The sequence below is a fragment of the Bacteroides sp. MSK.20.12 genome (genome assembly GCF_019052435.1).
Taxonomy (GTDB): Bacteria; Bacteroidota; Bacteroidia; order Bacteroidales; family Bacteroidaceae; genus Bacteroides; species Bacteroides xylanisolvens.
The window spans coordinates 57,672-115,342 of sequence record NZ_JAHQVH010000014.1 but is presented as its reverse complement, the minus strand read 5'-3'; the positions used below and the strand labels follow the sequence as shown (position 1 = coordinate 115,342).

48 protein-coding genes and 2 riboswitches (2 of these 50 cut by a window edge) are annotated in these 57,671 nt (G+C 44.2%); of the genes, 19 read left to right on the top strand and 29 right to left on the bottom strand.

Translation table 11 applies throughout. The annotated features are described in order from the left end of the window. Window positions 1-67, top strand: the final stretch of a protein-coding gene (locus tag KTR06_RS09825) for an SDR family NAD(P)-dependent oxidoreductase (protein WP_217290296.1). It extends 713 nt beyond the left edge of the window; only the last 67 of its 780 coding nucleotides appear in the window; its start codon lies beyond the left edge, outside the window; the stop codon is at window positions 65-67. A gap of 170 nt (window positions 68-237) precedes the next feature. Here KTR06_RS09825 and KTR06_RS09820 read toward each other — a convergent pair whose 3' ends face one another. Further along, window positions 238-2,127, bottom strand: coding sequence for a toxin-antitoxin system YwqK family antitoxin (locus KTR06_RS09820; protein WP_004308990.1), 1,890 nt, complete (start codon window positions 2,125-2,127; stop codon window positions 238-240). Window positions 2,128-2,293: 166 nt separating this feature from the next. Between KTR06_RS09820 and pncB the strand changes: the two genes are divergently transcribed. Next, window positions 2,294-3,469 (top strand): nicotinate phosphoribosyltransferase, encoded by a 1,176-nt coding sequence (pncB, locus tag KTR06_RS09815; protein WP_009038676.1) that lies wholly within the window; start codon window positions 2,294-2,296, stop codon window positions 3,467-3,469. A gap of 144 nt (window positions 3,470-3,613) precedes the next feature. On the opposite strand, the gene KTR06_RS09810 is transcribed toward pncB, so the two are convergent. After that, window positions 3,614-3,937, bottom strand: a complete 324-nt coding sequence (locus tag KTR06_RS09810) for a co-chaperone YbbN (protein ID WP_009038677.1) — start codon at window positions 3,935-3,937, stop codon at window positions 3,614-3,616. Between the two features lie 276 nt (window positions 3,938-4,213). After that, a riboswitch (cobalamin riboswitch) is annotated at window positions 4,214-4,418 on the top strand. Window positions 4,419-4,549: 131 nt separating this feature from the next. On the opposite strand from KTR06_RS09810, the gene accC reads away from it, so the two are divergent. Genes accC through KTR06_RS09795 form a run of 3 tightly spaced genes read left to right on the top strand, consistent with a single transcriptional unit; the run spans window position 4,550 to window position 8,152 of the window. Further along, entirely contained in the window at window positions 4,550-6,064 is a 1,515-nt protein-coding gene (gene accC, locus KTR06_RS09805; protein ID WP_004308984.1) for an acetyl-CoA carboxylase biotin carboxylase subunit, read from the top strand. A gap of 23 nt (window positions 6,065-6,087) precedes the next feature. Further along, a complete protein-coding gene (locus tag KTR06_RS09800; protein ID WP_004316076.1) occupies window positions 6,088-6,597 on the top strand; it encodes an acetyl-CoA carboxylase biotin carboxyl carrier protein subunit in 510 nt (169 codons plus the stop codon). Window positions 6,598-6,616: 19 nt separating this feature from the next. Then, window positions 6,617-8,152, top strand: coding sequence for an acyl-CoA carboxylase subunit beta (locus KTR06_RS09795; RefSeq protein ID WP_008026609.1), 1,536 nt, complete (start codon window positions 6,617-6,619; stop codon window positions 8,150-8,152). A 606-nt stretch (window positions 8,153-8,758) separates the two neighbouring features. On the opposite strand, the gene KTR06_RS09790 is transcribed toward KTR06_RS09795, so the two are convergent. Beyond that, complete coding sequence (locus KTR06_RS09790) at window positions 8,759-9,853, bottom strand: N-acetylmuramoyl-L-alanine amidase (RefSeq protein WP_117684067.1); 1,095 nt, start codon at window positions 9,851-9,853, stop codon at window positions 8,759-8,761. A gap of 130 nt (window positions 9,854-9,983) precedes the next feature. Between KTR06_RS09790 and KTR06_RS09785 the strand changes: the two genes are divergently transcribed. Next, window positions 9,984-11,264: an O-acetylhomoserine aminocarboxypropyltransferase/cysteine synthase family protein gene (locus tag KTR06_RS09785; protein ID WP_004306892.1), complete on the top strand. Its 1,281-nt coding sequence runs from the start codon at window positions 9,984-9,986 to the stop codon at window positions 11,262-11,264. A gap of 141 nt (window positions 11,265-11,405) precedes the next feature. On the opposite strand, the gene KTR06_RS09780 is transcribed toward KTR06_RS09785, so the two are convergent. The 9 genes from KTR06_RS09780 to ppk1 form a co-directional block, all read right to left on the bottom strand. After that, window positions 11,406-12,326, bottom strand: a complete 921-nt coding sequence (locus tag KTR06_RS09780) for a hypothetical protein (protein WP_008026607.1) — start codon at window positions 12,324-12,326, stop codon at window positions 11,406-11,408. A 341-nt stretch (window positions 12,327-12,667) separates the two neighbouring features. Further along, window positions 12,668-13,210 carry a DUF4369 domain-containing protein gene (locus KTR06_RS09775; RefSeq protein WP_087320427.1) on the bottom strand — a complete coding sequence of 181 codons (543 nt, stop codon included), beginning with the start codon at window positions 13,208-13,210 and terminating at the stop codon, window positions 12,668-12,670. An 84-nt stretch (window positions 13,211-13,294) separates the two neighbouring features. Next, window positions 13,295-14,161, bottom strand: coding sequence for a BT1926 family outer membrane beta-barrel protein (locus tag KTR06_RS09770; protein ID WP_008026605.1), 867 nt, complete (start codon window positions 14,159-14,161; stop codon window positions 13,295-13,297). Window positions 14,162-14,187: 26 nt separating this feature from the next. Then, window positions 14,188-16,791, bottom strand: coding sequence for a hypothetical protein (locus tag KTR06_RS09765; RefSeq protein WP_217290295.1), 2,604 nt, complete (start codon window positions 16,789-16,791; stop codon window positions 14,188-14,190). A 403-nt stretch (window positions 16,792-17,194) separates the two neighbouring features. After that, window positions 17,195-18,133 (bottom strand): site-specific integrase, encoded by a 939-nt coding sequence (locus KTR06_RS09760; protein WP_217290294.1) that lies wholly within the window; start codon window positions 18,131-18,133, stop codon window positions 17,195-17,197. 116 nt (window positions 18,134-18,249) lie between these two features. After that, complete coding sequence (locus tag KTR06_RS09755) at window positions 18,250-18,876, bottom strand: HU family DNA-binding protein (protein ID WP_015531513.1); 627 nt, start codon at window positions 18,874-18,876, stop codon at window positions 18,250-18,252. Between the two features lie 283 nt (window positions 18,877-19,159). Beyond that, window positions 19,160-19,666, bottom strand: a complete 507-nt coding sequence (gene imm9 / locus KTR06_RS09750) for an Imm9 family immunity protein (protein ID WP_009038685.1) — start codon at window positions 19,664-19,666, stop codon at window positions 19,160-19,162. Between the two features lie 235 nt (window positions 19,667-19,901). Beyond that, a complete protein-coding gene (locus tag KTR06_RS09745) occupies window positions 19,902-22,151 on the bottom strand; it encodes an inorganic phosphate transporter (protein ID WP_008017861.1) in 2,250 nt (749 codons plus the stop codon). 418 nt (window positions 22,152-22,569) lie between these two features. Further along, window positions 22,570-24,753: a polyphosphate kinase 1 gene (gene ppk1 / locus KTR06_RS09740; protein WP_118407739.1), complete on the bottom strand. Its 2,184-nt coding sequence runs from the start codon at window positions 24,751-24,753 to the stop codon at window positions 22,570-22,572. 55 nt (window positions 24,754-24,808) lie between these two features. Between ppk1 and KTR06_RS09735 the strand changes: the two genes are divergently transcribed. From KTR06_RS09735 to rfbB, 3 genes are all read left to right on the top strand, one after another. Further along, window positions 24,809-25,303, top strand: a complete 495-nt coding sequence (locus KTR06_RS09735) for a metallophosphoesterase (RefSeq protein ID WP_009038686.1) — start codon at window positions 24,809-24,811, stop codon at window positions 25,301-25,303. A 99-nt stretch (window positions 25,304-25,402) separates the two neighbouring features. Next, on the top strand, window positions 25,403-26,272 hold the full coding sequence (rfbA, locus tag KTR06_RS09730) for a glucose-1-phosphate thymidylyltransferase RfbA (RefSeq protein WP_004316988.1): 870 nt from the start codon (window positions 25,403-25,405) through the stop codon (window positions 26,270-26,272). A 22-nt stretch (window positions 26,273-26,294) separates the two neighbouring features. Then, window positions 26,295-27,431 carry a dTDP-glucose 4,6-dehydratase gene (gene rfbB / locus KTR06_RS09725; RefSeq protein ID WP_008026598.1) on the top strand — a complete coding sequence of 379 codons (1,137 nt, stop codon included), beginning with the start codon at window positions 26,295-26,297 and terminating at the stop codon, window positions 27,429-27,431. A gap of 3 nt (window positions 27,432-27,434) precedes the next feature. Here the strand turns inward: rfbB and KTR06_RS09720 are convergent, their stop codons facing one another. Next, window positions 27,435-28,328, bottom strand: a complete 894-nt coding sequence (locus KTR06_RS09720; RefSeq protein WP_120069360.1) for a 1,4-dihydroxy-2-naphthoate polyprenyltransferase — start codon at window positions 28,326-28,328, stop codon at window positions 27,435-27,437. An 88-nt stretch (window positions 28,329-28,416) separates the two neighbouring features. Between KTR06_RS09720 and KTR06_RS09715 the strand changes: the two genes are divergently transcribed. Both KTR06_RS09715 and KTR06_RS09710 read left to right on the top strand, forming a co-directional pair. Beyond that, window positions 28,417-29,520 (top strand): metallophosphoesterase, encoded by a 1,104-nt coding sequence (locus KTR06_RS09715; protein ID WP_371745213.1) that lies wholly within the window; start codon window positions 28,417-28,419, stop codon window positions 29,518-29,520. Window positions 29,521-29,717: 197 nt separating this feature from the next. Continuing rightward, window positions 29,718-31,007: an ATP-binding protein gene (locus tag KTR06_RS09710; protein WP_004316992.1), complete on the top strand. Its 1,290-nt coding sequence runs from the start codon at window positions 29,718-29,720 to the stop codon at window positions 31,005-31,007. Window positions 31,008-31,012: 5 nt separating this feature from the next. Here KTR06_RS09710 and nadD read toward each other — a convergent pair whose 3' ends face one another. The 3 genes from nadD to KTR06_RS09695 all read right to left on the bottom strand — a co-directional run bounded on the left by nadD (window position 31,013) and on the right by KTR06_RS09695 (window position 33,432). Next, a complete protein-coding gene (nadD, locus tag KTR06_RS09705) occupies window positions 31,013-31,603 on the bottom strand; it encodes a nicotinate (nicotinamide) nucleotide adenylyltransferase (RefSeq protein WP_217290293.1) in 591 nt (196 codons plus the stop codon). Window positions 31,604-31,811: 208 nt separating this feature from the next. Further along, window positions 31,812-32,381: a guanylate kinase gene (gmk, locus tag KTR06_RS09700; RefSeq protein ID WP_008641270.1), complete on the bottom strand. Its 570-nt coding sequence runs from the start codon at window positions 32,379-32,381 to the stop codon at window positions 31,812-31,814. Between the two features lie 172 nt (window positions 32,382-32,553). Further along, window positions 32,554-33,432: a YicC/YloC family endoribonuclease gene (locus tag KTR06_RS09695; protein WP_008641269.1), complete on the bottom strand. Its 879-nt coding sequence runs from the start codon at window positions 33,430-33,432 to the stop codon at window positions 32,554-32,556. An 89-nt stretch (window positions 33,433-33,521) separates the two neighbouring features. On the opposite strand from KTR06_RS09695, the gene tsaB reads away from it, so the two are divergent. From tsaB to rseP, 7 genes are all read left to right on the top strand, one after another. Next, window positions 33,522-34,211, top strand: a complete 690-nt coding sequence (gene tsaB / locus KTR06_RS09690) for a tRNA (adenosine(37)-N6)-threonylcarbamoyltransferase complex dimerization subunit type 1 TsaB (RefSeq protein WP_004316997.1) — start codon at window positions 33,522-33,524, stop codon at window positions 34,209-34,211. Between the two features lie 29 nt (window positions 34,212-34,240). Then, window positions 34,241-34,852 carry a DUF4290 domain-containing protein gene (locus KTR06_RS09685; protein WP_004316998.1) on the top strand — a complete coding sequence of 204 codons (612 nt, stop codon included), beginning with the start codon at window positions 34,241-34,243 and terminating at the stop codon, window positions 34,850-34,852. A gap of 135 nt (window positions 34,853-34,987) precedes the next feature. Beyond that, window positions 34,988-36,292, top strand: a complete 1,305-nt coding sequence (gene murA, locus KTR06_RS09680) for a UDP-N-acetylglucosamine 1-carboxyvinyltransferase (protein WP_004316999.1) — start codon at window positions 34,988-34,990, stop codon at window positions 36,290-36,292. Then, window positions 36,289-36,828, top strand: coding sequence for a ribosome maturation factor RimM (gene rimM / locus KTR06_RS09675; protein WP_217290292.1), 540 nt, complete (start codon window positions 36,289-36,291; stop codon window positions 36,826-36,828). Before murA ends, rimM begins: the two co-directional genes overlap by 4 nt. Window positions 36,829-36,902: 74 nt before the next feature. Further along, complete coding sequence (locus KTR06_RS09670; protein ID WP_004317001.1) at window positions 36,903-37,763, top strand: M23 family metallopeptidase; 861 nt, start codon at window positions 36,903-36,905, stop codon at window positions 37,761-37,763. A 97-nt stretch (window positions 37,764-37,860) separates the two neighbouring features. Then, window positions 37,861-39,030, top strand: a complete 1,170-nt coding sequence (locus KTR06_RS09665; protein WP_004317002.1) for a 1-deoxy-D-xylulose-5-phosphate reductoisomerase — start codon at window positions 37,861-37,863, stop codon at window positions 39,028-39,030. A gap of 122 nt (window positions 39,031-39,152) precedes the next feature. Next, window positions 39,153-40,508 carry an RIP metalloprotease RseP gene (gene rseP, locus KTR06_RS09660; RefSeq protein ID WP_151922284.1) on the top strand — a complete coding sequence of 452 codons (1,356 nt, stop codon included), beginning with the start codon at window positions 39,153-39,155 and terminating at the stop codon, window positions 40,506-40,508. Between the two features lie 108 nt (window positions 40,509-40,616). Here the strand turns inward: rseP and KTR06_RS09655 are convergent, their stop codons facing one another. From KTR06_RS09655 to KTR06_RS09630, 6 genes are all read right to left on the bottom strand, one after another. Next, window positions 40,617-40,796, bottom strand: a complete 180-nt coding sequence (locus tag KTR06_RS09655; protein WP_151922283.1) for a hypothetical protein — start codon at window positions 40,794-40,796, stop codon at window positions 40,617-40,619. 21 nt (window positions 40,797-40,817) lie between these two features. After that, complete coding sequence (locus tag KTR06_RS09650; RefSeq protein WP_151922282.1) at window positions 40,818-42,221, bottom strand: MFS transporter; 1,404 nt, start codon at window positions 42,219-42,221, stop codon at window positions 40,818-40,820. 235 nt (window positions 42,222-42,456) lie between these two features. Beyond that, a complete protein-coding gene (gene nrdG, locus KTR06_RS09645) occupies window positions 42,457-42,915 on the bottom strand; it encodes an anaerobic ribonucleoside-triphosphate reductase activating protein (protein ID WP_151922281.1) in 459 nt (152 codons plus the stop codon). 194 nt (window positions 42,916-43,109) lie between these two features. After that, window positions 43,110-45,503, bottom strand: a complete 2,394-nt coding sequence (locus tag KTR06_RS09640) for an anaerobic ribonucleoside triphosphate reductase (protein WP_004313429.1) — start codon at window positions 45,501-45,503, stop codon at window positions 43,110-43,112. A 31-nt stretch (window positions 45,504-45,534) separates the two neighbouring features. Then, a riboswitch (cobalamin riboswitch) is annotated at window positions 45,535-45,724 on the bottom strand. A 287-nt stretch (window positions 45,725-46,011) separates the two neighbouring features. After that, a complete protein-coding gene (locus tag KTR06_RS09635; RefSeq protein ID WP_009038696.1) occupies window positions 46,012-46,872 on the bottom strand; it encodes an Rpn family recombination-promoting nuclease/putative transposase in 861 nt (286 codons plus the stop codon). Window positions 46,873-47,453: 581 nt separating this feature from the next. Next, entirely contained in the window at window positions 47,454-47,966 is a 513-nt protein-coding gene (locus KTR06_RS09630) for an HU family DNA-binding protein (protein WP_008018168.1), read from the bottom strand. A gap of 381 nt (window positions 47,967-48,347) precedes the next feature. Between KTR06_RS09630 and KTR06_RS09625 the strand changes: the two genes are divergently transcribed. Beyond that, entirely contained in the window at window positions 48,348-48,620 is a 273-nt protein-coding gene (locus tag KTR06_RS09625; RefSeq protein WP_004314025.1) for a DUF4248 domain-containing protein, read from the top strand. A 218-nt stretch (window positions 48,621-48,838) separates the two neighbouring features. Here the strand turns inward: KTR06_RS09625 and KTR06_RS09620 are convergent, their stop codons facing one another. The 7 genes from KTR06_RS09620 to KTR06_RS09590 all read right to left on the bottom strand — a co-directional run. Beyond that, window positions 48,839-49,357 (bottom strand): hypothetical protein, encoded by a 519-nt coding sequence (locus tag KTR06_RS09620; protein WP_217290291.1) that lies wholly within the window; start codon window positions 49,355-49,357, stop codon window positions 48,839-48,841. Between the two features lie 20 nt (window positions 49,358-49,377). After that, window positions 49,378-51,177: a hypothetical protein gene (locus tag KTR06_RS09615; RefSeq protein WP_117809282.1), complete on the bottom strand. Its 1,800-nt coding sequence runs from the start codon at window positions 51,175-51,177 to the stop codon at window positions 49,378-49,380. A gap of 99 nt (window positions 51,178-51,276) precedes the next feature. Further along, entirely contained in the window at window positions 51,277-52,473 is a 1,197-nt protein-coding gene (locus tag KTR06_RS09610; protein ID WP_217290290.1) for a hypothetical protein, read from the bottom strand. Between the two features lie 259 nt (window positions 52,474-52,732). After that, window positions 52,733-53,908: a BACON domain-containing protein gene (locus KTR06_RS09605; RefSeq protein ID WP_217290289.1), complete on the bottom strand. Its 1,176-nt coding sequence runs from the start codon at window positions 53,906-53,908 to the stop codon at window positions 52,733-52,735. A gap of 1 nt (window position 53,909) precedes the next feature. Further along, on the bottom strand, window positions 53,910-55,217 hold the full coding sequence (locus KTR06_RS09600; protein ID WP_217290288.1) for a DUF4302 domain-containing protein: 1,308 nt from the start codon (window positions 55,215-55,217) through the stop codon (window positions 53,910-53,912). A gap of 28 nt (window positions 55,218-55,245) precedes the next feature. After that, a complete protein-coding gene (locus tag KTR06_RS09595) occupies window positions 55,246-56,157 on the bottom strand; it encodes a putative zinc-binding metallopeptidase (protein WP_015531492.1) in 912 nt (303 codons plus the stop codon). Between the two features lie 20 nt (window positions 56,158-56,177). Further along, window positions 56,178-57,671, bottom strand: the 3' portion of a protein-coding gene (locus KTR06_RS09590; RefSeq protein WP_217290287.1) for a RagB/SusD family nutrient uptake outer membrane protein. 60 nt of this gene lie beyond the right edge of the window; the window shows 1,494 of its 1,554 coding nt (coding positions 61-1,554); its start codon lies beyond the right edge, outside the window; its stop codon occupies window positions 56,178-56,180.

Genomic DNA, 57,671 nt, shown 5'->3' with positions numbered 1-57,671 from the left:
CACCGGACAAACAATCGTCGTAGATGGTGGCCTGACTGCTCATAACCCGACAGTAGCGTTATCATAGAACATAACTTTAATACAATGAATAAAATGACAATAATGAGAATATGGCTTCTTTCGCTATTTATCAATAGCGGATGCAACCGGGAATTAGTAGAATAGACAGTAATGATCTTAAAATATCTATCAAAAAGGGGGAAGAGTGGATGCATGATTTTCCATTGTTTCTGGGTTTCACAATGACTTTACCCATGCATTCATTTCGTTAATAGCTTCTAGTGAAGACGGAAGCTCCTGCTTAGTCTGCAAAGCATCAGGACGAAGATCGACGCGCACATACCCCCAGCCGTCTTCGTCGATTTGCAGATAGCCACACTTCCTGTACTCTTCCAGGCAACTGTCAGAGCATCCTCCATAAAAGTCACATTGAAGTTCATCTTCCGACGTTTTTTTATTGGCAATGAATGAACTTTCACCCACCCAGACAAAATCGTCCAAATCAACCTCAAAATAATCCCCTCCTCCCCGATTGAGTGCGGCAACTTCCGCCAAACGTCCTTCGGGAAGCATCTTGTAAACGCGGACATAACATTCTTCCTTATACGGATTTTCATCTACGACAAGGAAAAGACCGGATTTTCCACAGAATAAAGGGGTATCTATACTACGATATTCGTAAACTTCTCCTGTAACATCACTCATCACAAAATAGCCCCAGCTCTCAAACCCTGAATAGTGAAAAAAATGCAGACCGTAATCAGACTGATACCCATCATAGTACCATTTTATAAATCCATCTTCATCTTCTTTCGCCGGAGAATTCAGCAGTGCGAGTTCCCCCTTTTTCCAGCGCACGGACAGTTTATTCTGATTGTCTGTATAACGCCCTTTACCAGAATCAAGCTGTTTATTACAACTATCCGCCTTCATATTCGTATATTCAGCAAATTCAAGTTTTTTCACGTCTGCCCCTGTATTGCTATACATACGCAAGGAGATCATTCTTCCACTATGATAGTCATACATACTCTTTTCAATCCGGTTGCCTTCTTCAGAATAAATTTCAGTCATGACACCCGGCACGCCTTTCTCCGAGTACGGATAACTCTCGAAACGACGTAGCCGCCCGCCAGAATAATTCCTTATATCCAGCCGCTTTTGAGTTCCGACCGTCACAATGCTTCGTTTTACAGAATCACACTTATCATCCATGAAGTATATCGGCTCATCGGAATCCTTTTCAAAATATTTTCGTTTCAGAAGATACTTTTTGCCGTTCTCCAATGCATAAATTTCTTGAATGTAATAAAAGGGAGTCCCTTCTGATGCCTGATATTTATACTCATACCAGTCGGGAGCCTCCGCTACCCCGTCAGGGTCATTATAAGCGTATTCCGAATGGCTATAATACCAACATTCGGTCGGTAACACTTCCTGATCGTCAATATAATGATTAACCTGCCATAGATGTCCGTTGGCATGCCATCTCATTTCCTCTCCGTTTAGCTTCCCATCTTTATAGTGTTCAAACCAGTCCGGCTTTCCATCATAATACCATCTCTGACGTACTCCATTAAGTTTACCTCGTGTAGCCTGGTAAAAGATATGGGGATATCCGTTGGAATAATAAGATTGATAAAGTTCACAAATACTGTCAAGAGTGATTATACGACTTGTCATACAATGGGAAGAGATACTGTAATGACGCACCGTATCGTTCTTTATTCCGTCTTTATAAACAACTACCGAATAATAGGGTTCCGACACAAAAGAATCAGTCGAGCGAAAATAAAAGTGCTTATAAGCACCGTTCATCAATGAGTCCTTGTAAAAACAACGTTCCACGCCATCTACTTGTTTCCGGCAAATACTGTCGGAGTCATAGACCTTCAAAGAAGATGCTTCCGGTTCTTTTAGCAATGATTCGGAAAGCGTATCAGGAATAATCCAATCACTTCCTTTATAAAAATCCATAGAGAAAGCTTCGGAAATAGCAGTAGTTTTTTCGCTTAAAGCGTTTTCCTGTGTTTCCTGATTCGTGGAAGAAGATTGCGAAGTTCCTCCGGTTTTTCCGCCACATGATAACAACAGTAATACGCAGCTATATACCAAAGCGTTTTTCATACCAAATATCTTTTATTTAATACATAATTACGGCAAAATTAATGATAATATCAGATAATCAGGTATAAATCGATCCCAAAAATGGAATAATTATCTGTCAGCAGGCTATTATTTCGTTCAACAAATACTAACTTTACAACGTTATTAATAGAAAAGAACGAACGTCATGATTGTTAAAACACTACTAGATACAGACCTCTATAAGTTTACCACCTCGTACGCTTATATCAAACTGTTCCCCTATGCAATGGGTACTTTTAGTTTCAATGACCGGAACGAAACAAAGTATACCGAAGCTTTTCTGGAAACACTCAAGGCAGAGATCAAGAATCTTAGTCAGTTGAGATTCACGGAAGAGGAGTTGGAATACATGACGAAGAATTGCAGATTTCTCCCGAGAGTCTACTGGGAGTGGTTGTCTTCTTTTCGTTTCGACCCGAATAAGATTGATATTCATCTGGATGAAGCCTGTCATCTCCACATCGAAGTGACTGACTTGCTTTATAAAGTGACTTTATATGAAGTGCCTTTGCTCGCTATTGTTTCTGAAATCAAAAACCGGTTCTTCGGCCATGTAGCAGACATGAACGGGATTCTTTGCAAACTGTCGGAGAAAATAGAGTTATCGAACCAACATCAGCTCCGCTTTTCAGAATTTGGTACACGGAGAAGATTCTCTATTGATGTGCAGGAAACTGTTATCAAAAGACTGAACGAGACAGCGCAATATTGCACCGGGACTTCCAACTGCAACTTCGCAATGAAATATGGAATGAAAATGATGGGGACTCACCCTCACGAATGGTTTATGTTTCATGGAGCACAGTTCGGATATAAACATGCCAATTATATGGCACTCGAAAACTGGGTGAATGTTTATGACGGTGATTTGGGTATCGCACTTTCCGATACCTATACTTCCGGCATCTTCCTTAGTAACCTTAGCCGTAAACAAGCTAAACTTTTCGACGGTGTGCGCTGCGATTCCGGTAATGAATTTGAGTTTATCGACCGACTGGTTGCCCGCTACAAAGAGTTGGGAATCGACGCGACAACCAAAACCATCGTATTCAGCAATGCCCTCGACTTTACAAAAGCATTAGACATTCAAGAATACTGCAAAAACAAAATCCGCTGCTCTTTCGGAATCGGCACCAATCTCACCAACGATACCGGGTTCGAACCTTCGAACATCGTGATGAAACTGACGCAATGCAAGATGAATGTCAATCAGGAGTGGAGGGAATGTATCAAACTGTCGGATGATGAAGGAAAACATACCGGCAGTCTTGAAGAAGTGCAGGCATGCCTGCATGAGTTGAGGTTGAACAGAAACCAATAATCAAGACAACGGAAAGGCTATAAAAAGAAAAGCAGAAGTACCTCGATAGAAAATACTTTCTGCTGTTCCTCCATATATGCCATACCGAAATACACCTGCATAAAACCAGCTATTTATATCATTGTAATAAACGATACATCATTTTCAGGATTTGAACCCTTTCACTGCTTTTTCCAATCTTTCCAAAGATAATTCGCCGGATTGCCGCCAAAGCTGTTGCCCTTTTCTAAAAAGAATAAAGGTAGGAGTCGACTCCACCGTATAAAAATCAGTAAGGGCAGGCTCCTGGTCGATGTCCACTTCCACCACTTCCAATGTTCCTACCATCAGTTTCTTGAACTCTTCAACAACCGGTTTCATGCGCTGGCAGTGAGGACACCACGTTGCGTAAAACTCTGCCATTACCCAATCACCGTTAGCTAGCTTCTCCTGGTTTCTTTCTTCACGAGCTATTTTCTTTTCTTTCATAATGAATATCTCCTTTTAATTAATAACTATCAACCTAACAATATCAGGAGAAAGATGGTTTAGAAAAGAAGCAAGGTTACACACAAATTAAAGAATCAAACCCGTTTGCATTTACCCGACCAGCTATTAATATCCAAGCAAATCATCTCCGTACGATGAAAAGACTTCTCCGCATCATACTTTGCTCCTATCACTTTATCTTCCGGACTAAGGACAAGCATTGCACAAAATTGAAACTTTCGTGCAAAAAAGGAACATCCTATTCAATATTTATTTATCTTTGCCCCCCGAAATGGTTCAGAATCCGTATCCAACGGACGATGATTAATAGGGAACCGGGTGTAAATCCCGGACAGTCCCGCTGCTGTGAAACTCTGTTCAATGTCTTATAATTGAACTAATTTAACGCCACTGATGTTATTCGGGAAGGCAAATAAGACAAGAGTCAGTCAGAAGACCTGCCATTTTGTGTAAGACGCCCCTCTCCTCGTGGATTAGGAGAAAGAGTATCACTTGTTAAGCCCCAAATCAAAAAAATACTGTTTTTCGTCGGGTGGAGTATGTCCATTAGACGGGAAGACATTAATAAGTATGTACTTAATTGAAAAAAGTATGATAAAAAAAATCTTAGTAGCCAATCGCGGTGAAATTGCCGTAAGGGTGATGCGTTCCTGCCGGGAAATGGAGATAACGAGTATCGCTATCTTCTCCGAAGCAGACCGGACCGCGAAGCACGTGCTTTATGCAGACGAAGCTTATTGCGTAGGGCCGGCAGCATCCAAAGAGAGTTATCTGAATATAGAAAAAATCATCGAAGTGGCAAAAGCAGCTCATGCAGACGCCATTCATCCGGGTTACGGCTTCTTGTCCGAGAATGCCACCTTCGCCCGTCGATGTCAGGAAGAAGGAATCATCTTTATCGGACCCAATCCGGAAACAATGGAAGCTATGGGAGATAAAATTGCTGCCCGTATCAAAATGATTGAGGCGGGAGTACCCGTAGTTCCCGGCACACAAGACAACCTGAAAAGCGTGGAAGAAGCCATAGAGCTTTGCAATAAAATCGGCTATCCGGTGATGCTGAAGGCCTCTATGGGCGGTGGTGGAAAAGGTATGCGCCTCATCCACAGTGCCGAAGAAGTGGAAGAAGCTTATACCACTGCCAAGAGCGAATCATTGTCTTCCTTTGGCGACGACACGGTTTACCTGGAGAAGTTCGTTGAAGAGCCTCATCACATCGAGTTCCAGATTCTTGGTGACAAGCATGGAAACGTCATTCATCTGTGCGAACGCGAATGTTCCGTGCAACGCCGTAACCAGAAAATCGTGGAAGAGACTCCTTCGGTTTTCGTCACTCCCGAACTGCGAAAAGACATGGGTGAAAAAGCGGTAGCGGCGGCTAAAGCTGTGAACTACATCGGTGCGGGTACTATCGAATTCCTTGTTGATAAACACCGCAACTATTATTTCCTTGAGATGAACACCCGCTTGCAGGTGGAACATCCAATTACGGAAGAAGTGATCGGAGTAGATTTGGTGAAAGAGCAAATTAAAGTTGCCGACGGACAAGTGCTTCAACTGAAACAAGAGAATATCCAGCAACGCGGGCACGCTATCGAATGTCGTATCTGTGCCGAAGACACTGAAATGAATTTCATGCCAAGTCCGGGTATCATCAAACAGATTACAGAGCCGAACAGTATCGGTGTGCGTATTGACAGTTATGTATACGAAGGATATGAAATTCCGATCTACTATGACCCGATGATCGGTAAACTGATTGTATGGGCTACCAATCGCGAATATGCGATTGAGCGGATGCGTCGTGTTCTCCACGAATATAAATTGACCGGAGTGAAAAACAACATCAGTTATCTGCGTGCCATCATGGATACTCCTGATTTTGTAGAAGGTCATTATGACACAGGATTCATCGCCAAGAACAGCGAGTTTCTGCAACAACGGATTACGCGCACCAGCGAATATTCCGAAAATATTGCCCTGATCGCTGCTTATATAGACTATTTGATGAATCTCGAAGAGAACAACAGCGGTATGGCTGCCGACAACCGCCCTATCAGCAAGTGGAAAGAGTTCGGATTGCATAAGGGTGTGTTGAGAATCTAAATTTTAACAAAGAGAATTCAATTATGGAAATTCATATAGGAAACCGTGTGGCCGAAGTAGAACTGGTCAGCAAGGAAGATAACAAGGTAGTGCTCACCATTGATGGAAAAACGTTTGAAGCAGACGTAGTGATGGCAGAAAACGGTACTTGCAACATCTTGATGGACGGACGCAGTTCGAACGCACAGCTGATTCGCCGTGATAACGGAAAAAGCTATAAAGTGAATACGCATTATAGCAGTTTCAATGTAGAAATAGTGGACAGCCAGGCAAAATATCTGCGTATGCGCAAGAAAGGGGAAGAAGAACAGAATGACTGTATCATTTCTCCGATGCCGGGCAAAGTAGTGAAAATACCTGTTGCAGTCGGCCAGGAAATGAAGGCGGGAGACACCGCTATCGTTATTGAAGCCATGAAGATGCAGAGTAACTACAAAGTGACTTCAGACTGCCGCATTAAAGAAATTCTGGTTCAGGAAGGTGATAACATAACCGGCGACCAGACGTTAATAACATTAGAACCGATTGCATAATATAAGAACGGATTGCATTATGGAAGAAATGAATAAAGCATACGCCACGTTCGAGGAACGTGACCGCATCGCTTCTCTTGGTGGAGGCGTTGATAAAATAGAGAAGCAACACGAAAGCGGAAAAATGACTGCTCGCGAACGTATTGAGATGTTGCTCGACAAAGGTACTTTCGTTGAACTGGATAAATTGATGGTTCACCGTTGTACGAACTATGGCATGGATAAAAACAAAATTCCGGGAGACGGCATCGTTTCAGGTTACGGAAAGGTAGACGGTCGCCAGGTATTTGTTTACGCTTATGACTTTACCGTATATGGCGGCTCACTGTCTGCTTCCAATGCCAAAAAGATTGTGAAAGTACAACAACTTGCGTTGAAGAACGGTGCCCCGATTATCGCTCTGAATGATTCGGGCGGCGCACGTATTCAGGAAGGTATCGAAAGCCTTTCCGGTTATGCGGATATTTTCTATCAGAACACAATGGCCAGCGGTGTGATTCCACAGATTTCGGCCATCCTGGGTCCTTGTGCCGGAGGCGCTTGCTACTCTCCTGCCCTTACCGATTTCATCTTTATGGTGAAAGAAAAAAGTCACATGTTCGTGACTGGTCCCGATGTAGTAAAAACCGTGATTCATGAAGAAGTAAGCAAAGAAGAGCTGGGTGGCGCAATGACACATAGCAGCAAGAGCGGTGTGACGCATTTTATGTGCAACTCCGAAGAAGAACTGTTGATGAGTATCCGCGAACTGTTGTCTTTCTTACCGCAGAATAATATGGATGAAGCCAGGAAACAACCTTGCGCCGACGAAACCAACCGCGAAGACGCTTCTCTGGATACAATCGTTCCGGCAGATCCGAACGTACCGTATGATATGAAAGACATTATCGAACGCGTGATAGACAACGGTTATTTCTTCGAAGTCATGCCGAACTTTGCAAAGAATATCATCATCGGCTTTGCCCGCATGGCAGGTCGTTCGGTAGGTATCGTAGCCAATCAGCCGGCTTATCTTGCCGGCGTTCTTGACATCGACGCCAGCGACAAAGCAAGTCGTTTTATCCGTTTTTGCGACTGTTTCAATATTCCGTTGATTACATTCGAAGATGTTCCGGGATTCCTTCCGGGATATACGCAGGAAAACAACGGTATCATCCGTCACGGCGCAAAAATAGTTTATGCGTTCGCAGAAGCTACTGTTCCCAAACTGACTGTTATTACCCGCAAAGCTTACGGCGGCGCTTATATCGTAATGAACTCCAAGCAAACCGGAGCTGACGTGAACTTCGCTTACCCCAGCGCAGAAATTGCTGTGATGGGTGCAGACGGCGCCATCAATATCCTGTTCCGCAAAGCTGACGAAGCAACAAAGGCTAAGGAACTGGAAGCCTACAAAGAAAAGTTTGCTACTCCGTATCAGGCTGCCGAACTGGGATATATTGACGAAATCATTTATCCGAGACAGACTCGCAAACGTCTGATTCAGGCACTAGAAATGACGGAAAACAAAATGCAGACAAATCCGCCCAAGAAGCACGGTAATATGCCTTTATAACAACTAGATAAGGTGTGCATAAAGCACCCTCCCATCAAGACGGGCTTACATAGATTCTACGATATACTTTAGAATCTTTGTAAGCCCTCTTTTTATGAGTAAGTCTTTTTATATACACAAAAAAAACGGCACCTCGATTCACATCGCAGCACCGTCACAACACAAACACAAAATAAAACACGACAAAACTACTATGCAATCTTCCTGTCATGCCGGGGAGGCATACCTTGCTTGACTTATCTATATTCGCATACACACAAGAAGCTTTATCAGGCGATTTGCACAATAAATAACATACACTCCCGGATTTTGTTCACAGGATTGATAAGATTTTATTCAATAATATGATAAGAAAATAAAATAACATGCTCTTTAACGAATTCAAGAGAAACGAAAAAAAACGGCACCCCGATTCACATCGCAGCACCGTCACAACACAAACACAAAATAAAACACGACAAAACTACTATGCAATCTTCCTGTTATGCCGGGGAGGCATATTCACTAGCCTATATATATTCGCATACCTACAAGTAGCCATCAGGCGATTTGCATATATAAAACATTCAGATTTTTATTTTGTTCACGAAAGGAGAAGTAAAAATGTTATTTCTTCTCCTTGTAATCTTTCAGGAAGCCTTCCATCAGCCATTTTGCGAGTGCCTGACGATTGGAATTTATCACCAACCGACGCTGATCGAACGTATTCTGGATATTGCCCAACTCCACAAAAACGGAAGCGGGAGTGGTATGGGAAAGCACGTATAAGTTACGCCCGCTCACTGTGCCGGAAAAACCCCGATTAGGCTGATGCTTATCATATTTTGACTCAAACGTATCTTTCATATTATTCGCCAATCGTTTGCTGTCTCCTTTTTTATTCGAATAATAGAAAAATACATCCGTTTGTTTTCCCTTACTACGGCTATCGATATGAATAAAAATCGCCCTGCAATAAGAGTGATTCTTACGATCTTTCCGGTAAAGGGCGTTTATTTTATCACAACGTTGCTGAAGGCGTTGCACTTGATTTAAAGGAATTGCATCCCCCATACAAGTCTCACGTTTACTGTTCGACAAATACGAATCATCCCGAATACCATCTTTGGCATCTTGAATGATGATATGCACTTCGGCTCCTTCCTGCATCAGGTTACGTGCCAGACGGAGTGCAATATCATAAGCGTATTCATCTTCATGCAGTTCGTATCTACCCACTTTTCCAATAGCTCCCGGATCGGGACCTCCGTGTCCGCTGACCACATAGAAACAAGCACCGGCAAGACGGTTGGAAGTGACTTTCACATTAGCCAGTTGCTTTCCAAACAGAGGTTCGTTGATGGTGGTTCCTATTTTTGTCGATTTAGCTTTTGAAGATGCTTGCTTTGTCCCGGCGCCTTCGGAAGTTGTGTTCTTGGCACCCGTGTTTTTGGCAGGAGTAGTCTTGGCAGAAGTAGTTGTCGATTTCTTTACCGGAGGAATAACATAAGTCACGCCTACTTTAAGCACATTATTCTTTCCCAGCTTCTGCTTATTCAACTCTATAAAATCGTCGTAATACTTCTTCGGAGAACGGTTGTGCCTCAACAGAAAAGAAGAGATGCCTTCACCCGCCTTCGGAGTTGCCTTCTGCTGCGCCCAAAGAGTTGTGCCCGAAAAAAGAAAAGCTAAGAATAAAAGAATATAGAGTTTATTTTTCATAACTACATTAACTATCTCCTTCGCAAGAGTTATCATTTCACTCATAAACAGGGCAAAAATACAATTATTTTCCCTACTTTTGCAGCATTAAAACATTTTTTGAAATAAAACATTAAAACCCGATAACATTATGGCAAAACAATTCAAACCGGAAACCCTGTGTGTACAGGCTGGATGGACGCCTAAAAAAGGCGAACCACGCGTATTGCCCATCTATCAAAGTACAACTTTCAAATACGATACCAGCGAGCAAATGGCCCGCCTGTTCGATTTGGAAGACAGTGGTTACTTTTATACCCGCCTGCAAAATCCAACGAATGACGCCGTTGCCGCCAAAATCGCCGCTCTTGAAGGTGGTGTAGCCGCTATGCTGACTTCCAGCGGTCAGGCAGCCAACTTCTATGCCATTTTTAATATCTGCCAGGCAGGAGATCACTTCGTTTGTTCTTCCGCTATTTATGGAGGTACGTTCAACCTGTTCGGAGTGACGATGAAGAAACTCGGCATCGATGTGACTTTCGTAAATCCGGATGCCAGCGAAGAAGAAATTTCTGCAGCTTTCAAACCGAATACAAAGGCTTTGTTTGGCGAAACAATTTCCAATCCTTCTCTGGAAGTGCTGGATATTGAAAAGTTCGCACGTATCGCACACAGTCACGGGGTCCCCTTGATTGTTGACAACACCTTCCCTACTCCTATCAACTGTCGCCCGTTTGAATGGGGAGCTGACATCGTAGTTCATTCTACTACCAAATATATGGACGGACACGCTACAAGCGTAGGTGGCTGTATCGTAGATAGCGGTAATTTTGACTGGGATGCTCACGCAGAAAAATTCCCGGGACTTTGTACTCCGGACGAGTCTTACCACGGGCTGACTTACACGAAAGCATTTGGCAAAGGTGCCTATATCACCAAAGCAACCGCGCAACTGATGCGTGACCTCGGCAGCATCCAAAGCCCGCAAAACTCTTTCTTATTGAATCTGGGACTTGAGACACTGCACCTGCGTATGCCTCAACACTGCCGTAACGCACAGAAAGTGGCCGAATATCTTTCTAAAAATGAGAAAGTAGCTTGGGTAAACTATTGTGGTCTGCCGGACAACAAATATTACAGCCTGGCACAGAAATATATGCCGAACGGTTCTTGCGGAGTTATCTCCTTCGGTCTGAAAGGCGGACGTGATGTGTCTATCAAGTTTATGGATTCACTGGAATTCATCGCTATCGTTACTCACGTAGCCGATGCACGCAGTTGCGTGCTCCATCCGGCAAGCCATACTCACCGCCAGTTAACGGATGAGCAACTGATGGAAGCCGGTGTACGTCCGGACCTGATCCGCCTATCGGTAGGTATCGAAAATGCGGATGATATCATTGCTGATATCGAACAGGCTTTGAACGCATAACAATACCGTAAAGGTATCAAATACTAAGTAAGAGAAGGCACGGGAAATCTTTCATTCCCGTGCCTTTTTATTTGCCACAAAAAGAAAATTAATTTCGAAGAGAATCATTTCAAATGTGAACCGATAAATCCTTCCAGATGATTATAAATCCTCGGCAGACAAACTGGAAATCACTGTATCCACCCAATATACAACTGTTCTATCCGCCGGCAAAACTCCTTCCAGATAAGGTGAATCGGATACCTCCTCCAACCATGCCGTAGTAATCGGTCCTCTTTCTCTTGTAGAACTTTGAGTTCCTAAATACGGACTAAAATTAAAAAACGTGTGTTGTTGCTCTACATTATTTTTATCTATATATGTAAAGACAAAAGCCTTTTTCTGTTTTCCACCCAATGAAGCCCACTCTATCTGGTATGTTCCTTCAACAAGAATTTGCTCATCCTCTGTCTTATAAATGAATTTCCCTCCTGTTCCTTCTTCAGATAAATGATATACATCATCCGGCCGCAAAATACAGATATCTCCTTTATTTATAAAAGAATAAGGAGCCATTGCCACATTTACTTTTTCCTGCAACTCGCTTTCCGAATCCAATGACAACATATCTTCACTGGGTCTGGAAACCTGAAATTCAGGTTGGTCGACGCACATAAATGTCAATACGCCATAAGAAACAGTCACAGGCAGGGTGACATAATTACCATCCTTATCAGTAACGGTAACCGTTACTTTCCCTTTTTTACCATGCGAACTAAGCCATAATCGGTTGTCGATGACTGTTGCTGTCACAATTGTTTCATCGGAGCTTTGTGCAGAGTAGCCACCTTTTCCATTGGCTATCCCGATATTCTCCGCTTCCCATCCGTTAAGATACAAGACTGTAGAAGAAACAGTGTTTGTACAAGTTCCTGTTTCGTCAACCAGTTCGGAACCACTAAATAAGATAATCTCTGCATCATCTTGACAGGCTGATACACAAAAAGCCATAACAGAAAGAAGAAAGAAGCCTAATAAAGTTTTTGTTTTCATATTTTCAGTGGTATGGTTAAATCCCGGCATATGCCATTGTTTTGCAAAGATATAAAGTATTTGTAAAAAACACTATCTTTGTATGAAAAGTTACCAATAGTACAGATCCACTAGATTCTTCCATACAGTGTAAGTTATATGAAATATACAACAGAAGGTCATTGAAAAAGGACGTTCCCGGGGGAAAAAGGGAATGGGAAATACGGGAACGTCCTCAAAACATAACAATACAGAAATATGGACTTTCACAAGGGCGCATTTCTGTCTCTCTTATGCAACATTCCCTTCTATAAAAATATGGAGGAAATATCTGGAGAGGATATTATTATGTGGGAAATTTAGTTTATAGTCTTAAAAGCAATCTGATTGCATCAAAGTGATGAACGATAGGCAGTCCGAATATATTCTCCTACTGCATTGTCATCATTGATTTCTATGTATTTTTTCAATAAATCCGCAAATCCGGATTTTATCTGTTCCGTTTGCTTGTTCTCGCAGGCTGTAGAATATTCATCAACAGCCATGAGAAAATCCTGCATTCGTTCATTCAGCATTGTTCCTCCTGTGCAAACCACATCGGAAATATAGGCTTGGATACTACCATTTTCTATGACAACAGGGAGGCGGTATTCCAGTCCCGATTTGCTGGCACGAATAGAAAGCACTTTTACTACGGGCGACACAATAGTCACCGTATCGGAAAAATCAAACTTTCCGTGGATTATTTCTGCACTATCTACCGGCTGCCCGCTCGAAACATCTTTCATATAAACCATTTTTCCTTCGAATTCGGGCAAAGGTGCACTGCCGTTAATCTCGTAACCTTTTATCTGATGCCCGGTGCAAGCCACTATCAGACATATTCCCGGAAGAAAAGATAAAAGTTTCACATATCTGTTCATTAAGCTCTTCATTCTTCTTTAAAAAAGAAAAGCCGTCCGCACTATCAGCTGAACGGCTTTCTCTTTTCATTCATACATTTGTATAATCATTCATCCTTAGAATCTGAATCCCAGTTTCACCACAGGCATTTCAAATATTTTGATATTGTGGTGACTGGCGTTATATTTATCAAATCCTTTCGGGCAAATCTGTATCAAGTCATAGCGGTAAGCCAGAGGGTGCATTTCGAAACCGAAAACAAAACCTTTGGCAATGCTATACTCAATACCTGCTACGGCAGCTACTTTGAAACCGTACATCTGACCGGCTTTACTTCCGGAAACATAGACCTGTGACGGAAGTTCTTCCGAGTCGTCACTATCCTTGTAGGTGTCTCCGGTGTATGGTTCGGTCGTTTCAATGCGTGCCATCTGGAAGCCGAGTGCGCCTCCGAGATATGGATGAATACGTTCGTTGCGAGTCTTGAAATAGTAGTTGGAACCGACAGATACATACCAGTTGTTGGTCATCTGCGCATTGATATAACTTTGCGCAGGGATAATCATGTCAGGTACACTGTTGTCTCCTTCTACATAGTCTTTCTTAGGAGTGAGGCTAACGTTCATGCTGAACTGGAAATTTACATCCCAATTGTCAGACACAAAATACTTACCTTCAATTCCGGCTATATTGACCAGACTATTATTATTCAGACTCCCGATGTTCAGATAGCGGTTCAGATCGCCGGAGTTATCCTTCCCTCCATTGGGAAGTCCGACTACTCCTCCGTCATTGGAGAACTTGGGAAGCAGATAAGAAGTGTTCTCGTTAAAGAACTTTCCGCTACCAAGCAGGACTGAAACCTGCCACTGTCCTTTCTTCGGGGCAAACGACGCATCATCACTGCTGCTGTAACGCTGCGCCATTGAAGGCGCAGCTGTCATACAGGTCAGCAAAAGTAATGTGCATAGTTTTTTTATCATCTTGTTACTTTTACGTAGTTAGGGAATTATTTCAAGAAGATAGCAAGAAGTGCTTTCAATTGAGCGCTTGCAGCATCATAGTCTGCCTTGGCAGCATCATATTCAGTCTGTTTTACTTTGATCTTTTCCTGGATATTTGCAAATGTATCCTTGATATAATCATTATCAGTATAAGTACCTTCGGCCAACTTTTCTAAATTTCTTTCAGCAGTAGCCAAAGCTGCTTTTTTATCAAGAAGGCCAGTAACAGCTTTTAAATATTCAGCATTAATAGCTTCTTTGATTTCCTCCAAAGTCATATCTTTATAATCATCGCCCAACTCATCAAGGCTAGCAATATATTCAGAAATTGTAGACTCAATCTTATCTTTTATAGCATCTTTATAGTCATAATCCTCACTAACTTTCTTAATATTTGCCTCTACTTCCTTAAATACTTTATCATAAGCAGTTTTAGCATCAGCCAAAGCAGTCTCTGCTTTCGTTACATTTGCAGCCAATTCTGTTTTTTTCTTATCCAGCGTAGTTTGTTCTTTAGCTTTTTGAGCAGTAAACTCTGCTTTCAAAGCTTTATAGGTATCAGCCTGATTTATCACAGCTGTCAGACGTGCAGCTTCTGCCGTAGCATAAATAGAGATACCAAGAGTTCCATAGTCACCATTTTGCAATTCTGTTGCCAGTCTATTGCCATCAACTTCCTTAAGAACCATATCAGCTGACACAGCAACCCTTCTAGGTTCATTATCACGATTAAAGTTATCACCAAACACTTTTGTTGAAGCTTTTTTCCATGAGTCATATGGAACATCACCAGCAGATGCTCCAAGTTCAAGAAGCTTGTTTGCATTAGCTTGTTCTATTTTATTAGCTTTTGTCACAGCACCGGCTGTCCATTCTATTAAATTTAATTCTAGCCCTACAATTGACTTGAAGTTTGCCAAAGGATTAGCTATTATCCAAGCAGAAATTGCTTTTTTAGTATTGGTAGAAGCCTCTGTTGCTTCTGCTTTTGTACTTTTAAGCTCTTTATCCAAAGCATCCTGATAGTATTCAGCCAAGGCAGTAGCTAATTTACTGATATTAGCATCCTGTGTTCTAGCAGCATCGCCCAGTTTATTATAAGCAGCTATTGCAGTTTCGGCAGCTTTTTTTGAAGCATTTATATCAATAGCTTCAACTTCAATATATTTATCGCGAGCTTTCTCCCATGCCTTATAGTCAGCATCGTAAGTTTCATTCGCTTTTGTTGCTTCAGCATCTGCTTTCACGACTTCAAGTTTAGACCATGCAAGATCTTCTAAATCAATCCCTTGAGTAGCTGCATCAATAAGTTTATTCCAGCCATCAATCTGTTCTTGCGCCTTAGTAACTAGTACAGTTTTTGCATAGCTGAATTCACCTGTTGATTTATTATAGCCAGCTACTCCACCAGAAATACCATCAAAAGCATCATTCAAGCCTTTAAGAATGCTCTGATCTGCTTTCTTAGAATAAGCAGAAGCTACATTAGTAGTAGTATTAACTTTATCAAGAGCACCCGTAGCATCGGCTAATTTTTTCTCTGCAGTAGTTTTGTTCTTTTCTAAGTTAGGATTAGCAACTTTTAATTCTTCTTTTTTAAGTTCATATTGTCGTTTCTGAACATCCAATGTTGCCATTTCATCCTTCAGCTTTTTAACCTCTGTTTCCCAATCAGCTAATGTAGTATATTCATTATCCAAAATAGCCTTATATCCATCAGCTGTTTTTTGTGCTATATTCAAATTGGATTCAGCGATTTCCACAGCATTCTTCAATTTAGCCTCGATGTTTCCATCAGCTACCCAATTAGGATAGTCCGCCAACTGTTCCTGAAGTTTCTTCAAGCTGCCTTCTGCATATCCGTTATTTGCATTATCCGGATTTTGTGTAATTACATAATATGTAATATACTTTTCATCAGTACCAGTAGTAGTTGTTGTTCCAGCTCCTTCGCCAACACTTGTCTGTGAACTTGTTGATTTAGATACAAGTCTTTGTTCAGTTTCAACTTCTGTCGTTGAATATCCATACATAGCTTTATCCATAGCTATCTTAGCATAAGCAACTTTTGCCTCTACAACATTTAAACGTAATTGTTCTTCATCTGTCAGCAACAACTTGGAAGCTTCAATCTGTTCCATAGCTTGCTTGTAAGCTTCCTGTGCTTTAGCAGTGGCAGTTTCGGCAAGAAGCATTTTTTCCTTATACTGCTCAACAATCAATGCCTTTTCATTTTCCCACTTAGTTTTGTCAGCTTCCGCTTTTGCAATGGCAGCTTCCGCTTCTGCTTTTGCTTGTGCAGTAGCAGCTTCTTCCTTTTCAATCAGGAGTTGCTTCAACTGAATATCCAGTTCATGCAACTGCAAATCAATTTCTGCAGATTTATTCTGAAGTGCCAAACCTGCATTAACTAACTCTTGCTCTGCAACCTGTGCTTTTCTCAATTCAGCCTCTACAAGCTCAACTGCAGCTTGAGCTTTGATAAAATCAGACTTTGCTCCCCTAAGTTCTGCAATGCCTTCCGGTTCATCGGTATCAATACATCCCGTGAATGTCGCCGTCGTACCTGCCATGAGCAAGGTTGCGACTAAATACGTCCATTTTCTCATAAAAGTAAATTAAATGTTATACAATTAATAAATAAAAAATTTGTTTGTACTAATTCATGATTTATTTCGCTTCACTCCCCCTCTTCCCGTTACTTTGTAGGTAACGGGAAAACCCTTGTGCCTGCTCTTTTAGAGTAGTCTATACTAGAAAATAATACGATATATGACGAATCTTCTTACCCCTGCTTATGAGAAAAAGTAGAGGGGCGGGAAATCTATTGCAAAATTTAGACGTTAACAAAGCTCTAAGACAAAGAATCCACGTGTTCTTCTGTGTTTATTCCTATTTTGAGTAGTTTATTAGAAAAAATGTACGATTTTGTTTGGATGTTTTAAGAAATATGCTCATATTTGCAGCGTCTTTTCTTCCCGTTACCTACAAAGTAACAGCACTATCAATCAGCTACTTGCCACAAACATAGCTCCTCTTCAGCGAAGATAGAATCGTCACATTCGCTTCATCTATTTTCTTATTCTTAAAAGGTTTTAGATAAGTCTCTGTGACGATAATGGATGAATGTCCCATCGCCTCTGAAATAATGCCTGGATGTATCTCGCAATAATATGCCATTGTAGCCCAAGTATGCCGAGCCGTATACGAGCTTAAATCAGAAGTCAATGCAAGTACTTGTTTCAGCAACAGAAGCTGATAGTTAAAATTACGCAAAGCTATCTGATATTCCCTGTAGGTAGCTTCGGTACTCTCTCCGCCAGTCAGTATGGGAAAAAGATAAGGAGAAGCAGAATCGGGGTTCATATACTTTTTTATTAGTTTCATAGTTTCCGGCAGAAGCGTCACAGTTAGAAGCCGCCCGGTTTTTCTACGACGATAAGTAAGCACATTCCCCACCATATCCTGCTTTTTAAGATAGGCAAGATCTACAAACGGCATACCACGAAGCATGAACATTAAGAAAAAGTACGCGCGCGTACGTTGTAATTCTTCCCTTCCCTGATGAATTTGTTTGGGAAGCTCTTTCATCAATCGTTCCATATCCTCCTTTTCCAGTGCACGCTTTCTGTCAGCACGCGTTCCTGTATAAACATACCGGAAATGATGCGGTATATAAGATGCCATACGACGGTCAACCGCGCGGTTGTACACCGCTCTCAATGTACGCATATAGGTTGAAACCGTGTTCCAACTACAATCCTTTTCCCGCAAATACGTTTCAAAACTTTTAAGAAACTCCTGATTCACTTTCTTGAATGACAGATTCCTGCTCCCATTAAATGCAATGATAGCATTCATGCTACTCCTGTAAACATGAGCAGTTCCATAATTCCCACTTTTTCGAAGCCCTTCAGCTACTTCCTTCATAAATGAAATCAAATTCCCCATTTCTATTAATTTTAGTTATCACTCAAGCACGTCCCTGAAGAAAAGCGCCCTCACCGCAATTCCCCCCAATGCTCTTAATTCAAAATCTCAAAGTATCATCATACAAATATGATGAATTATGTTTTCTTTATATACACCCGATGTGTTCCTCTGCCATCAATCCCGATACCGGAACCGGGCGTATACGCCCATTGGCGCAATTCATTGGTAGCCGCTGTGCGCAGCAGACCTGTCAGCTTCCGGTATTCGTAGACTGTCAAAAAAGGATGTTCCTCCAAATATCTGACAGCCAATGCAAGCCGTTGCTCCGGAGTATACTTCTGTGAAGAACGTTGCGACTTCCACGGAGCTCTTTCCAGCAGACATCTTCCATTGATACGCCTTATCATCTTCCTGTCTACACGAAAGTTCACGTTTCCCACCACAATGCTTCGTGCGTTACGATGGGTTTCGCCTTCTCCGGCCTTTTCACGCTCTTTATCTTTGCATAACGCCAACGAAGGAGAGAATGTTCCAATGCCATCCAGCTTCACAGACTTGCCTTCTGCCATCTGATGTGCCATCTCAATACCTATTTGTGTAATTACGCCTTCCACATCTCCGACATTAAAACCACTGCTGGATGCTATCTGACGTATCAGCTCCTCGGTAGAAACCTGATCCATCATTGCAAACCGCGGATAAAGTACTTGTTCGCCCGTTCCATGAATATCGGGCATTTCTTCCATTACATACATTGCCATAGTACTAAAGTTTATTTGAAATATTGATTACTAATAGAAAACATCCTAGCTATAGGTAGAAAACTTGTTCTCCCCTAGAAGAAAAGTTCTTTTTCCCTTAGGGCAAACTAAAACCGCAAGTTCTGGTTTTATAACTGAAACTTCTGATTACATAATCAAAAGTTCCGGTTTTATAATCAGAACTTGCGGTTATAGTTTTCTTCCCAACAAAGATACATTTTCCTGCCGGGATAAGCAAGTTTAATCCCTATGAAAAGGAAGTTTGATTACGATTCAGTTACTATCACCGTTTCTTTACTTTATATCCTTTCAAGGTAAAACCTACTTCAAACAAATTCAAAAGGGCTATCCGGATGTTATCTTCAATATAGGTTCCCATAGTATCATATTTCGCAAAGTAGACGGGAAGCAGCCTGTTATTTCTCCTATAGTTTTCATCCGGCATTTTACCGGTAAACCGTTCTTTCTTCTTCACTCCCCAACGAACGATTTTACTACAAGGAAGAGGTATACCGATCGTCAACACTTTTTCTTTAGTTGCCGTATCGGTGATTCCATGTTTCCGGATACTGATATGATTGGCTCCCAAATAAGTACCGATATACAGGACAATTGTCAGCTTCCAATCGTTCAAAGCCTCATCGGTTTGAATACCATTTACCAAATCAGAGAAATAGTTCTCAACCATTTCTCTGTCAAAACTGTTTAGTTCGGGCCATTCACATTTCTCAAACAACTGATGCACATTGACAGGAACCAGTAAAGTGGTTATTTCTAATTGATATTTCATTCATTTCATTTTTATACCATTGCATTTTAAATCGTCTCAAATATCTTACCGACTATAAATATACAATTTTATCAAATCAAATGCTAAAGAACAGAGCTTTTTTATCCAACCACTTTCTAAAAAGAAAAGACTGTTTGACATACCCTCACTTATATAAATAGGGTTTATCAAACAGTCCTTTCCTTTCGAGTTATCATTCGTTTTTTCCAGTGAAGAACGTTATCGTTTCCAGCCTTTACGGCATTTCAGTCTCCATTTGGAATTTACGGCTTACTTTCATTAAGTTGATGGTGTAAGTGACTACGTTCTGTGCTTCCTGAACCATCGTGAGATATACCATGCTAACCCGGATGCTTCCTGATTGGCTTTGGATACGTTGCAGTTCCTTACGTTTCAATAGCGAAAGTTGTCCGTTGAGGTCGTTGGCACGACGGATTTCTTCTTCCAGATTGTTGTACTCGTTGTTTTCCATTTTCTTACGGCATTGCTGAATCAGATATGTAATATCTTCTGCAACATCGCTGAATTCACCTTTCTGAATGGCATCCAACGGGTTGAAATTGTTGTCGGTATGTTCCAGGCAAGGCTCGCAGAGACGAGAAATACTGTAAACCAGTTCGCTGGCAAAGTCGTTGCCTTGATAGTAATAAAGTCCTTTTTCGAGTACAGTGTTGTTGTCGAGGCGGCACATGGCTACGGTGCCGGAACGTTTCATCTGTTTGATGAGCTGTTTTTCAAATTTTGTGGAACCCATAGCACGACGCAGTCCTCGAAGATTTTCGTGGAGGAAAGAAGTGACGGTCAGTTCGAAGTTGGTTTCTGCATATTCCAGCACTTTGGAAAGTTCTTCGCGGGTGTGCTTACGCATCAGTTGCAGGGCTTCTGTGCTGTCTGTGGCTTGCATAAGTTGCTTCAGAGTTTCGCTACCTTGTTCTTTCGCTTTGCGTTTTTTGTACATCACTTGGCTACGGATCAGGATGAATACAGCTATACCGATGAGTGCGATGATAGAGATATTTCCTCCATAATGAAGTACGAGGGCTACGAAGAAACAGATGGTGAAGGCAGCTCCGGCAGTGATGAACCAGCCACCGATGACGCTTAATACGCCGGTAATACGATAAACGGCAGAATCACGTCCCCAGGCACGGTCGGCCAAGGAGGTACCCATAGCTACCATGAAGGTTACGTAGGTGGTAGAAAGAGGAAGTTTCAGGGAAGTTCCCAAGGCGATGAGCAGCCCCGCTAATACTAGGTTGACAGAAGCGCGGACAAGGTCGAAAGCTGCTCCGTCGGCAATGATGGCTTCGTCTTTGCGGAAGCGGGAGTCAAACCATTCTTTGCTGCCACTTGGCATAATGCGGGAGATTCCGTTGGCAAGTGTCATACTGATGCGGACTACTGTACGGGCAATCGGGGTACTTCCGAATGTTTCTTCTCCTTCATCTTGACGGGAAAGGTCGACGGATGTTTTAATTACAGCATGTGCCTTTTTAGAAGTACAGAGGGCGTAGACCATAACGGCTCCGGCTCCGATAAGGAAATACCACGGGGTTTTGGCGGGTCCCAGCAGAGAGGTCATCAGGAAGCCGTTCGGATTTCCTCCTCCGTTGGCGGTATAGTCCATAAAAGAGGAGAAGCCTGCGAGGGGAACACCGATGAAGTTGACAAGGTCGTTGCCGGCAAAAGCGAGAGCGAGGGCGAAGGTGCCCATCAATACAATGACTTTGAAAACGTTGATTTTCATCCAGTGAAGGATTTGCATCAGTACGGTGAAGAACACGAAGAAGACGGCGATTAACATCAATGTGTTGTCTTGTATCCAGTGTTTGTTTTCGGGGGTCATGAAGGAGCTGTCTTTCAGTCCTTTGATAAGCATGAAATAGATGATGGCGGTAGCGGCTACACCTCCGAAAAGGGCAATGCTGTATTTCATCTTTTTCGTATAGTTGAAGGTGAATATCACACGGGCCAGCCATTGTACGATCATTCCGAAGAAGAAGGCGATGGCGACGGATACGAAAATGGCCATGATGACGGAAAGGGCTTTGTCGGTGTTTATGAGGTCGCCCAAACCGAGGGTATCGCTATTATGTACTTTGATAAGTGAGAGGGCGAAGGTTCCTCCGAGTAGTTCAAAGACTAATGAAACGGTGGTGGAGGTGGGCATACCCATGGAGTTGAATACGTCCAGCAGTACTACGTCGGTCAGCATGACGGCTAACAGGATGCACATGATTTCGGCAAAGTAGAAGTGCTCGGGCTGGTAGATGCCGTGCCGGGCTATGTCCATCATGCCATTGGATAGGGAGGCGCCAATAAATATGCCGACGCCGGCTATGAAAAGGATGGTTTTAAACGAAGCGGCTTTGGCACCTACCGCGGAGTTTAAGAAGTTGACTGCGTCATTGCTGACTCCGACTATCAGATCGAAGACGGCAAGGACGAAGAGGAAAATGATAATGCATAAATAAATAGTCTCCATAAATAATATGTGTATGTTGTTTCCAGTTGCAAAGGACGGGATTTGACGTTGCAGGGAGGTGTCATACATGTTACAATTGTATTACAATCATCTTTCTTTTGTCTTGAAACAAAAGAAAGAAGCAAAGAAAAATTCAAGGCTGACTTTTTTCTCCTACTCGCTTCCTTCACTTCGCTAAAGGGCAGAAACTCGCTACGCTCAAACAGTCTGCCCTTCTTGACGCTACGTTACGGGCGCTCGCTTGACGGAGAAAAAAGTAGGCCGGGAAACCATGCGGGGTGCAGGTCATTGTGATCGTATGTATGATGGGGGCTGGGGTATGGTTGTAATGATGTGTTTTGCAATGATGTGTTTTGCAATGATGTGTTTTGCAATGATGTGTTTTCCGCAGCATAGTTGCTGCGGAAAGAATTTTATGTTAGTTGTCTTTTTGGTTTAGCCAGTCGTAGAAGGTGTATTGGGCTCGGACGGCAGGGGTGCCGGGTGTTCTTTTTTTGAATATGTTTTGCAGCTTATCATCTACCCAGCAGGCTTTTTGGTTGTCGGCGAGTTGGATGTCGAGCATTTCGATGAGGCTGTCACGCAGGTCGGGGGCAAGAACGGGGGTGATGGCTTCGATGCGGCGATAGAGGTTACGGCGCATCCAGTCGGGAGAGCCCATGAATACTTTGGGGGTGCCGTCGTTGCCGAAGTACCAGATGCGGGCGTGTTCGAGGAAGCTATCCACAATACGGGTGACACGGATATTACGACTGTATGACTGTCCGGGGATGAGGCAGCAGATACCACGGACGATAAGGTCGATTTGTACACCGTGTTCGGAGGCTTCGTAGAGGCGGTCTATCATGGTAGGGTCTTGGAGGGCGTTCATTTTTAGGATGATGCGTCCTTGCTTGCCTTCGTCTGCGAGGGATATTTCGCGGTCGATCAGGCGGTTCAATTCGGGGATGAGGTTGAAACGGGCTACCAAAAGGGTGGTGAACTTCGGGTCTTCTTTTCCTTGCAGGGTACGGAAGAGGTTATAGAGGTCGGCCACTATTTCTTTGCGACAGGTGAAAAGACCGCAATCGGCGTAAAGGGTGGCGGTTTTTTCGTTAAAGTTGCCGGTGCTGATGTAGGCGTAGCTGGGGATTTTCTCACCGTTTAATCCGCGACGACGGATCAAGGCTACTTTGGCGTGCACTTTCAAACCAGGGATGCTGTAGATTATCTTGATACCGGCGGCTTGCATCATTTCGGCGGTGGCAAGGTTGTTTTCTTCATCAAAGCGGGCTTTCAGTTCCACAAATACGGTGACTTTCTTGCCGTTTTGGGCGGCGGCTATCAGGGTGTTGATGACGGCGGAGTTTTCCGCTACGCGGTATTGAGTTACCATGATTTCACGGGTTTCCGGGTTGTGCACGGCTTCATACAGGAAGTGGATAAAGTGCTCGAAAGAGTGATAAGGGTAATATAATAATAGGTCTTTTTTGGCGACGTAATTGAAAATGGATTCTTTCTCATCGAGGACGGTCAGCTTCATCGGCTTCGGTTTTTCGAGGCTATGAAGGGATTTGTTCGGGTTGGGAAGATGACGCAGGTCTTCGAGGTTCAAATGCTTATCACCGGGGACAAGTTCGTCACGCTGAATACGGAAGGCATCCACAAGGAAGTCCAGGAATTCAGAAGGCATAGCACGGTCGTAGACGAAACGGCAGACGTCACCGATCTTGCGTTTCTTCACTTTCTTCTTGAGTTGAGCGACGAGGTCGGCACTGCTGGCGGTGTCGTCAATCAATATATCAGCATCACGGGAAATTTTGATGCAGTAACTGGAGTCGACATCGTAGCCGGGGAAGATCAGGTTGAGGTTTGCCTTGATGATGTCTTCGGTAAACATCAAATAATGATTTTTCTCGCGAGACGGAAGTTCGATGAAGCGGGGCACTTTGGCGTAGGGTTGTTTCATCACAAAGTAAAGGGGTTGTCGGAGGTCTGTTACATTTGGCCTTGCTGCTTCCATACCTACTTTTATACCTTCTCCGTCATTTCTTTCATTTATGCACTCTCCGGTATATTTTTCTATATTTTCTTTAGTTTCTTCTCCTTTGTTTTTTTCTTCTTTCTTCGGATAGACTCGTATTGCCAGGTAAAGACGGTTATCCCGCAGGAAGGAGACAATTTTATCTTTGGATACAGGCACAGGTTGCAGGTAGGGAAAGATTTCCTCCCGGAAAAAGTCTTTGATAAACTGTTGGTGGAACGGTTCTACATGGTTGTCCTGATAAAAGATGATATGATTTTTGCGCAGGGCAGGCAGTATTTTTTGTTCATAGATGCGTACACGGTCATCCAGCTGGCGGGTGACTTCTTTATTTATTTCCTCTACCAGTTCGCGGGCTGACTGTACGGTTTCTTCATCGCTTTCCGTAGCGCCGGAAGCAACAGCTTTATGGTCGGCTACACGGATTTTGTAAAACTCTTCGAGGTTGGAAGAGTAGATAGAGATGAAGTTGATACGTTCGTAAAGCGGCAGACGCTCGTCCAGAGCCTCCAACAATACGCGGTAATTGAATGAGAGCCAACTTATATCTCGCTTGAAATAATTATATTTGCTTTCCATGTGCTTTAAGATTTTTCCAAATATAGTATCTTTGTGGGATTAAACAAAGAATTTTATGACAAGAATTGGATTATTATCTGATACTCACGCTTACTGGGATGAGAAATACCTGGAATATTTCGAACCGTGCGACGAAATCTGGCACGCCGGAGACATCGGTTCACTGGAAGTAGCGGAAAAGTTAGCCGCATTCCGTCCATTCCGGGCGGTGTACGGAAACATTGACGGACAGGAAATCAGAAAACTGTATCCTCAAATAAATCGTTTCACGGTGGATGGTGCGGAAGTACTGATAAAACATATCGGCGGTTATCCGGGAAAGTACGATCCTTCCATCATCGGTAGTCTGATGACGCGACCGCCCAAGCTTTTTATCAGCGGACATTCGCATATATTAAAGGTGAAGTATGATAAAACGCTGGATATGTTACATATCAATCCGGGAGCTGCAGGTATGTCTGGTTTCCATAAGGTGCGGACTTTGGTGCGTTTTGTTATCAATCAAGGGGCGTTTCAGGACTTGGAAGTTATCGAACTGGCGGACAAATAAAATAAATGTCCCCACCTGACTGAAAAATTATTTTAAAATTTTGCCACGTCGGAATTCTTTCCGACCTTTGCACACTGTTAATGAATAACTCAGACGAACATGAAAGGAATTATTCTGGCCGGTGGTAGTGCCACCCGACTTTATCCGCTTTCCAAAGCGATTTCCAAACAAATCATGCCTGTGTATGACAAGCCGATGATTTACTATCCATTGTCGACACTGATGTTGGCAGGAATACGCGAAGTGTTGATTATTTCGACTCCACGTGACTTGCCTATGTTCCGGGATTTGCTGGGAACGGGTGAGGAGCTGGGTATGTCTTTCTCCTACAAAATACAGGAACAACCTAACGGACTGGCACAGGCTTTCGTATTGGGAGCCGATTTCCTGAACGGTGAACCGGGCTGTCTGATTCTTGGGGATAATATGTTTTACGGACAAGGCTTTTCTGCCATGCTCCGCCGGGCTGCCAATATAGAAAAAGGCGCCTGCATCTTCGGCTACTATGTAAAAGACCCGCGCGCTTATGGTGTAGTGGAATTTAACGAACAAGGGAAAGTTATTTCACTGGAAGAAAAACCGGAAGTGCCGAAAAGTAATTATGCCGTTCCCGGACTCTATTTCTATGATGCCAGTGTGACGGAAAAAGCAGCAGCTCTTCGTCCTTCAGCACGTGGAGAATATGAGATTACAGACCTGAATCGCCTGTATCTGGAAGAAGGCACATTGAAAGTGGAACTCTTCGGACGCGGATTCGCATGGCTGGATACGGGTAACTGCGACAGTCTGCTGGAAGCATCCAACTTCGTGGCTACTATTCAGAACCGGCAAGGTTTCTACGTCAGCTGTATTGAAGAAATCGCCTGGCGTCAGGGATGGATTCCGACGGAGCAATTGCTTCTGTTAGGTCAGCAACTCGAAAAGACCGAGTACGGAAAGTATCTCATCGAATTGGCAAAACAATCCTAAAATCAACATAATAGAATAAAATATGAAAACTTATCTAGTGACCGGTGCCGCAGGATTTATCGGGGCAAATTACATCAAATACATCTTGGCCAAACATAACGACATCAAAGTCGTGATATTGGATGCTTTGACGTATGCAGGTAACTTAGGAACGATTGCCAAAGACATCGACAACGAACGCTGCGTCTTTATCAAAGGAGACATTTGTAGCCGTGATGTGGTAGACGGTCTTTTTGCTGAGTATCGTTTTGATTATGTGGTGAATTTCGCTGCCGAGAGTCACGTTGACCGCAGCATTGAAAATCCGCAACTGTTTCTGATTACCAACATTCTCGGAACACAGAACTTATTGGATTGTGCACGCCGCGCATGGGTAATGGGAAAAGATGAACAAGGATACCCTACCTGGAGAAAAGGTGTACGCTATCATCAGGTATCCACCGACGAAGTGTATGGTTCACTGGGAGCCGAAGGGTATTTCACAGAAACAACCCCGCTTTGTCCTCACAGCCCGTACAGTGCCTCTAAGACTAGCGCAGACATGGTAGTGATGGCTTACCATGATACTTATAAAATGCCGGTAACAATTACCCGCTGCTCAAACAACTATGGTCCGTATCACTTCCCGGAAAAATTGATTCCGTTGATTATCAAGAATATCCTCGAAGGAAAACATCTCCCCGTCTACGGTGACGGCAGTAATGTACGCGACTGGCTTTATGTAGAAGATCACTGCAAAGCGATTGATCTCGTTGTACGTGAAGGTAAAGACGGAGAAGTGTACAACGTTGGCGGACATAACGAGAAGACAAACCTCGAAATCGTAAAACTGACTATTTCAACTATCCACCGTCTGATGGCAGAGAATCCCGAATATCGTCAGGTTCTCAAAAAGAAGGTGAAAGACGAAAACGGAAATATTTCGATCGACTGGATCAACGAAGATCTGATTACGTTCGTTAAAGACCGTCTGGGACATGACCAACGTTACGCCATCGATCCTACAAAGATTACAAATGCTTTAGGATGGTATCCCGAAACAAAATTCGAAGTCGGTATCGTAAAGACAATCGAATGGTACTTAGCCAACCAGGCTTGGGTGGAAGAAGTTACCAGCGGAGATTATCAGGGTTACTACGAAAAGATGTATGGGAAATGATTCTCAACTTACCAACATTCCTATTGCAATAAGAACACCCATAAACAGCATATTACGCGAAGTCTCGCCTAATATGCTGTTTAATTTTTTACCACTATATATTTTCACCATCCGTTTCCAGGTGAGGAAATGAGGAATCAAATAGAGTTGCGGAAGAAGAGCGGCTAAAAAATGACCTTCACGAAGGAAACACAGACAGAGAAGAGAAGCTGTAACACCCAGCATCAAATAAAAATAGCGGCCGAACTTCTCACCGAAACGAACGATCACTGTTCTTTTTCCACTGCGCGCATCCGCTTCCCGGTCACGGTAGTTATTGACTACCAGTAGCGTATCAATCAATAGTCCACAAATCAGAGAGGCGATAGTGACATCCGGCGTCCATGTTAGCGCTTGCACGTAATATGTTCCGCCAACAGGCACAAATCCAAAGAAGACAATCACCAGTACATCTCCCCAGCCGTTGTAAGAAAGAGGATAAGGGCCGGTGGTATAAAGAAAAGCGAATAATACACAAAGCACTCCTACGACAATCAGTTCCCATCCGGCAAAGAAAAGTAATGTGCAACCGATAAGACAGGCAAGAGCAACCGTAATAATAATCCCGGTTTTCATCGCTTGCGGAGAAATCCATCCCTGTGCACAAGCACGTTCGGGTCCCAGGCGATCTTCCCGATCTGTCCCTTTGAGGAAGTCGAAAAGGTCATTGATGAAATTAGCGGCAATTTGCATCAGACTTGCGAACAGACAGCAGATCAGTGCCGGCAACCAGTGAAAATGCCCGTCCATCGCAGCGAGAGCTGTACCTATCAGAACAGGGGTAATAGCTCCTGTAAGAGTTTTGGGACGTGCAGCTAATATCCATGCTTGTAGCGAGTTACGCTTTACTTCTTCCATACTTTAATATATTATAAAGAGTTTTGACGGACAAAGATACATGATTTTTCGTATCTTTGCACCCCAGAAAACTTCAAACTAAGAGAAGATGAAGAAAATAAATATCCCATTGATGAAGAAAACGATTTATCCACCGACGAAGAAAACAATCTACCCTGTTATCCTGTTGGCATTGCTTTTACTTGTTTCCTGCAAATCGAAAAAGAATATGGTGGCTAGCTTGCCGCACCCTGTCTTACATACTGATTCCATTTATCCGGATACGACTAACGCCATTGCCGGACTCTTCGCTCCCGACCACTCGAAACTCAAAGCACTGGCTGTTTCTAAAAACAAAAAGCAACATACAAAGAAAAAGGAGACTGATACCGACGCGGACAAATCCGACCGGATGCTCCGTGGAACCCAAATAACCTCTTCCAGCGTAGATGTGTCATCTGTTTATACAGGAGTGGACCGTGTAGTAAAATACGACTTCACCCACCGCGATGTACCTGAAGCTTTTGAAGGTTTCCGCATCGCTTTCATTTCCGATTTACATTACAAAAGCCTGCTGAAAGAGAAAGGATTGAACGATCTTGTCCGCCTATTGATTGCCCAAAAAGCAGATGTTCTTTTGATGGGCGGTGATTATCAGGAAGGTTGCGAATATGTAGAACCTTTGTTTTCCGCACTTGCACGTGTAAAGACACCAATGGGAACCTATGGAGTGATGGGTAATAATGATTACGAACGTTGCCACGACGATATTGTGAACACAATGAAACATTACGGAATGCATCCGTTAGAACACGAAGTGGACACGCTGCGTAAAGACGGCCAGCAGATTATTATCGCCGGAGTGCGCAATCCTTTCGATCTGGGGCGCAACGGAGTATCACCCACTTTGGCACTCTCTCCCAAGGATTTTGTCATCTTACTAGTTCATACGCCGGATTACATAGAAGATGTTTCAGTAGCCAATACAGACCTCGCTCTCGCAGGACATACACACGGGGGACAAGTCCGTGTATTCGGAGTCGCCCCGGCACTGAACTCACACTACGGCAATCGTTTTATCACCGGACTGGCATATAATACAGCAAAAATTCCTTTGATTATAACAAACGGAATAGGAACTTCAAAGTTACCGATCCGTGTCGGTGCTCCGGCAGAAATCATCGTCATTACTCTTCATCGATTGACGGAGTAAGGTATCGTGACTTGGTACAATAACAAACAAAAATAGCAACATCACACACTTTTCTGATACGACTTTCTGTAACATGCCACACTTTTAGGGTATAACTTTTTGTTAAATACCACACTTTTAGGGTACGACTTTTTGTTATTATCCTTTTTAGTGCTTACATTTGTACCTATAAGTAGCTGACAATAAAAGAAAGAAGTATGAGAAGAAATGCAATGCAACAATTGTACGATTGGAAAGAAAAGTCTACACGAAAGCCTTTGATTATTCGCGGAGCCCGTCAGGTAGGAAAGACATGGCTTATGAAAGAGTTTGCGGCTACTGCTTACAAACAGTTTGCCTACATCAACTTCGAAGACAATGAAGTGATGAAAGAGGTTTTTCAAAAAGATTTTGATATCGAACGTATTTTGATGGCTATCCAGTTAGTAACCGGAAAAGTAGTAGATACAGATACCTTAATTCTTTTTGACGAACTTCAGGAAGCCCCACGCGGCTTGACAGCCATGAAATATTTCCTGGAGAAAGCGCCACAGTATCATGTTATTGCAGCTGGTTCTTTACTGGGCATCGCTATGCATCAAAATGACTCTTTCCCGGTGGGAAAAGTCGATTTTATAGACCTATATCCACTTTCTTTTTCCGAGTTTTTAGAAGCTATCGGACAAGAGTCTTTTGTCAGCTTGCTTGCAAAGCAAGATTGGAACCTCATTTCTACCTTCCGTTCTAAATTCACCGACTTCCTTAAACAGTACTATTTCGTAGGAGGAATGCCCGAAGTAGTCAATGCATTTATTGAGCATAAAGACTATACCGAAGTCCGCCAGTTGCAACAAAACATACTGGATTCTTATGACCGTGATTTTTCCAAACACGCTCCTATTGCCGAAGTCCCTAGGATTCGTATGGTGTGGCGTTCGGTTCCTGCACAACTGGCTAAAGAAAATCGCAAATTCATTTATGGAGTTATAAAAGAAGGAGCAAGAGCCAAGGATTTTGAACTGGCCATAGAATGGCTGATAGATGCCGGTCTTATTTATAAAGTAAACCGGGTAAAGAAAGGTGGAATACCTTTATCGGCCTACGAAGATTTTTCCGCATTCAAACTGTTTATGCTAGACACCGGATTAATGGGAGCAATGAGCGGACTCCCCCCACAAGCATTATTGGAAGGCAATGTTTTATTTACCGATTATAAAGGAGCAATTACCGAACAATATGTGTTACAACAACTGAAATCAGTGAAAGGCTTGAATATCTATTACTGGTCTTCAGATACTTCCAAAGGAGAATTGGATTTCCTTTTGCAAAAAGAAATCTGTATTATTCCGGTCGAAGTGAAAGCTGAAGAAAATTTACAGTCGAAAAGTCTGCGCTCTTTTGTTGAAAAGAATCCAGAACTACATGGCATCCGTTTTTCCATGTCAGATTATCGGGAACAAGAGTGGCTGACAAATTATCCGTTATATTCTGCCGGACACATATTATAATATATTCAAAGGCGTATATTATCTTTCTTGATAGCCTCCCAAGCTCTCGGATGTAAGAAGTAACGAATATCTTTCCCTGCATTCAAGGCTTCCCGAATAAAAGTGGAACTGATTTCAAAAACAGGGGAATGAACAAGACGCACGGTTTCCGGCAATTCCTCTTCTTTTACCGGAAAGCCGGGACGAGGATAAATGAGGAGTTGATTCTCTTTAATGATGCGTTCGGACTGGTACCAGTGTCCAAAACGTTCCCAATTATCGGAACCGATAATGAAATAAAATTCCCGGTCGGGATACGCTTCATGAAGTTTCTCCAGTGTATATACGCTATACGAAGGACGGGGCAAATGAAATTCAAAGTCTGAAGCTCGAAAACGAGGATAATCACTGATGGATAACTCCACTAAGTTAAGACGAAGCTCGTCACTCCATAACTCTGCCTTCGTTTTCAAAGGATTCTGCGGACTTACCATAAACCATATTTCATCCAACCCTTCATACTCACAAAGGTAATTGGCTAAAGCGAGATGCCCGATATGAATCGGATTGAATGACCCGCTGAAGATTCCGGTTTTTCTTGTTTTAACTTGATTCATTTTCCGCTATTCTTTCTTGCTTTATTTTCTTTCTCCACTTCGGTAAAACAATAGCTTGTCTGATTGTGAGAAGTAGCGCAATGCCGCTTATGACCCATTGTTGAAAATAAAGGCATACAATAAAAGCAAGAAGATTCATCACACCGGTGACGGCACACAGATACATCCATTTTCGGGTGTTACAGTTCTTCTTGTACATTCTCAAGTCTTATTCTTCGGCTAAAAACTCTTTGATTACTTTCAACGCTTCTGCCTTCGCAGCTTCCAAATCGTCATTGACAATCACACAATCGAATTGCGGAGCAAACCCCAACTCATATTCCGCCTTAGCAATCCGGCTTTCAATAATTTCCGGGGCATCCGTTCCGCGCCCTTCCAACCGGCAACGTAATTCTTCCACCGAAGGCGGTTGAATGAACACTGACAATGCACGGTCACCATAAAACTTCTTGATATTACATCCACCTACCACATCAACGTCAAACACAACATTCTGACCTGCTTCCAGTTGCTTTTCCACTTGTGCCTTCAACGTTCCGTAATAACGGTCCTTATATACTTCCTCATACTCCAAAAATTCGTTGTTCTCAATGCGACAACGGAATTCCTCCGGCGTAAGAAAGAAATATTCCACTCCGTGCTGCTCCGTCCCACGCGGAGGACGGCTGGTAGCAGAAATAGAAAATGCAAGATTCAAATTCTGCGTCAGCAGATAATTGATAATAGTAGATTTGCCCGAACCTGACGGGGCAGAGAAAATAATTAGTTTACCGGTCATTATTAAAGTTTATTTGACATTAAGTTATTTACGATTAGACGATTTACGATGTACGATTGATATTATTTTTTGAATTTATAAATATCCAAATGTGTACACTATTATTTCGCAATACTAACTTCAATCGTACATCGTAAATCGTCTAATCGTAAATGAATTTATTGTGAGTAAATTACATCACGTTCAACACCTGCTCCTTAATCTGCTCCAACTCATCTTTCATCTGAACAACGATTTTCTGCATTTCGGCATGATTGGACTTGCTACCTAACGTATTGATTTCCCGACCCATTTCCTGGGCGATAAAACCAAGTTTCTTACCTTGTCCGTTACCGCTTTCCATTGTACTGATGAAATATTTCAGATGGTTGCTAAGGCGTTGTTTTTCTTCATTGACATCCAGTTTCTCAATGTAATAGATCAATTCCTGCTCCAAGCGGTTCTTGTCGTAATCCACACTTAATGTCTTTTCGAGAGCATCCGTGATGCGTTCTTTCACTTTTTCCACACGTTCTTTTTCGTAAGGAGCGATCTTTTCGAGCAGGCTTGAGATATTGGCGATCTTCTCACGGAACTTCTTTTCCAGTGCAGCACCTTCCTGTTTGCGGAAATCTACCAGATGACTGATAGCATCGAGCACAGTGGCGTGCACCATTTTCCATTCCTCTTCGGTCAGTTCCTGGATTTCCGTTTTAGTCATCACATCCGGCATACGGAGCAATGTCTGAAACCAGTCGGCAGGAACAGGGATACCAAGATTCTGCGAGATTGCCAAAATCTGTTTGTAGTAACCTTCCACCAATACTTGATTGATAGGAGTCGCATTTTCTGCCGCTTCTTTCTTCTCGATCCACAGGCTGAAATCGACCTTTCCACGTTCCAGCACTTTAGAAATCTCATTACGGATTTCAATCTCTTTTTCACGATACGCCGGAGCGATGCGAGTGGATAAATCCATTGCCTTGCTGTTGAGCGACTTGATTTCTACATTTATTTTTTTATCAGGAAGTTCGGCCGTAGCTTTGCCGTATCCTGTCATAGACTGTATCATAACCTTAAAGTTTTGTGCAAAAGTACACGAATATTTTAAGAATTGGAAATAATCATGTAAATTTGCGACAATTTAATAAGCTGATTTTTATGTCGTGTATACTGAATATTGAAACCTCTACCTCTGTTTGCTCGGTAGCGGCCAGTCAAGACGGACAGACGATTTTTGTGAAAGAAGATTTGAAAGGCCCTTCACACGCCGTGTCTTTAGGAGTTTTTGTAGATGAAGCGTTGTCTTTCATAGACAGTCATGCCATCCCTTTGGATGCAGTCGCAGTGAGCTGTGGGCCGGGTTCTTATACCGGACTTCGAATCGGGGTTTCTATGGCGAAAGGAGTTTGTTACGGACGTAACGTCCCATTGATCGGTATTCCGACGCTGGAAGTATTGACTGTTCCGGTGTTGTTGTATCACGACTTGCCCGAGGACGCTTTGCTTTGTCCGATGATCGACGCCCGCCGCATGGAAGTATACGCAGCCGTTTATGACCGCAGACTTCAGGTGAAACGTGCAGTAGCTGCCGATATTGTAGACGAAAACTCTTACTTGGAGTTTCTGAACGAGCAGCCGGTTTATTTCTTTGGAAACGGGGCCGATAAATGCCGCGAACAGATTACGCATCCGAACGCACATTTTATCGACAATATTCACCCGTTGGCTAAAATGATGTTCCCGCTGGCAGAAAAAGCAATAGCCGACGAAGATTATAAAGACGTGGCTTACTTCGAACCTTTCTACTTGAAAGAATTCGTTGCTTCCATGCCGAAAAAACTTCTTTAATTTTTAATTTTAAACTTTCAATTAAATAAATGCAATACAATACTCAACAGAAAAGAATGCCGCTTCCCGAATACGGGCGTAGCATCCAGAACATGGTAGATTATGCGTTGACCATTCAGGATCGTGCAGAACGTCAGCGTTGTGCCAACACCATCATCAACATTATGGGAAATATGTTCCCCCATTTGCGTGATGTGCCCGACTTCAAGCACAAGCTCTGGGATCACCTGGCTATCATGTCCGGTTTTGAGCTGGATATTGACTACCCGTATGAAATCATCCGTAAGGATAACCTGGTGACCCGTCCGGATCCGATCCCCTACTCCACTGCCCGTATGCGTTATCGCCACTACGGACGCACACTGGAAGTGCTGATAAAGAAAGCAATCGAATTCCCCGAAGGAAACGAAAAGAGAAACCTGATTGCCCTCATCTGCAACCACATGAAGAAGGACTACCTGGCATGGAACAAAGATACAGTGGACGACAAAAAGATCGCCGAAGACCTGTACGAACTCTCCAACGGGGAACTCCAAATGACTGACGATATCGTCCGGCTGATGGCAGAACGCCTGAACCAGAACTATCGTCCGAAGACGAACTATACCAATAATCGTCAGAACAACAAGAGAAGATATTAAAAAAGTATTAAGTATTAATCGTAGCCGCTTGTTGGCACTGGTTGGATTTCTTTTACTTATTTACTTAACGTTCGATACCGTACGGTTAATACTTGATACTTAATACTTGAATTTAACTTAATACTTAAAAAATTAATGGCTTCATTTGTAATCGAAGGAGGACATCGGCTTTGCGGAGAGATTCACCCGCAAGGAGCTAAAAACGAAGTTTTGCAGATCATCTGTGCCACATTGCTAACCGCAGAGGAAGTAACGGTGAACAATATACCTGACATTCTTGATGTCAACAACTTGATTCAGCTCTTGCGCGAGATGGGAGTGACGGTTGCAAAGAAAGGCATTGATTCTTATAGTTTTAAAGCAGAGAATGTAGACTTGGCTTATCTGGAAAGCGATGAGTTTTTAAAGAAATGCTCCAGTCTGCGAGGCTCTGTCATGCTGATTGGCCCTATGGTGGCACGTTTCGGCAAAGCGTTGATATCCAAGCCGGGAGGAGATAAAATCGGTCGCCGCCGTTTGGATACTCACTTTGTAGGTATTCAGAATTTAGGAGCGGACTTCCGTTATGATGAAGGACGGGGCATTTATGAAATAACAGCCGACAGACTTCAAGGAAGCTATATGCTGCTGGACGAAGCATCCGTCACCGGAACAGCCAATATCGTAATGGCTGCCGTGCTCGCCAAAGGCACTACTACCATCTACAACGCTGCCTGCGAACCTTACGTGCAACAACTCTGCCGGTTGCTCAACCGGATGGGAGCGAAAATCAGCGGAATTGCCTCCAACCTGCTTACTATTGAAGGTGTGGAAGAATTGCATGGCGCGCAACACACCGTATTGCCCGATATGATTGAAGTCGGCAGTTTTATCGGTATGGCAGCCATGACAAAAAGCGAAATCACCATCAAGAACGTTTCTTACGAGAACCTTGGAATCATCCCCGAGAGCTTCCGCCGCCTGGGCATCAAGCTCGAACAGAAAGGAGATGACATTTATGTTCCCGCACAGGAAACTTACCAAATAGAATCATTCATCGACGGCTCCATCATGACGATAGCCGACGCCACCTGGCCGGGACTGACTCCCGACTTGCTTAGTGTGATGCTCGTTGTAGCCACACAAGCCAAAGGCAGCGTACTGATCCATCAGAAGATGTTCGAAAGCCGCCTGTTCTTTGTGGACAAGCTAATCGATATGGGTGCACAGATTATCCTCTGCGACCCTCACCGTGCCGTAGTCATCGGACACAATCATGGCTTCAAGTTGCGCGGTGCCCGCCTAACTTCACCGGATATACGTGCCGGTATCGCCCTTCTGATTGCCGCCATGAGTGCCGAAGGAACCAGTACCATTAGTAACATCGAACAGATAGACCGTGGTTATCAGAACATCGAAGGACGTCTGAACGCTATCGGAGCCAGAATCACCCGAATATGATAAAGAAAGAAGAAGTATATAAGATAGGATTATTCAATAAACCGCATGGCATTCACGGCGAATTGCAGTTTACGTTTACGGACGACATTTTCGACCGTGTGGACTGCGATTATCTGATATGCCTGCTCGACGGTATTTTCGTGCCTTTCTTCATTGAAGAATACCGTTTCCGTTCCGATTCCACCGCTTTGGTAAAACTGGAAGGAATAGACACCGCCGAACGTGCCCGAATGTTCACCAACATCGAAGTTTACTTCCCCGTAAAGCATGCGGAAGAAGCGGAAGACGGCGAATTGTCCTGGAACTTCTTTATCGGTTTCCAAATGGAAGACATTCATCACGGACCTCTGGGAGAAGTGATAGATGTGGATACCACTACGGTAAACACCCTTTTTGTGGTTGAAAGAGAAGAAGAGGAACTACTCGTTCCCGCCCAGGAGGAATTTATCGTAGGAGTAGATCAGAAACAAAAACTCATCACCGTGGAACTTCCCGAAGGGTTACTCAATCTGGAAGAATTGGAAGATGACCGATGAGAACAAATCAAACGATGAGTCACTCATCAACTGAAAATAGTAAATAGTAAATCGTAAAATAGTAAATATCCGAGATGCCAAAGAGAAGACGAAGTAAAGCTTTCTGGAAAAATTTCAAGTTCAAGTATAAACTAACGATCGTTAATGAAAATACACTTGAAGAAATTGTCGGACTTCGTGTATCCAAGCTCAATGGACTATCCGTTTTACTTTGCGTGCTGGCAGTGCTTTTCCTGATTGCTTCCTGCATCATTACTTTCACCCCGTTACGCAATTATCTTCCGGGATATATGAACAGTGAAGTCCGTACACAGATTGTAGACAATGCGCTGCGTGTAGACTCTTTGCAACAAGTGCTCAACAAGCAGAACCTCTACATCATGAATATTCAGGACATCTTCAGCGGGAAAGTGCCTATCGACAGCGTGCAAACGCTTGATTCGCTGACTGCTGCCCGTGAAGACACGTTGATGGAACGAACCAAGCGGGAAGAAGAATTCCGCCGCCAATATGAGGAGAATGAAAAATATAATCTGACCTCCATCACTTCCCAACCGGACGTGACCGGATTGATATTATACCGTCCGACACGAGGCATGGTGTCCGACCACTTCAATGCCGAAAAGAAACATTACGGCACTGACATTGCCGCCAATCCCAACGAAAGCGTACTGGCAACCATGGACGGAACCGTCATCCTTAGTACATACACCGCTGAAACCGGTTATCTGATTGGCGTGCAACACAACCAGGATTTAATTTCGATCTACAAACACTGCGGCTCTCTCCTGAAAAAGGAAGGTGAACGGGTGAAAGGAGGCGAAGCCATCGCCCTGGTAGGAAATAGCGGAACACTTAGTACAGGACCGCACCTGCACTTCGAACTTTGGTATAAAGGTCACCCGGTAAATCCGGAAAAATACATCGTTTTTTAAGTTATCAATGATGAATGATGAGATATGGCGAGTGATGAGATATAAGTGATAATCAGCGATGATATGTTTGTCAACAAAATAGGAAGAAATAGATAAAATGAATATAGAGACTAATAAAAAGAAAAAACAAATAGCTATCCTTGGCTCCACAGGTTCTATCGGGACGCAGGCTTTGCAAGTCATCGAAGAGCATCCCGACCTGTACGAAGCATACGCACTGACAGCCAACAATCGTGTGGAACTACTGATTGCCCAGGCACGGAAGTTCCAGCCGGAAGTGGTAGTGATAGCCAACGAAGAAAAGTATTCCGAACTGAAAGAAGCATTGAGCGACCTGCCTATCAAGGTGTATGCAGGGACCGACGCTATCTGTCAGATTGTGGAAGCGGGTCCTATTGATATGGTATTGACAGCCATGGTCGGTTATGCCGGACTGAAGCCGACAATCAACGCGATCCGTGCCAAGAAAGCGATTGCGTTGGCAAATAAAGAAACATTGGTAGTAGCAGGTGAACTGATTAACCAGCTGGCACAACAATATCGCACTCCGATTCTGCCGGTAGACTCTGAACACTCCGCCGTTTTTCAGTGTTTAGCGGGAGAAGTGGGCAATCCGATTGAGAAAGTGATATTGACTGCCTCCGGAGGTCCGTTCCGCACTTACACTTTGGAACAATTGAAGTCCGTGACTAAGACACAGGCCTTAAAACATCCCAATTGGGAAATGGGAGCAAAAATCACGATTGACTCTGCTTCTATGATGAATAAAGGTTTTGAAGTGATCGAAGCCAAATGGCTGTTCGGTGTTCAACCCAGTCAGATTGAGGTGGTTGTGCATCCGCAATCAGTCATTCACTCGATGGTGCAGTTTGAAGACGGAGCTGTAAAAGCACAGTTGGGCATGCCCGATATGCGCCTGCCCATCCAGTATGCATTCTCCTATCCCGACCGTATCAGTTCTTCTTTCGACAGGCTCGATTTCTCCAAATGCACGAACCTGACGTTTGAGCAACCCGACACGAAACGTTTCCGCAATCTGGCACTCGCTTACGAAGCGATGTATCGCGGAGGGAACATGCCTTGCATCGTTAATGCCGCCAATGAAGTAGTGGTAGCCTCTTTCCTGAAAGACGGCATCAGCTTCCTCGGCATGAGCGACGTGATAGAAAAAACAATGGAACGGGCCACCTTCATTGCCAACCCGACCTACGATGATTATGTGGCTACCGATGCGGAAGCAAGAAAGATAGCAGCAAGTCTGATATAATTCATTTCGTAGAGGAATAAAGAAAATAGAGAAATTGATTAGTATTAATATAAATTGAAAATAGCCTTTATCTTCTCTTTGGCAGAGAATCCAGTGAAGGCTTTAAATTGTAAATAGACTATATGGAAACATTTTTGATTCGTGCCCTGCAATTGATTATGAGCTTATCTTTGCTCGTTATCATTCATGAAGGCGGGCATTTTCTTTTTGCCCGTTTGTTTAAGGTGCGTGTAGAAAAATTCTGCTTATTTTTTGACCCCTGGTTCACCCTGTTTAAATTCAAGCCCAAGAAAAGTGACACAGAATATGCAGTAGGTTGGCTGCCATTGGGCGGTTATGTCAAGATAGCCGGTATGATTGACGAGTCGATGGATACCGAGCAGATGAAACAACCCGAACAACCGTGGGAGTTCCGTTCCAAACCGGCGTGGCAACGTCTGCTAATCATGGTGGGTGGCGTACTGTTCAACTTCCTGTTGGCCCTGTTCATCTACTCGATGATTCTATTTGCGTGGGGCGACCAATATATAAAGGTGCAGGAAGCTCCTCTCGGTATGGATTTCAACGAAACGGCCAAATCCATAGGTTTTCAGGACGGCGACATCCTTCTTTCTGCCGACGGCGTTCCTTTTGAACGTTATGACGGCGATATGTTGAGCCAGATTGCCGACGCCCGCGAAGTAAGCGTTATCCGCAACGGCGCGAAAGCCTCCGTTTATATCCCTGAAGACTTGATGCAACGTCTTCTGGCAGACAGCATCCGTTTTGCCTCCTACCGTTTCCCGTATGTGATAGACAGTGTGATGGTGAATTCTCCTGCCGCACAAGCAGGCATCCAACCGGGTGACAGCATTATCGCCCTGAACGGAACACCGATTTCTTTCTCCGACTTCAAAGAAGCGATGGCAGAACGTAAGAAAAACGCGGAAACCCTGCTCAAAGACAGCATAGATCCGCGCCTGATTACACTGACCTATGTGCGTGGCGGCGTAACCGACACATTGAATATGCGTGTAGATTCCGCCTACCTGATGGGTGTAACCGCCTGTCTCGTCACAGACCGCCTGCTCCCTATGGTGAAAAAAGAATATACTTTCTTCGAATCCTTCCCGGCAGGTGTCTCCCTCGGCGTAAAGACCCTGAAAGGATATGTAGGAAACATGAAATACCTCTTCTCGAAAGAAGGAGCCAAACAGCTAGGTGGCTTCGGAACGATCGGCAGCATCTTCCCTGCTACATGGGATTGGCACCAGTTCTGGTATATGACAGCCTTCCTTTCCATCATTCTGGCTTTCATGAATATCCTCCCTATCCCCGCATTGGACGGCGGCCACGTGCTCTTCCTCTTCTACGAGATGATAGCTCGCCGCAAACCGAGCGACAAATTTATGGAATACGCTCAAATGACTGGTATGATTCTACTCTTTGGTCTGTTGATATGGGCTAACTTCAACGATATTCTAAGGTTCTTCTTCTAACAGACCAAACGACAGAAGAAAGACATAAAAAACAATCCCGGATGAGAACAGGTATTCACTCCTCTCTCATCCGGGATGCTTTTTTATAGTTGCTTGCCTTTAAATCTTCTAAATCTTCAACATCTTCAACATCTTTTTTTCTCTTTCCAAATCCGTTTCATCCAACTTGGGTGAAGGCACTGTGCACGTTTTGATATAATCGCCCTCCTGACAGGTATAATTGTAGTACACCTCCAGTTCCGGAGTGAGCTCCGCTTTCGGCACCAGCCTCAGTTTATTTATTTCCAATTCGCCTGACTTTATCAGTTCTTATTTTCTTTTCAGAGTGGAAGGCTGCGATAGTCTCAAGCTGCTGACGATAGCCGCCACAACAGCAAATCCACTTCCTACCATAAGACAGACAGCCGTACTCCGGTCATGAGCGACAAAGCTGAAAAGCAATGCGACCAATGTTGTCCCGGTGGTCTGTCCCAGCAAGCGGGCCATTCCCAACATACCACTGGCTCCGCCCGAACGTTGCGTAGGAGCGGAAGAGATAATCGTACTGTTGTTCGGTGTCTGGAACAATCCGAAGCCTGCCCCACACAGCATCAAACGCAGTATGATACTAATATCGGACGACTCCGCAGTCAGACTGGAAAGCGAGAAAAGCCCGACAGCAAACAGAGCCATCCCGACACTTCCCAAGATACCGGGGTGGATGCGCTCGACAAGATATCCTGCCAACGGAGCCGTGACAAGCGTAGCCAACGGCCACGGTGTGAGTAGAAGTCCGGTCATGACTTCGCTGTGTCCCAAAGTGTTCTGGAGGAAAAAAGGCAAAGAAACCATCGCTGTCATTTGTGCTATGAAAGAACAGATGGAAGTCAGGATGGACAGCCAGAAAATCGGAATCCGCAGCAGATCAAGAGGGAGCAGCGGAGTGGTCTGCGTCAGTTGTCGGCGCACGTAGTAGGTACCGACCACTGCCAACACAATCAGTTGAATGAAAAGGAAGTCCATTTTCTCATGGTGGGCAAATCCGTCCAGCGTGTAAATGAGCAGACCGAAAGTGACCGCATTCGCAATGGCACTGATATAATCGAATTTACGTTTCGTACGCTCCTCCTGTCGTGGCAGGTGTTTGATGCCGAGAAGCAATGCAGTGAGTCCTAACGGCACATTGATGGCAAACAACCAGTGCCAACTGGCAATGGAAAGAATACCGCTCGCCACAGATGGTCCGGCGGCAGCCGATATAGCGACTACCATTGCATTAATCCCCATCCCCCGCCCGATCTGGCTCTTCGGATAGATGTAACGCAGCTGTGCCGTATTCACACTAGTGATGGCGGAAGCGCTGAACCCTTGAAAGATACGGGCAACCGTCAAAGTCCAAAACGAATCGGACAAGGCACAGATCAATGAAGTGACGCAAAACAATCCGATGCCCGAAAGAAAGACTTTCCGGTAACCGATGATTTCACCCAAAGCGGAAAAAGACAGTAGCGATATAACGATGGCCAGCTGATAGCCGTTGATAATCCAGGTGGTTACAGCGGGAGAAGTCCCAAAATCATGCGAAAGTGTAGGTAGTACGATATTGACGATGTTAATATCCAGTACTGACATACAAAGAGCGAAGCCGACAGACACCACCGCCCAAATACGTTTAGGCATTGGCAAGCCATCGGTCTCATCGTTTTTTTGAGTTGGATTTATTGATTGTACCATAAAAACTTATTCTTGTAAGTAGTCGTTTATTTCTTCACCATCAAGCAGACACAAACACAGACGCAAGCCCCACCGGCTACCAAAAAGCACCGCGTTACTCTGTGATGAAAAATGATTCACTTGGTTTCGTAAAGGTAAACAAAACAACGGTACAGGTGTTTTTGTTTCCTTTGAAAAATAAGTTTTTTTAGTGCTCAACTACTGGATTCAACTTACTCTAAATGTCGAATTACATTTACTTCAGCTTCAAAATCCGCTGATTACTGCTTCCCCTGAACTCCAGATATGGAGAGAAAAGAGCCTGTTCGAAGCGTCCGTCCACCAATACATCAATATAATCAAGAGCGGCACTCAAACGAGGCTGCGCCTTAATTTCTTCGTATGTGTATCCGGTGTAGCACCACACGTTCATCCCTGTTTCCTCTTTCACCCGTTTCAGCAAAAGCAGGAACGCTTCCGGATGAAAAAACGGATCACCGCCGGAAAAAGTAACGCCGTCCAACAAAGGATTCGCTTTGATTTCACGGATGATGGACCGTATTTTCTCCTCCGTCAGTTCTTCTCCTGCTCCCGGATTCCAACTCTCCGGGTTGTGGCAACCGGGACAATGATGGGAGCAGCCGGCAAGATAAATAGAAAACCTGATACCTTCACCGTCAACAATCGTTTCAGAATAAGTTCCTAGTAAATTCACTTCTTTAATAGCTAATGAAAAATGAAGATTTGAGAATGGATGATAACCATATAAATGTGGAATAAATACTCATTACAGAACAGTACAAGATGAGAGTAACGTGCTGCAAGTAATAACCGAATAATGGATAATGAACCGTAACGCTTTCATCAAGCACCGTTCATTATCCATTCATCAATTATCAAACATTTATTCTACAAATGTTTTACACGGTCCTTCTCTTCTGCCCGTTTGGCAGAGTTCCAAGAGCTTAAATCGCCCGTCAGATAACCGGTGATACGGCGCATACGGAGAATACTTTCACTCTGGCATACAGGGCATTTATCGAAGATAACCCCCTTGTAACCACAGTTATGACAAGTGTCTACCGGGTGATTGATAGAGCCGTATCCAATTCCTTCGTCGTGCATCACTTTCACAATCTTGGCGATGGCACGCACATTCTTCTGCGCTTCACCGTCCAGCTCCACATACGTGATGTGTCCGCCGCGTGTAATAGCGTGGAACGGAGCTTCACGCTTGATTTTCTCAACGATGCTGATCGGTTCTTTCACGTCTACGTGGAAAGAGTTGACATAATAGTCGCGATCTGTCACTCCGGGGATTTTTCCATATTTCCGGCGGTCCATTTTCGTGAAACGTCCCGAAAGTCCTTCGGCAGGAGTAGCCAGAACGGAGTAGTTCAGGTTATATTTCTCTTTATATTCGTCTACCACTTTATTCATTTCCATCACCGCTTCATACAGCGTGTCCCATGCTTTCTGGCTGTGTCCGTGACCTTGTCCGTAGAGAGCCACCATCGCGTTATGCCCGCCGATAAATCCGATCCCCAGTGTACCGCTGCGCAAGGCGTCTCCTACCTGTTCGTTCGGATTCAGTTCGCCACCGCCTTTCCACACATTATTTCCCATCATGAACGGGAACTGGCGTGCCAGGGCCGTACGCTGATACTGATAACGTTCGTAAAGCTGGTCGGCTACGAGCGCAGACATTTGGTGTACAGATTCGATGAAAATTTCTTTTGCTTTTTGTTCGATGGCGTCCTTGTTGCGTTCATCTTCTACCAGATTTTCCGCTTTGATACGGGCTTCGATAGCCAGTCTTGGCATATTCAGTGTGGTGAACGAAAGATTGCCACGTCCTAAAGAAGATTTTTCTCCGGCCACATTTTCAAAAACACGGGTACGGCAACCCATTGTTGCCAGTTCGTAAATGTAACGCTGCGGATCGTCGGCTTTCCATTTCTCGTTCTTGTTGAAAGGTGTGTCGAGGAACATGAAGTTCGGGAACAACGCTTTCGCAGTAGTCTGGCAAGCCTTTAATAACAAGTCGAAGTTGGGAGCCTCGTAACTGTCGGTCATTGCCTCTTCGATGTTCTCCGCTTTCATTGCTTTCTCAAAGTCTTTCTCCGAGTAAGAAACGCCGTCTTTCACCTTGAATATCTGGATGGGGAATACGGGCACTTCTCCTCTGGTGCCGAGGCCTTCAATGGTAGCTTTCAGCAGTTCTTCGATCACCATGCGGCCTTCGGCAGAAGTGTCCGTTCCGTAGTTGATGGAACTGAATACCACTTGGTTACCGCCACGAGAATGCATCGTGTTCAGGTTGTGGATGAATCCTTCCATTGCCTGATGTGTATCTTTACGGGTCTGCTGGTAGGCTTTTTCGACAATGCGGGCAAGGTGTTCCTTATCTATAATGATCTGTAAAGCGACCAGAGCGATGCGCAATGTTTCGCGTTCGGCCTCGGTGGACTTGATAGACGGAAGGTATTCTTTAATCAACGTGCGGATGGATTTTTCATCGGCCTGATTTCCGTTTTCCATAGCCACATAGAAGTTAATGAACGATGCCAGATGCTTGCGGAAAGATTTGGCCACTCCCTTTGCCATGAAGAAGTCGAAAGCCGGAATCGCCTGTCCGCCATGCTGCTCATTTTGGTTGGTCTGAAAGATGATGGTAGCCAGCGTAGCATAGCTTTGGATGCTTTGCGGGGTGCGGATGCTACCGTTCTTTGTGCGGAAACCGCGTTCAAAGAGGTCATCCATATCATATTGGATGCAGGTTGTCGTCTTTGTCGGATAATAATCCAGGTCGTGGATGTGAATGTCTCCCAACTGGTGCGCTTCGGCAAAACGTTTCGGCAACAAGTATTTATAGGTATAATCTTTAGTTACTTCGGAAGCGAACGTCATCATCTGTCCGGCAGGCGTGTGACTGCTCATGTTGGCGTTGCTCAAATTGACATCGTTCTTGTCGATAGCCACAATGCCGTCCATCACCTGTTTCATCTGGGTTTTCTTATCACGCTCCGTATTCCGCCATTCGCGATAGATGATGTATTTCTTCGCTACTTCCGGCCGCACTTTCATCAACGACTTTTCTACCAAGTCCTGAATCTCTTCTACGGTGATCGTGGGGGTAGCAAACTGACTGATAACATTCATGGTGATGTCAGCAACCAACTGCTGCTCATCCTGAATTCCACTTGCACTGAATGCTTTACTGATTGCATTCTTAATCTTACTGATAGAGAAATCTTCTCTTTTACCATCACGTTTGATGATACAAATTTCCGCGTAGTTCATAACTTTAACTCCCGAAAGCATTAATAAATTAAAAATAGAAAATCTCTTCGGCAGGTCTTCTGACTTATCCCTCCCCCGCAACACCTTCCCACACCGGCATCGATGCAGTGGCCTATTGTGCGGATTCTTAGAGAATTACAGCAGCGGGTACTGTCGCCGATTTGCACAGCGTTCCCTCATTGACTAAACCTCTTTTTAGTTCCGAAACCGGATACAAAGATAGGAGATTATATCATAGCTTGGTTAGCTTTTAACATTAAATTTCGGGAAACTATTCTTTCTCACTGATACAGAAAGTTTTCCAAAACGGAAAACTTTTTTCTGATTTTAACGTGGATAATATTCCAAATCCGTTTATTTCACCCAAAGACATATATAGTTTTTAGATACTTTACCCTTAGCGAAAAAAGGATGTGTTAAAAGTCTCCACAACTATCGTTTGCTTCATAAGTTATAGACTATTTTTTCACTTTCGACAAAACCTTTCTTTCCAATAGAATGAAAGAAATTATAATTTTTCTATTTCTTCTTTCGAAAGCCCGGTAGATTTCATAATAATATCGTCAGCCACACCTAATTCTTTCAAATTACGAGCTGTTTCTTCTTTACCTTTTTGCAAGCCTTTCTGTAATCCTTTTTGTAAGCCTTTTTGTAAGCCTTTCTGTTCAGCAAAGTCCAACGTATTAAAATAATCGTTATAAACTTTCCATTCTTCTTCATACTGGGCTCTTTCCTCCTGGGTCATATTTGCTTTGGAAGCCAACTTTTCAAGTCGCTCGAAGACGGCCTTGCGAGCCTTGAAAGGCATCCGGTCAAGTGTATCCATATGCTTTAGTATATAAATCCAGCGTTCAAAATCATTTTCACATTCATCCTCTTCTTTGTTGAAGTTCGGCAGTTCGATAAAAATCTGCCGGAACTTGTTGCTGAAGAGCTTCCCCGTATCCCTGTCAGAAAGAACGATGTCCGTTCTGATTTTAGAGGGCATATCCTTATCCATCACGAAATTCATGAAGAACACTCCGTACACGGCATCCAACTGGAAGTTCCAAACTCCCCTTTTCGCTTGCTGCGTAATGGCCCTAGAAAGATAGAAGAGGGCACGATCTTTAAAATAAGGCTGTTCCCGGTTCTGCATTTCTACGATAATACGTTCACCGGTATCGGTTACGCAATAGATGTCGTAGATAAGACCTCGTTCTGTTTTTACTTCCGGCGGCTGTTCGTTGTTAAGGAACCTGATGTCGGTGATTACGTGCTCGCCTACGAGCAAATCGTTCAAGAAGTCGATTAACAACTCCTTTTCTACCTCTCTGCCGAATAAAAACTTAAAGCCAAAATCGGTAAAGGGATTGATAAATCTTCCCATTATATGCTGTGTCTCAATTATAAAACAAAGATAGAGTTTTTTTGTTGAATACGGTCAAGAATAGAAGAAAATAAATGGATACAAAAAAGCTGCCTCATTCAGAAATATTTCTGTCTTAAAAAAAATATCATCAAAATTCTCATTTCCGCCATGTTTCCGAAAAAGTATTTTCGGAATACGAAAAAAGAAAAGCTGCCTCGTCCATTCGAGACAGCTTCTTTACTTGCTCCTTACTTATGTTTACTCTATGAGTTGCTACACGTTTTTTTACTTGTTCCGCGAGCTACGTGCAGACGGCACGTTCTATGTTTTTACGTCATTCCGTTTCATACCTTTTTTTTCAGGTATGCCAAGCCTTTTCCAGCTAGCTAATCCTTTTCTGCCTTGCCGTTTCTCCGGTGGCGGAAACGCAGAACTGCTTCAAGAATATCCAGCAACTTCTCCAATAATAGTCTCATCCGTTTTCTTTTTAAAAGTTAATAATCCGTTTTATGTCCGTTGGGATCCGTTTATATATCCGTTGGGATTTGACTGTCAACCGTCAACCGTCGGTCGTGTCCGGCTGACAGTCAAGTTACCGGTTAAGCTGCCGGGTCCGGCGCTTCTCCGCTTCCACCACCAGGTTTATTATCGTCATCCGGGTCTTTGTCAATGGCATCGTCGGCCACAAACGAACCCGCTACATCCTTGATGTGCACAAACTCCACTCCGGTGGTCAACGCACGGGTAGCACTTCCGTTGGCGGCACGAGTGTATTCGGGCGTAAACTGGCAACGCAATGAAGTGATCTGCGAACTGCTGACCTTATTTTCCAACTCTACCCCTTTCCCGTTTGCCTTGGCAATCATAGTAAACGTCCCCAAGCCTTCGAGGCGCACCGTGCGGCTATTGAGCAACTGTTCACGCATCACCGACATCAGGTTACGAATAACGTTATGAACATCACCCGCTGTCAGCGAGGCTTTTTCTGCAATCAATTCCGCCATTTTCTGCGTATTGACCATTTTCCCGAATTTCACCAGACGGGGATAATAAAGTTTCTGTCCTTCCTTGTTGGCAAGCGTTGCCTGATACGGTTTGTAAATTAATGGCATACTTTTTTCCTTTCTTCTTTTTAATGATTAATGAATAAATTCTATCTGTAACCGATTACGAAGGCAAAAGTATAGGAAAGGAAAAAAGCAAAGGAACACAATGTGACAACTCGTCACAAGAGACAACCCAAAGGCACAATTTCTACACAAGCTATGCCAACAGAGGCTTCTGTACAAAGCAGAACCACTTGGCATAAAAAAGCGTATCTTCGCATTCACACAGGATAAACTTAAAAGAAACAGATAAGTTCCTGTCACTGATTAATGGCTATTTTTTCAGGAGTAATCCGTGCCTAAATTATGATATAAACGAATTATGATATAAACTAATTATGATATAAACTAATTATGAACACCTACTAATAATAGAAAGTACCGACAATGAAAACAGAAACAACAGCAAGCTCCGTCAGCCCAAAAGAAATGCCGGAGACGGCAAACTCTACCCGCATACAGACTTACAGCAAAAGTCAGCTGGCCACACTTTATCTGCCTCACATACAGCCTGCCTCGGCACGCCGCACCCTCCGCAGTTGGATTGCCCAAAATACGGCATTACAAGCCGCACTCGCCCAAACCGGCTACAGCGAAAAGGCAATCTTACTTACTCCGGCTCAAGTTGGACTATTCTTCAAGTTTTTGGGAGAACCCTAAAAAACAAATACGGCACGGAAAGGAATGAAAATAGAGTGATTTAAATGGATATTTGCCATCGTAGTGTCCGAGCAGGATTTCCCTTCAGCCTACAAGTAATTTTTTAGACACGGATGACGCGGATTTTTAAAGCTGCACAGCTATTTAAAAATCCGCGTCCGTTATCCGCGTCTAAAAGATAAATTCATAACCGGGCAAAAATATCACCCGAAGCCGCTTTATTCCGAGGGTTCTTCTCCCGACGGTTTCATTAAATCGGCAGTGACCTCCGCTTTAAAACGGACACCGTCATGAAGCCGCAGATTCAGTTTGACAGTTATATTCGTTTCGCTGTTACGCTGCACATAAAACGTCCCTGTGACCTTTTTATACTGCGAGTAATAATAAATTGGATCTTCGTAGATAAAAACATACTGGTCGTTGTGATAGAGCGAAGAAGCATCCACCACCTGCCCTTCCCAATACAAATGAAGAGAAAAAACAAAATAAGTATCAGCCTTTCCTTCCTCCATCTTTTCCGGCGAAAGGACACAAGTTAAATAGTCCCCATCCACAGAAGCCACACCGGACACAATATTATTCGCCACTCCCCGAAAAAAATAAGTACCGATGGAAGGCACTTCCTCCACGCCCGGTCCGGGAGTTACCGAATCATTATCGTCGCTGCATCCGACGAAAGCCAACAGTAGCCCCGACAAAGCAAACAGGTTCAAATATTTCAGTAAAATTTTCTTCATGAATATACTTCATTTAATCATTATTCTATTACGGTCGTCGCCCCCTTATAGTAACCGGACAAGCTGCTATTATCGTACTGTACAATAGAGAAAATATTGAATGTCATTTCAATTTCACTCCCTTGAAGAGCCACAGAAGCATTGCCGCCTGCAGCCAAATGACCGTTCGTCGTATTAGCCTGATTATAAGTGACTCCTTCGTAGGCGATCGATATCTTCGCATTTTCCGCGCTACCGGAAAATCCGTGAACAGCTCCCTCCATCATGCTCTTCGGCACACGTACCACCGCATCCGCTGCCGACATTCCGGCTACGGTAGTGATACCTGCCTGCCGGGAAATATAAATAACGCAAATATCCACATCCGTCTTATCTACCACTACCGACTGGATAGTCACCGGAGTGCCGCCCGCCCCCAACTGATATTGATTCGGGATCGTCGTATCATATACTTTGAAAGTACCGTTGTAGTTGCCCGATATTTTAAGACTATTATCTCCCAAATATTTGAGGTCGAGCGTCAACGAGTATTCATTATCCGCCGATTTCGACACGCTGAATGTACCTGCCGCGTCTTCCAGATGTCCTTTAGAAACTTCGATTCTTTCTTCATCATACGGATTATAATAAGTAAACTCAAAAGCCAGATTCGTAGTTGTTATATCTACTTCCTGTCCGTCCAGTCCTGTATTCGGAACAAAAAGACGTACGTAATATGTATTTACATTATTCAGATCTGCAGCAGATGAAATCCCTGACGGAGTGAGATACAAGGCAACTCCTTCATTGGTCTTTTCATAAAAGGTAGCCTTGATGTCACGCGTATTTTCTCCATTCAAAGTCAAAATATTGGTAGTGCTTTGCTTTATATCAGTGTAACTACCTTCATAAGAGCCTTTGAACTTGTCACCCGAAAGCAACGTAAAGCTGAAGGTTATTTTCACGCTTTCATCTGTCTTTTCTACTTTGAGCTTACCAGCCGAACATAGTTCAGACCATCCGTAAGGATCTACTGCATCAATATCATCGGCTCCCAAGTTTGTCATATTATAGAAAGCATACTCCGCGTCTCCACTAGAGGTTATATCAATTTCTTGTCCGATCATTTCGGGAGTAATGGCCAGCATCAGATATTCGGCATCAGATATATCCTCTACCGTAGTCAACCCGGTCTCCGGGCTTAAATAAACATACTGGAAACCTCCCAGTGTGGTAGCGACAACCGACTTCAACGGGCGCACCTCGTCCCCAAAAGAATATTCACTCGGAAGCTTTTCCGGAGCTTTGTAAACGCAATCCGCCTCACCCGTAAATTTGCCGCCACTTTTCAGTGTAAAGTCGAAAACAGCTTTCACGGCCGATGTTTCATTTTCTCCCGGTACCATTGTCACGGTGATCTTTCCCTGCGTCAACACGTCTTCCCATCCATCAGGGCTAACGGCGACAATCGCCTCTCCGTCGGCATCCATGTAGTAAAACGCATAATTGTCGTTATCAGAATTACCTACCGTGACCGGAGTGCCTACCAGTTTTTTATCCACTCCCAACATTACATATTCCTTACCGCTGTTCATAAAGTCTTCCATCGTCTCCAAACTTTGCAACGGACTCATACATACGTATACAATACCTTCCTGTTCAAAGCAAGATACCGATTTCGCTTGTACCGTCTTATCTTTGTACGTATACGTATTAACCGTTTCCACCGGTTCCGGTTCAGGCTCCGGTTCAGGATCGGGTGCCGGATCATCGCTACTACATGCCATAAAACAACTCATGGCCAACATGAATAAGAAAAAGGAAATAAATCTAATTTTCATATCTTTCGTTTTTGGGGTTAATTATAAAATCGTATAATTGAAAAAACAATGCTATCGGACAGATAACGCCATCACCCAAATGAGGCGCTCCGTTCTGATTTACGGATGATAGCCGAACACATTGATGGGAGTATCCTGCGAAAAGGTGCTACGCACATGATGCGGGTGTGCTTTATCACAATCGATAAAGTCTATGGTCAGCGTATGTTTGTCACCGTCACGCACCACGGTCATCGTTCCGGCGTCTATACGTGCATATTCCTTCATGGTTCCGTTGGATATTTTCTCGTACCAGGTTCCTGCCGGATACGTAAATACATTGGGATAACCCGAAGCAATGCCTCCCGGTTTCAGGAATTCGCGCAGGATACCTTTCGATTCTTCGTCACGTGCCACTACTTTATACGTACCAGCCGGAATACCTTGTGTTACATCCGTAGCCCATTCTACAAAAAATTCCACCTTCAGCACTCTCCCGTTGCCCGTCGGCCATGTTTCGGCAAGACCTACCCCCTCTTCTGCCAAGTAGAGCTCGAGTACCCGGCACGATTCGTCTTGCAAATAATAAAAATCGGCCTTATCTTGCAGACGGACCTGCGCCCATTCGTTCAGAGTGAGATCGGCGTTCAGCGTAGAGTTCGGAATTTCTTCCGTACTTCCATGACGGTCGATAGTAGTCAATTTTCCCGTATAAGTGAAATAACGTTTGAGCGACAAGTCACCTACCAAAACGCCACTGATTGTATATTCGCCGTCGGCACTCCGTTTCACGGTCATTTTACCTCCGGAAAGCAAGTCGGCATCGACACTGGTGGAGTGTGCTTTCACATCACCGTAGAAAGAACCGGCAGGCACCTCCACTTTCCCGGTTGGCAGATCCATCTGGTTCATGTAGCCAAGGTTGAATGTCCATTCATTAAACGTGTATCCGTTCGGTGCCGCATCAAAGGTTCCTTCGGGAAGCGGAAACTCCGTGGTTCCGGAAGCAAACGGAGGAACGTTCAGGCTGAACGCCATTATCTTGCCCGGCCCTATCGGATTACCGGCAGCATCCACTTCCATATCCGTATAAAGAGTGAGTACAAAGTGATCCGTCCCCACTCCGTCTTCATCTCCCCAGTACACCAGGTTGGAGTTGATAAACTCTACGGTTTCAGGAGTCGGTTTTCCATTTTCTCCGCCGGTTTTTTCGCCCTCCGGATTTTCTGTGTCATTGTCGCTGCAAGCGGTCAACGCACATACAGACGCAACAGCGAACAGCCAGACACCTAATAAATTCATTAATTTTTTATCCATATAAGAGTTATTTTATATCGTTACAACATTAAAAAGAACTTCCGTAGTCCCCCTGGAGGCAATAAAAAAGGCGGAGTAATCCCGGGAAAAAAACTCCCGTTTTCCACACGGGTAGTCCTCCCCGCCTGTCATATATGTAAAGTTAAAATTAAGAGAGGGTTATTAACCTCTCATTCCGTTTCACAACGGTAGTTCTTTTCTTCATACATCTATTCCGGAAACGTTATATCCGGTTGATTCATAAGTTGCAAGTTTCCAACTATTTAAAGAGCGCAATGTCAGGGAAAAGAATATAGTCTTTCAATGCTGCCGTAGAAAACTGCTGTCCGTCGAACAATGCTATCGCAAGATAACACCCGCTCTCCGGCGCACCGGCTACATCCTGATAACTCATCCCGATAGAACCATCCTGATAAAGCACAGGAGCAAATCCGAAATTACCTTTCGCATAAATGTTGGAGGAAGCTGCTACGGAAAAGCCGTATAATGTTTGTAAAACGACATCCTCTTCCAGTGCTGTGTCATCAGCTGTCCTGTTCATTGCACTATTGGCTGTTTCATCCACCTCCTGCGTCAGAACAAAATCTTTCTGCGCTGCGCCGATAGGAACTACAAAAGCCCCATCCTCGTAGGTAGCCTGCAATGAAATCGTAGCCTTCGAAGGATCTTTCAAATACTGCGCCACCGGAGTGCCGGCTAACGACATTTTTAGCGTATATCCATCACCTTCCGCATCTTTCGTCACCTCCGTAGCCGAGAGACGATATGCCTTATCTATCTTTTTCGTATCCCATTTCACATAAATCTGGCTGTCCCTCCATGCTCCGAGCAAGTCACTCGCTTCATACTGGTAGACATAATAGAAAAACTTCCGTCCCTCATTCGTACTGACCATCAGTTGGCAGGCACGCGGATTTCCGGTTTTGTTCTCTTTCAGTACGAGCAGGAAGCCTTCCTCTTTCGAGGCTGTAGGGACTTCCACCCAATCGACTCCTTTCTGTATACTCACCTTGAAATCAAACGAACTGTTGACCCGCACCACAGTCTGTGAAGGAGCATTTCCGAGCCGCAACACCTGTTGGTCGGTATCGGGCGCAAAAATATTACCAGCCTGTGTCACCACAATCTTCTGTTCGTTGCTACCATCGCTTACGGTCACTTGCGTGGCACGTGACACATATTCATAATTAGCCCTGGCGAGTAATGTGATTTTCTCGTTTGTCACTTCGATCACCCTGCACCAGTCCGCACCGGAAACAGCCGTCAGTTCTCCGGCAGCCTGCAAAGCCACTTCCACCGTTCCACCGCCGGCAACCAGATCGACATCCGTGTCCACAATGCGGAAGCCCTGCGGCGTTTCATCGTTTTCCGTGCCGCACGCTGTCATCAGCAGGCAGCATACGGATACTACTATCATAAATAACTTGTTCATCATACTATTCTTCTATTGTTTTTTTTACCAATCTGATTGACGCAACTGCATCCGTGTATCCGATGAAAGCTGCGTCCTCCTCCTGCGAGTTGTACACTCCGAAGATGAATCCGGAAACTTCCCCCATCCAGACTCCATTGTCCACCAGGTAAATGCCGTTAGTGGTAGCATAGCTAATCAGTCCGATAGACTTATTGCGGAGCACATAATCGTTCATTACGTCCCACATAGCCAGATAAACATATCCGCCCTGTACCTTTTCGAGAAGTTGCGGAGAGACGGAAAGTCCGCCACGCGGCTTGTCATACATCACCAGAATATCATATTCCAACCCTTTGAGCCAGTAACTCTTCCCGTCTTCGTTCTTCAATAGCCGGACTTCCTGCGAGGCCACTTCCAGTTGTCCCGTTTCATCGTTCAGGCGGTAAAAATCCATCTGATAAGTGCCCGGATAATAATCATAGCTTTGATACCCGGCAGTGTAGACACCCGCCAGTTTGACTCCCGTAGCCCCTTCGTCGGTACAGACAAAGCTGATAAGCTCGTTCTTCCAGACAAAATTCTGCATCGTCTGCCCGTCTATCGTTACCGGTTCATGGAAACGTAGTCCGTCGGCGGTAAACATAAAAGGCACGGTTTTCTGATGCACTTTTCCTATTTCGTCGTAATAAGTCACGATAAACGTATAGTTGCTGCGAATCATTTGTCCTGTGTAGAGTCCGTCCATCAGTAAATCATATTCATAAAAGAAAGCATCGTCCTCCACCTTCTTAATTTTGGTGAGATATTGCTTCCACGTCTGGTCTTCGGTAAGTGCCTTCATCACAATCCGGTTGCCGTATTTTTTGCCTTTCAGTTCGATACGCTCGGCAGAAGCACTCGAAATAATAAATTCGTAGTCGCCTCCGAGCGTCCCGTTCGGGTCGTCAGACATACTTCCCTGCGGCTGCCCGAAATAATGCACCAGATAATTATAGGTATCGAATGACAACATCGTCGCCTGTTCCGACTTAACGCTATAGAGCGAACTGACCGTCTCATCTGCTTCCGACATCTGCGAAGCCATTGTCACCCGCTGACCATCAAACCTGCAAAGCAGGGTGATGCCTCCAAGCGAATAATCCTTGCCGATGTAATATTCCATCACCCAGCCATTCGGAGCCGCTTTCAAAAGTTCGCTGCACCGGTTCACATCGGCTGTGGCACGGTTGGCAGACGAATCGTCAAAGTAGTTCTCCTCCTGAAAGAGACATGACTGCAAGCCCAGGCAGGCAAGAGCTAACAAGAGGTATATTGTTATATTCTTCTTCATAGTGATAATGTATAATTAAAATTCATACTCATTGAATCGTACTCAAGTCAATTTCGGTAATTTCCTGCTGACGACGCAGTACGATTTTGCGCAGTTCGTTGAGGTCGATTCCCCAAGTATCCCGCATATAGTTGTAAACAATAGCAAACTTTTTATTGATAGTGGCTGCACCCGTTTCTCCGGCAGCCCTCAACATATTATCCCAGTAGGTCTGCGTGTGGGTGACGTACATGGCTATGTTTTCCACGAAATCCTCGTTCGCCTGATTCATGGCATAGGCGGTCACGAAGCCGTCGGGCCACGCTATATCGTTTGTACGGGGCATGGCTCCCTCTGCAGTCATGTAGTAGTACCAGTCGGCTCCCACATATTTCCCCTCCGAGATCCGGTTGAAAGAAGGGTCGAAGTTCCGTTTCTGGTGCAGGATATGAGCGAACTCATGGTGCATCGTTTCAAAGTAATAGTTGTTCAGTTTTTCGATATTGATTTTCTTCACGTTGAGGTCGTTCACGTTGTAAAGCGTGATTTTCTTTCCGCCTTCTGCCGTACCGAGTACCATATTCCCGCTACTTTCGTAAGCAGGCGATCCGATGAGATGAAAGGTTTTAGGCACATATACGCGGAGAAAATCGATTCCAGCCAGTTCTACATAAGCGTCCATCCAGACGTGCTTGATGATTTTGGACAGTGCCACCGCTTTATCATAATCGGCAGGTACAAGATTGTATTTATGGTCGCTTTCGATGTCCTTCATGCGATACATGAAATCGATGTTGTAGGGATATGTGTAGTTGTCGAGCAACCAATCGTCGAAAGCGTTCCTCTCCACCGGCTCGGTGGAGAAAATGCTGTGCGCAGTATCTATTTCGTCGTCATTGTTGCAAGCTCCCAGGCAGACTGCGGTAAGGGCAAGCAAAAAATAAATGAGCTGTTTTTTCATAACTTCCACTTTTTTCTTTGTTAATTTCTTCTCGGGTTGGGTTGTATACCCGCCACGATCACACTCCTCGGAATCTGGATTGCATAACGCAAGTCGTTCGGAGGCATTTCGTCGGTGACACGCTGGTTGGCCATGTCACGGCGATAAATCAGGATGCCATATCGCTTGATGTCGGGCCAGCGCATCCCTTCGTGCAGGGTGGTGATACGACGGATATGCAGAATACAATGGATGAAGTTTTCCTGCATTCCCTCTTCAATCGTAAAGTCGGGGGCCAGTTTCTTTTTCGGTGTTTGTTGCGTGAAGGGAGTATAAAAACTCATCCTATCATAATAGGTGTTGATCTGTTCGGGTGTCAGCACCGATTTGTTGCGGGTATAGGCACGTTGCCAACTCGTGATGTCGGCTGCCGACTGGGCATACATTTTCTTCAGCGCGTATGCTTCGGCACGACAAAGCAAGGTTTCGTCCGTAGAAAACAAAACCGGCATATAATAAAGGTATGTGCCCTCATAAAGCCCGCTCTTGCGCAGGATACTGGCAACAAACCCGTTGGTGGAGAAAGGTTTCAGATAGAAATAATCCGAACTGCCCCACAATCCTGAAGACAGACAGGTTTCGCTGGTAGCGAGCGTCTGGTTGTGGAAGTAACGCGGACCTATCAGATAGTCACTCCCGATTGCTCCCCAGTTGGAAACGGTGCTGCTTATCAACAGGTTGGCTTCATTGGAAGAGGCGATATAGGCATCTGCCTGCACGTTTCCGTTCACGGAAAGATTACCCAACGCTTCCCAGTTGCGCAGCAGATCGGCAGGATTAGTCCCCAATACACGGGTGGCAAAATCAATCACACGGTCGCAATTGGAAAAATCGGGCTTCATATAATAAAGGTAGAAACGGGCGGCAAAGGCATAAGCGGCTTTACGGGTAAAGTGATATTTGGGTACAGAGTAGCTGTCGTCCGAAATCAAGTCGATCCCTTCGAGGAGGTCGCGTTCCACTTTCCGGTACACTTCTTCTAACGTGCCCCGCTCGTAACGGGGAGATACGGTGGTTTCCACCTCTTCCATATATGGCACTCCTAAAGATTGGGAGGCATGAGTGTCGTAGGCGTTGCAGAAAATATTCGCCAACATGAAATGGCAGTAGGCACGGCACACGAGCGCTTCACCTCTCTGCGGGTCGAGTGACGCCGGATTTCCTTTTTCTTCGATGGCATCGAGCGCCATATTGGCGGCGGCTATTGCGCTGTAGTAACTTCCCCAAAGAGAATTGGGCGTGTCCTGATATTCTTCCTTGGTATCTTGCCAGTGGTAGCACTCTTGTTCGGAAAGCTTGTAGTAACCGTAGGTAGGGCCACTGTCATCGGAGTTATCGCTGTAAAGCTCGAATAGTTCGTTGGGCGACGCGTCGGCATACGCCGATACAAGCAGTTTGGCTATTTTCTGGTCGGTGTTCAACTCCGTACGGTTGTCCGGCATTTCATCCAGAAAGCCGTTGCAGGAGACGGTGGT

What these genes read in the sequence shown, in the direction of transcription:
- KTR06_RS09770 (WP_008026605.1), bottom strand. Translation starts at nt 14,161, where the DNA reads ATGATAAAAAAACTATGCACATTACTTTTGCTGACCTGTATGACAGCT.
- rfbB (WP_008026598.1), top strand. Translation starts at nt 26,295, where the DNA reads ATGAAAACTTATCTAGTGACCGGTGCCGCAGGATTTATCGGGGCAAAT.
- KTR06_RS09635 (WP_009038696.1), bottom strand. Translation starts at nt 46,872, where the DNA reads ATGGGAAGATTTATCAATCCCTTTACCGATTTTGGCTTTAAGTTTTTA.
- KTR06_RS09785 (WP_004306892.1), top strand. Translation starts at nt 9,984, where the DNA reads ATGGCAAAACAATTCAAACCGGAAACCCTGTGTGTACAGGCTGGATGG.
- KTR06_RS09665 (WP_004317002.1), top strand. Translation starts at nt 37,861, where the DNA reads ATGAATATAGAGACTAATAAAAAGAAAAAACAAATAGCTATCCTTGGC.
- pncB (WP_009038676.1), top strand. Translation starts at nt 2,294, where the DNA reads ATGATTGTTAAAACACTACTAGATACAGACCTCTATAAGTTTACCACC.
- KTR06_RS09650 (WP_151922282.1), bottom strand. Translation starts at nt 42,221, where the DNA reads ATGGTACAATCAATAAATCCAACTCAAAAAAACGATGAGACCGATGGC.
- KTR06_RS09735 (WP_009038686.1), top strand. Translation starts at nt 24,809, where the DNA reads ATGACAAGAATTGGATTATTATCTGATACTCACGCTTACTGGGATGAG.
- KTR06_RS09640 (WP_004313429.1), bottom strand. Translation starts at nt 45,503, where the DNA reads ATGAACTACGCGGAAATTTGTATCATCAAACGTGATGGTAAAAGAGAA.
- KTR06_RS09800 (WP_004316076.1), top strand. Translation starts at nt 6,088, where the DNA reads ATGGAAATTCATATAGGAAACCGTGTGGCCGAAGTAGAACTGGTCAGC.
- KTR06_RS09810 (WP_009038677.1), bottom strand. Translation starts at nt 3,937, where the DNA reads ATGAAAGAAAAGAAAATAGCTCGTGAAGAAAGAAACCAGGAGAAGCTA.
- KTR06_RS09615 (WP_117809282.1), bottom strand. Translation starts at nt 51,177, where the DNA reads ATGAAAATTAGATTTATTTCCTTTTTCTTATTCATGTTGGCCATGAGT.
- gmk (WP_008641270.1), bottom strand. Translation starts at nt 32,381, where the DNA reads ATGACCGGTAAACTAATTATTTTCTCTGCCCCGTCAGGTTCGGGCAAA.
- accC (WP_004308984.1), top strand. Translation starts at nt 4,550, where the DNA reads ATGATAAAAAAAATCTTAGTAGCCAATCGCGGTGAAATTGCCGTAAGG.
- KTR06_RS09620 (WP_217290291.1), bottom strand. Translation starts at nt 49,357, where the DNA reads ATGAAGAAAATTTTACTGAAATATTTGAACCTGTTTGCTTTGTCGGGG.
- tsaB (WP_004316997.1), top strand. Translation starts at nt 33,522, where the DNA reads ATGTCGTGTATACTGAATATTGAAACCTCTACCTCTGTTTGCTCGGTA.
- KTR06_RS09685 (WP_004316998.1), top strand. Translation starts at nt 34,241, where the DNA reads ATGCAATACAATACTCAACAGAAAAGAATGCCGCTTCCCGAATACGGG.
- KTR06_RS09775 (WP_087320427.1), bottom strand. Translation starts at nt 13,210, where the DNA reads ATGAAGAGCTTAATGAACAGATATGTGAAACTTTTATCTTTTCTTCCG.
- KTR06_RS09720 (WP_120069360.1), bottom strand. Translation starts at nt 28,328, where the DNA reads ATGGAAGAAGTAAAGCGTAACTCGCTACAAGCATGGATATTAGCTGCA.
- rimM (WP_217290292.1), top strand. Translation starts at nt 36,289, where the DNA reads ATGATAAAGAAAGAAGAAGTATATAAGATAGGATTATTCAATAAACCG.
- KTR06_RS09630 (WP_008018168.1), bottom strand. Translation starts at nt 47,966, where the DNA reads ATGCCATTAATTTACAAACCGTATCAGGCAACGCTTGCCAACAAGGAA.
- rseP (WP_151922284.1), top strand. Translation starts at nt 39,153, where the DNA reads ATGGAAACATTTTTGATTCGTGCCCTGCAATTGATTATGAGCTTATCT.
- KTR06_RS09610 (WP_217290290.1), bottom strand. Translation starts at nt 52,473, where the DNA reads ATGGATAAAAAATTAATGAATTTATTAGGTGTCTGGCTGTTCGCTGTT.
- ppk1 (WP_118407739.1), bottom strand. Translation starts at nt 24,753, where the DNA reads ATGGAAAGCAAATATAATTATTTCAAGCGAGATATAAGTTGGCTCTCA.
- imm9 (WP_009038685.1), bottom strand. Translation starts at nt 19,666, where the DNA reads ATGAAATATCAATTAGAAATAACCACTTTACTGGTTCCTGTCAATGTG.
- KTR06_RS09670 (WP_004317001.1), top strand. Translation starts at nt 36,903, where the DNA reads ATGCCAAAGAGAAGACGAAGTAAAGCTTTCTGGAAAAATTTCAAGTTC.
- KTR06_RS09795 (WP_008026609.1), top strand. Translation starts at nt 6,617, where the DNA reads ATGGAAGAAATGAATAAAGCATACGCCACGTTCGAGGAACGTGACCGC.
- KTR06_RS09715 (WP_371745213.1), top strand. Translation starts at nt 28,417, where the DNA reads ATGAAGAAAATAAATATCCCATTGATGAAGAAAACGATTTATCCACCG.
- KTR06_RS09780 (WP_008026607.1), bottom strand. Translation starts at nt 12,326, where the DNA reads ATGCCGGGATTTAACCATACCACTGAAAATATGAAAACAAAAACTTTA.
- KTR06_RS09760 (WP_217290294.1), bottom strand. Translation starts at nt 18,133, where the DNA reads ATGGGGAATTTGATTTCATTTATGAAGGAAGTAGCTGAAGGGCTTCGA.
- KTR06_RS09820 (WP_004308990.1), bottom strand. Translation starts at nt 2,127, where the DNA reads ATGAAAAACGCTTTGGTATATAGCTGCGTATTACTGTTGTTATCATGT.
- KTR06_RS09710 (WP_004316992.1), top strand. Translation starts at nt 29,718, where the DNA reads ATGAGAAGAAATGCAATGCAACAATTGTACGATTGGAAAGAAAAGTCT.
- KTR06_RS09625 (WP_004314025.1), top strand. Translation starts at nt 48,348, where the DNA reads ATGAAAACAGAAACAACAGCAAGCTCCGTCAGCCCAAAAGAAATGCCG.
- nadD (WP_217290293.1), bottom strand. Translation starts at nt 31,603, where the DNA reads ATGAATCAAGTTAAAACAAGAAAAACCGGAATCTTCAGCGGGTCATTC.
- rfbA (WP_004316988.1), top strand. Translation starts at nt 25,403, where the DNA reads ATGAAAGGAATTATTCTGGCCGGTGGTAGTGCCACCCGACTTTATCCG.
- KTR06_RS09605 (WP_217290289.1), bottom strand. Translation starts at nt 53,908, where the DNA reads ATGATGAACAAGTTATTTATGATAGTAGTATCCGTATGCTGCCTGCTG.
- KTR06_RS09745 (WP_008017861.1), bottom strand. Translation starts at nt 22,151, where the DNA reads ATGGAGACTATTTATTTATGCATTATCATTTTCCTCTTCGTCCTTGCC.
- KTR06_RS09790 (WP_117684067.1), bottom strand. Translation starts at nt 9,853, where the DNA reads ATGAAAAATAAACTCTATATTCTTTTATTCTTAGCTTTTCTTTTTTCG.
- KTR06_RS09595 (WP_015531492.1), bottom strand. Translation starts at nt 56,157, where the DNA reads ATGAAAAAACAGCTCATTTATTTTTTGCTTGCCCTTACCGCAGTCTGC.
- KTR06_RS09695 (WP_008641269.1), bottom strand. Translation starts at nt 33,432, where the DNA reads ATGATACAGTCTATGACAGGATACGGCAAAGCTACGGCCGAACTTCCT.
- murA (WP_004316999.1), top strand. Translation starts at nt 34,988, where the DNA reads ATGGCTTCATTTGTAATCGAAGGAGGACATCGGCTTTGCGGAGAGATT.
- KTR06_RS09600 (WP_217290288.1), bottom strand. Translation starts at nt 55,217, where the DNA reads ATGAAGAAGAATATAACAATATACCTCTTGTTAGCTCTTGCCTGCCTG.
- KTR06_RS09765 (WP_217290295.1), bottom strand. Translation starts at nt 16,791, where the DNA reads ATGAGAAAATGGACGTATTTAGTCGCAACCTTGCTCATGGCAGGTACG.
- KTR06_RS09755 (WP_015531513.1), bottom strand. Translation starts at nt 18,876, where the DNA reads ATGGCAATGTATGTAATGGAAGAAATGCCCGATATTCATGGAACGGGC.